This is a genomic window from Streptomyces sp. NPDC056734 (genome assembly GCF_042790455.1).
GTDB lineage: Bacteria > Actinomycetota > Actinomycetes > Streptomycetales > Streptomycetaceae > Streptomyces.
The window spans coordinates 6458-64128 of sequence record NZ_JBHTZD010000037.1; the positions used below are offsets into that span (position 1 = coordinate 6458).

General features: G+C 71.3%; 44 protein-coding genes (1 of these 44 cut by a window edge). 26 read left to right on the forward strand and 18 right to left on the reverse strand.

All coding sequences use genetic code 11. The annotated features are described in order from the left end of the window. Positions 1-93: 93 nt before the first annotated feature. Together fdhA and ACFRFC_RS35655 are read right to left on the reverse strand one after the other, a co-directional pair. Complete coding sequence (fdhA, locus tag ACFRFC_RS35650; RefSeq protein WP_382688510.1) at positions 94-1320, reverse strand: formaldehyde dehydrogenase, glutathione-independent; 1227 nt, start codon at positions 1318-1320, stop codon at positions 94-96. Positions 1321-1607: 287 nt separating this feature from the next. Continuing rightward, entirely contained in the window at positions 1608-2162 is a 555-nt protein-coding gene (locus tag ACFRFC_RS35655) for a methylated-DNA--[protein]-cysteine S-methyltransferase (protein WP_382688507.1), read from the reverse strand. Positions 2163-2528: 366 nt separating this feature from the next. Here ACFRFC_RS35655 and ACFRFC_RS35660 point away from each other — a divergent pair, with 366 nt between their 5' ends. From ACFRFC_RS35660 to ACFRFC_RS35685, 6 genes are all read left to right on the forward strand, one after another. Then, positions 2529-3413, forward strand: coding sequence for an MHYT domain-containing protein (locus ACFRFC_RS35660; RefSeq protein WP_382688504.1), 885 nt, complete (start codon positions 2529-2531; stop codon positions 3411-3413). Between the two features lie 96 nt (positions 3414-3509). Beyond that, positions 3510-5669 (forward strand): excinuclease ABC subunit UvrB, encoded by a 2160-nt coding sequence (uvrB, locus tag ACFRFC_RS35665; protein WP_382688501.1) that lies wholly within the window; start codon positions 3510-3512, stop codon positions 5667-5669. Positions 5670-5866: 197 nt separating this feature from the next. Then, positions 5867-6445 (forward strand): TerD family protein, encoded by a 579-nt coding sequence (locus ACFRFC_RS35670; protein WP_382688498.1) that lies wholly within the window; start codon positions 5867-5869, stop codon positions 6443-6445. 68 nt (positions 6446-6513) lie between these two features. Continuing rightward, the gene (locus tag ACFRFC_RS35675) at positions 6514-8505 is read left to right on the forward strand and encodes a TerD family protein (RefSeq protein WP_382688495.1); all 1992 of its coding nucleotides are present in this window, start codon (positions 6514-6516) and stop codon (positions 8503-8505) included. 311 nt (positions 8506-8816) lie between these two features. Next, positions 8817-9818, forward strand: coding sequence for a TerC family protein (locus ACFRFC_RS35680; protein WP_382688492.1), 1002 nt, complete (start codon positions 8817-8819; stop codon positions 9816-9818). A gap of 484 nt (positions 9819-10302) precedes the next feature. Beyond that, positions 10303-11403 carry a calcium:proton antiporter gene (locus ACFRFC_RS35685; RefSeq protein ID WP_382688489.1) on the forward strand — a complete coding sequence of 367 codons (1101 nt, stop codon included), beginning with the start codon at positions 10303-10305 and terminating at the stop codon, positions 11401-11403. A gap of 161 nt (positions 11404-11564) precedes the next feature. On the opposite strand, the gene ACFRFC_RS35690 is transcribed toward ACFRFC_RS35685, so the two are convergent. Beyond that, positions 11565-12836, reverse strand: coding sequence for an MFS transporter (locus ACFRFC_RS35690; RefSeq protein ID WP_382688794.1), 1272 nt, complete (start codon positions 12834-12836; stop codon positions 11565-11567). A gap of 142 nt (positions 12837-12978) precedes the next feature. Continuing rightward, on the reverse strand, positions 12979-14037 hold the full coding sequence (locus ACFRFC_RS35695; protein ID WP_382688486.1) for a S66 peptidase family protein: 1059 nt from the start codon (positions 14035-14037) through the stop codon (positions 12979-12981). 109 nt (positions 14038-14146) lie between these two features. Here ACFRFC_RS35695 and aroQ point away from each other — a divergent pair, with 109 nt between their 5' ends. Continuing rightward, positions 14147-14608: a type II 3-dehydroquinate dehydratase gene (gene aroQ, locus ACFRFC_RS35700; RefSeq protein WP_382688483.1), complete on the forward strand. Its 462-nt coding sequence runs from the start codon at positions 14147-14149 to the stop codon at positions 14606-14608. Between the two features lie 508 nt (positions 14609-15116). Here the strand turns inward: aroQ and ACFRFC_RS35705 are convergent. Beyond that, a complete protein-coding gene (locus ACFRFC_RS35705; protein WP_382688480.1) occupies positions 15117-15773 on the reverse strand; it encodes an MBL fold metallo-hydrolase in 657 nt (218 codons plus the stop codon). A 56-nt stretch (positions 15774-15829) separates the two neighbouring features. Then, positions 15830-16516, reverse strand: a complete 687-nt coding sequence (locus ACFRFC_RS35710; RefSeq protein ID WP_382688477.1) for a maleylpyruvate isomerase family mycothiol-dependent enzyme — start codon at positions 16514-16516, stop codon at positions 15830-15832. A gap of 224 nt (positions 16517-16740) precedes the next feature. Between ACFRFC_RS35710 and uvrA the strand changes: the two genes are divergently transcribed. Continuing rightward, positions 16741-19779 carry an excinuclease ABC subunit UvrA gene (gene uvrA, locus ACFRFC_RS35715; protein ID WP_382688474.1) on the forward strand — a complete coding sequence of 1013 codons (3039 nt, stop codon included), beginning with the start codon at positions 16741-16743 and terminating at the stop codon, positions 19777-19779. A 293-nt stretch (positions 19780-20072) separates the two neighbouring features. On the opposite strand, the gene ACFRFC_RS35720 is transcribed toward uvrA, so the two are convergent. Next, positions 20073-20645, reverse strand: a complete 573-nt coding sequence (locus ACFRFC_RS35720) for a YceI family protein (RefSeq protein WP_382688471.1) — start codon at positions 20643-20645, stop codon at positions 20073-20075. A 101-nt stretch (positions 20646-20746) separates the two neighbouring features. On the opposite strand from ACFRFC_RS35720, the gene ACFRFC_RS35725 reads away from it, so the two are divergent. Beyond that, on the forward strand, positions 20747-21601 hold the full coding sequence (locus tag ACFRFC_RS35725; RefSeq protein WP_382688468.1) for a helix-turn-helix domain-containing protein: 855 nt from the start codon (positions 20747-20749) through the stop codon (positions 21599-21601). A gap of 64 nt (positions 21602-21665) precedes the next feature. On the opposite strand, the gene ACFRFC_RS35730 is transcribed toward ACFRFC_RS35725, so the two are convergent. Together ACFRFC_RS35730 and ACFRFC_RS35735 are read right to left on the reverse strand one after the other, a co-directional pair. Continuing rightward, a complete protein-coding gene (locus ACFRFC_RS35730) occupies positions 21666-22577 on the reverse strand; it encodes a carbohydrate kinase (RefSeq protein ID WP_382688465.1) in 912 nt (303 codons plus the stop codon). Positions 22578-22668: 91 nt separating this feature from the next. Then, on the reverse strand, positions 22669-23892 hold the full coding sequence (locus ACFRFC_RS35735; RefSeq protein WP_382688462.1) for a LacI family DNA-binding transcriptional regulator: 1224 nt from the start codon (positions 23890-23892) through the stop codon (positions 22669-22671). Between the two features lie 395 nt (positions 23893-24287). On the opposite strand from ACFRFC_RS35735, the gene ACFRFC_RS35740 reads away from it, so the two are divergent. After that, on the forward strand, positions 24288-24716 hold the full coding sequence (locus ACFRFC_RS35740) for a Rieske 2Fe-2S domain-containing protein (RefSeq protein ID WP_382688460.1): 429 nt from the start codon (positions 24288-24290) through the stop codon (positions 24714-24716). 37 nt (positions 24717-24753) lie between these two features. Here ACFRFC_RS35740 and ACFRFC_RS35745 read toward each other — a convergent pair whose 3' ends face one another. Further along, positions 24754-25707 carry a hypothetical protein gene (locus ACFRFC_RS35745; protein ID WP_382688457.1) on the reverse strand — a complete coding sequence of 318 codons (954 nt, stop codon included), beginning with the start codon at positions 25705-25707 and terminating at the stop codon, positions 24754-24756. Positions 25708-26053: 346 nt separating this feature from the next. On the opposite strand from ACFRFC_RS35745, the gene uvrC reads away from it, so the two are divergent. The 11 genes from uvrC (at position 26054) to pgi (ending at position 41732) form a co-directional block, all read left to right on the forward strand. Continuing rightward, positions 26054-28210: an excinuclease ABC subunit UvrC gene (gene uvrC / locus ACFRFC_RS35750; RefSeq protein ID WP_383112686.1), complete on the forward strand. Its 2157-nt coding sequence runs from the start codon at positions 26054-26056 to the stop codon at positions 28208-28210. Then, positions 28207-29361, forward strand: coding sequence for an RNase adapter RapZ (gene rapZ, locus ACFRFC_RS35755; RefSeq protein ID WP_382688451.1), 1155 nt, complete (start codon positions 28207-28209; stop codon positions 29359-29361). Before uvrC ends, rapZ begins: the two co-directional genes overlap by 4 nt. After that, positions 29358-30437 carry a uridine diphosphate-N-acetylglucosamine-binding protein YvcK gene (gene yvcK / locus ACFRFC_RS35760; protein ID WP_382688448.1) on the forward strand — a complete coding sequence of 360 codons (1080 nt, stop codon included), beginning with the start codon at positions 29358-29360 and terminating at the stop codon, positions 30435-30437. The genes rapZ and yvcK overlap by 4 nt, the downstream gene beginning before the upstream one ends. After that, on the forward strand, positions 30428-31417 hold the full coding sequence (whiA, locus tag ACFRFC_RS35765; protein WP_382688446.1) for a DNA-binding protein WhiA: 990 nt from the start codon (positions 30428-30430) through the stop codon (positions 31415-31417). Before yvcK ends, whiA begins: the two co-directional genes overlap by 10 nt. Before the next feature lie 1293 nt (positions 31418-32710). Continuing rightward, complete coding sequence (locus ACFRFC_RS35770; RefSeq protein ID WP_382688443.1) at positions 32711-35701, forward strand: M14 family zinc carboxypeptidase; 2991 nt, start codon at positions 32711-32713, stop codon at positions 35699-35701. Positions 35702-35895: 194 nt separating this feature from the next. After that, entirely contained in the window at positions 35896-36903 is a 1008-nt protein-coding gene (gene gap / locus ACFRFC_RS35775) for a type I glyceraldehyde-3-phosphate dehydrogenase (RefSeq protein ID WP_382688440.1), read from the forward strand. 154 nt (positions 36904-37057) lie between these two features. Beyond that, on the forward strand, positions 37058-38269 hold the full coding sequence (locus tag ACFRFC_RS35780) for a phosphoglycerate kinase (protein WP_382688437.1): 1212 nt from the start codon (positions 37058-37060) through the stop codon (positions 38267-38269). Between the two features lie 6 nt (positions 38270-38275). Beyond that, complete coding sequence (gene tpiA / locus ACFRFC_RS35785) at positions 38276-39052, forward strand: triose-phosphate isomerase (protein ID WP_382688434.1); 777 nt, start codon at positions 38276-38278, stop codon at positions 39050-39052. A 180-nt stretch (positions 39053-39232) separates the two neighbouring features. After that, positions 39233-39460: a preprotein translocase subunit SecG gene (gene secG, locus ACFRFC_RS35790; protein ID WP_382688431.1), complete on the forward strand. Its 228-nt coding sequence runs from the start codon at positions 39233-39235 to the stop codon at positions 39458-39460. Between the two features lie 201 nt (positions 39461-39661). Continuing rightward, positions 39662-39997 (forward strand): RNA polymerase-binding protein RbpA, encoded by a 336-nt coding sequence (locus ACFRFC_RS35795; protein ID WP_003957010.1) that lies wholly within the window; start codon positions 39662-39664, stop codon positions 39995-39997. Between the two features lie 82 nt (positions 39998-40079). Beyond that, positions 40080-41732 (forward strand): glucose-6-phosphate isomerase, encoded by a 1653-nt coding sequence (pgi, locus tag ACFRFC_RS35800; protein ID WP_382688428.1) that lies wholly within the window; start codon positions 40080-40082, stop codon positions 41730-41732. Between the two features lie 717 nt (positions 41733-42449). On the opposite strand, the gene ACFRFC_RS35805 is transcribed toward pgi, so the two are convergent. From ACFRFC_RS35805 to ACFRFC_RS35815, 3 genes are all read right to left on the reverse strand, one after another. Further along, positions 42450-44732 carry an FtsX-like permease family protein gene (locus ACFRFC_RS35805; RefSeq protein ID WP_382688425.1) on the reverse strand — a complete coding sequence of 761 codons (2283 nt, stop codon included), beginning with the start codon at positions 44730-44732 and terminating at the stop codon, positions 42450-42452. A 4-nt stretch (positions 44733-44736) separates the two neighbouring features. Then, positions 44737-45468: an ABC transporter ATP-binding protein gene (locus ACFRFC_RS35810; protein WP_382688791.1), complete on the reverse strand. Its 732-nt coding sequence runs from the start codon at positions 45466-45468 to the stop codon at positions 44737-44739. A 77-nt stretch (positions 45469-45545) separates the two neighbouring features. Beyond that, on the reverse strand, positions 45546-46061 hold the full coding sequence (locus ACFRFC_RS35815) for a PadR family transcriptional regulator (protein ID WP_382688422.1): 516 nt from the start codon (positions 46059-46061) through the stop codon (positions 45546-45548). 183 nt (positions 46062-46244) lie between these two features. On the opposite strand from ACFRFC_RS35815, the gene ACFRFC_RS35820 reads away from it, so the two are divergent. The 5 genes from ACFRFC_RS35820 to ACFRFC_RS35840 all read left to right on the forward strand — a co-directional run bounded on the left by ACFRFC_RS35820 (position 46245) and on the right by ACFRFC_RS35840 (position 51695). After that, positions 46245-47516: an ABC transporter substrate-binding protein gene (locus ACFRFC_RS35820; protein WP_382688419.1), complete on the forward strand. Its 1272-nt coding sequence runs from the start codon at positions 46245-46247 to the stop codon at positions 47514-47516. A 228-nt stretch (positions 47517-47744) separates the two neighbouring features. Further along, positions 47745-48092: a DUF3459 domain-containing protein gene (locus ACFRFC_RS35825; protein WP_382688788.1), complete on the forward strand. Its 348-nt coding sequence runs from the start codon at positions 47745-47747 to the stop codon at positions 48090-48092. Between the two features lie 74 nt (positions 48093-48166). After that, positions 48167-49495: an ABC transporter substrate-binding protein gene (locus tag ACFRFC_RS35830; RefSeq protein ID WP_382688416.1), complete on the forward strand. Its 1329-nt coding sequence runs from the start codon at positions 48167-48169 to the stop codon at positions 49493-49495. Positions 49496-49497: 2 nt separating this feature from the next. Beyond that, positions 49498-50859, forward strand: a complete 1362-nt coding sequence (locus ACFRFC_RS35835; RefSeq protein WP_382688414.1) for an ABC transporter permease subunit — start codon at positions 49498-49500, stop codon at positions 50857-50859. Then, positions 50856-51695 carry a carbohydrate ABC transporter permease gene (locus ACFRFC_RS35840; RefSeq protein WP_382688411.1) on the forward strand — a complete coding sequence of 280 codons (840 nt, stop codon included), beginning with the start codon at positions 50856-50858 and terminating at the stop codon, positions 51693-51695. Before ACFRFC_RS35835 ends, ACFRFC_RS35840 begins: the two co-directional genes overlap by 4 nt. A 518-nt stretch (positions 51696-52213) precedes the next feature. Here the strand turns inward: ACFRFC_RS35840 and pgl are convergent. The 5 genes in view from pgl to tkt are tightly spaced (at most 34 nt apart) and all read right to left on the reverse strand, a layout consistent with a single transcriptional unit that may run on beyond the window. After that, on the reverse strand, positions 52214-52996 hold the full coding sequence (pgl, locus tag ACFRFC_RS35845) for a 6-phosphogluconolactonase (RefSeq protein WP_382688408.1): 783 nt from the start codon (positions 52994-52996) through the stop codon (positions 52214-52216). Then, entirely contained in the window at positions 52993-54048 is a 1056-nt protein-coding gene (gene opcA / locus ACFRFC_RS35850) for a glucose-6-phosphate dehydrogenase assembly protein OpcA (RefSeq protein WP_382688406.1), read from the reverse strand. The genes pgl and opcA overlap by 4 nt, the downstream gene beginning before the upstream one ends. After that, a complete protein-coding gene (gene zwf, locus ACFRFC_RS35855) occupies positions 54045-55583 on the reverse strand; it encodes a glucose-6-phosphate dehydrogenase (RefSeq protein WP_382688403.1) in 1539 nt (512 codons plus the stop codon). Before zwf ends, opcA begins: the two co-directional genes overlap by 4 nt. A 4-nt stretch (positions 55584-55587) precedes the next feature. After that, positions 55588-56706, reverse strand: a complete 1119-nt coding sequence (gene tal / locus ACFRFC_RS35860; protein WP_382688400.1) for a transaldolase — start codon at positions 56704-56706, stop codon at positions 55588-55590. 34 nt (positions 56707-56740) lie between these two features. After that, on the reverse strand, positions 56741-57671 hold the end of the coding sequence (gene tkt / locus ACFRFC_RS35865) for a transketolase (protein ID WP_382688398.1). It continues 1178 nt past the right edge of the window; only the last 931 of its 2109 coding nucleotides appear in the window; its start codon lies off the right edge, out of view; its stop codon occupies positions 56741-56743.

Genomic DNA, 57671 nt, shown 5'->3' on the forward strand with positions numbered 1-57671 from the left:
CACCGGGCCGGCCCCCCCTCCGGGGACCCGGGTACCGCCGTTTTCAGTGGCCTCCGGGCCCGCACCGCGCCCCGGTGCGGTCGGCCACACCGCTCACACCGGCTGTACGCCCGCCAGCGCCCCGTGCGGATCGAGCACGTACTTGCGGCTCGCGCCCTGGTCGAACTCGGCGTAGCCGCGCGGTGCGTCCTCCAGGCCGATCACCGTGGCGTTGACCGCCTTCGCGATGTGCACGCGCCCGTGCAGGATGGCCTGCGCCAGGCCCCGGTGGTAGCGCATCACCGGGCACTGACCGGTGCTGAAGCGGTGGCTCTTGGCCCAGCCGAGGCCCAGCCGCACCTTCAGCGTCCCGGACTTGGCGTCCGCGTCGACCCCGCCGGGGTCGTCGGTCACATACAGGCCCGGAATGCCCAGGGCGCCTCCCGCGCGGGTGAGGCCCATCAGCGAGTTGAGGACCGTCGCGGGCGCCTCCTGGGCGTCCGGCGCGTTGGCGCGGGCCTCGAAGCCCACCGCGTCGACGGAGGCGTCCACCTCCGGCTCCCCGGTGATCTGCGCGATCTGCTCACCGATGTCGCCCTGGGACACGTCGACGGTCTCGCAGCCGAAGCTGCGCGCCTGGGCGAGCCGCTCCGCGTTGAGGTCCCCGACGATGACGACCGCCGCGCCGAGCAACTGCGCCGAGGCCGCCGCCGCCAGCCCCACCGGCCCCGCCCCGGCGACGTAGACCGTCGAGCCGACGCCCGCGCCCGCGGTGACCGCGCCGTGGAAGCCGGTCGGGAAGATGTCCGAGAGCATCGTGAGATCGAGAAGCTTCTCGCGTGCCTCGTCCGGGTCCGGGAACCGCAGCACATTGAAGTCGGCGTACGGCACCATCACATACTCGGCCTGTCCGCCGACCCAGCCGCCCATGTCGACATAGCCGTAGGCGGCGCCGGGCCGGGCCGGGTTGACGTTCAGACAGATACCGGTGTTGCCCTCCTTGCAGTTGCGGCACCGCCCGCAGGCGATGTTGAACGGCACCGACACGACGTCCCCGACGTCGATGAACTCGACGTCCGGACCTCGCTCGACCACCTCCCCGGTGATCTCGTGCCCCAGGACCAGCCCCTCGGGCGCGGTCGTCCGCCCGCGCACCATGTGCTGATCGCTTCCGCAGATATTGCTGGCGAGCACTTTGAGGATCACCCCGTGCCGGCACTTCCGGCCGACATTCGCTGGGGCGACCCCCGGCCCGTCCTGTAGTTCCAGTCCGGGATAGTCGATGGTCCTTACCTCCACCGTGCCCGGCTTGAGATACGCCACTGCCCTGTTTCCGCTCATGCGTGATCGCCGTCCCTTCGGCCCCGTGCCTTCCCGGAAGCCAGTCGGATGTCAGCGGCTGTGCGCACCAACGAGTCTGCTACCGGGGGCGTGGCCCTGCCACCCAACGGGCTCCCGCGCGCGGTCGGGGCCGGTGCCGCACGGGGGTGGCTCACGGCCCACGAGAGTGCCCCTGCGCGGCCCGAGACCACAGTCCCTGTGCGGCCCGGGAGAGCGCCCCCGCGGTCGTGACAGCGACCGGAGCGGGCTCCGTACAGCGGCCGCAGAACAACGGCCTCAGAACAGCCTCAGAACAGCGGCTCGGGAAGCACCCCCTCCAGGGCGAGCAGCTTCCGCTTGGTCTCCAGGCCGCCCCCGAACCCGCCGATCCCGCCGTCGCTCTCGACGACCCGGTGGCAGGGCACCACCACGGGCAGCGGATTGGCGCCCATCGCCACACCGACCGCCTGGGCGGCGCCGGGCTGGCCGACCCGGCCGGCCAGATCGCCGTAGCCGACGACCGATCCGTACGCCACCCCGGCGGCCAGCTCGCGCAGCACCTGCCGGTTGAATCCGGAGATCAGCGACCAGTCCAGGGGCAGCTCGAAGTCCTTGCGCCCGCCCGCGAAATACGCCGTGAGCTGGCGTATCGGCTCGGCCAGCAGCGGGGAGCCGGGCGCCTCGACGGGCTCGGTGCCCAGCCGGGCCGCGAGCCGCTCCAGCGCCCGGTCGCGCACCGGGTCGGTGGCGTGGAAAACGACGTTGACCAGGCCCTCCGGGGTGGCGGCCAGCATCAGCGGGCCGATGTCGCTGCCGACCACCGCCCACACGACCCGCTGCTCGTACTGCCCATCGCTGTTCATGAGCCCACGGTACGACCCGCCACTGACAACGCCGGCCCACCGGTCGCCTCCCGCACCACTTCCGGCTTCGGCTTTCCGGCGACGGCCAGGGAACGAGCGACCGCAAGGGAACGGGCGACCGCAAGGGAACGAGCGCCGGCCAGGGAACGAGCGACCGCCAGGGAATCAGGTGATGGACGCATCTGCGCAAGGTCCTCACACGTGAGCCACACAAATGGGGCGAGGACGTGAGTCTTTGCAGGAGAGTCGTTCGAGTGTTCCGGGGGGAGTCATACTCTCTGCGTCAACCCTGACCGGCGGAGCGGTCCGGGGAGGGGGCGCACGTCACAGAATCGCGGGACGCACAGGGCGGAAGGGCAGCCGCGCATGCACGGCACGGTCGACGGATTCAGCTACGGCCTGGTCACACCACTGGTGGCCTATCTCATGGCCTGCCTGGGCGGTGCCCTCGGACTGCGCTGCACCTCCAGAGCCGTGCTCGTCTCCCGCTCCTGGCGCCCCGGCTGGCTCGCCCTCGGCTCCGCCGCGATCGGCTCCGGCATCTGGACCATGCACTTCATCGCGATGATGGGCTTCACGGTGCGGGAGGCGCCGATCCACTACGACAAGCCGATCACCTTCGCGAGTCTCGCCGTCGCCATCGTCATGGTCGGCGTCGGGATCTTCATCGTCGGCTACAAGGGCGCCAAGGGCGCCGCCCTGTTCACCGGCGGCACCGTCACCGGCCTGGGCATCGCCACCATGCACTACCTGGGCATGGCCGGCATGCACCTGGACGGCACGTTCCAGTACGACACCGCGACCGTCGCCGCCTCCGTCCTGATAGCGATGGCCGCCGCCACCGCCGCCCTGTGGGCCGCCGGGCAGGTCCGGGGCTTCCTGTGGAGCGTGGCCGCCGGCCTGATCATGGGCCTCGCCGTCACCGGCATGCACTACACGGGCATGGCCGCCCTCAGCGTCCGGCTGCACGGCACCTCCGCCCCGGCCGGCGGGGAGTCGGCCGCCGCGCTGCTGGCACCCATGCTGATCGGCCCGCTGGCCTTCCTGTGCCTGGCCGCCGCGGTCGTGGTCTTCGACCCGCTGCTGGCCCTGGGCAAGCCCGCCCCGCCCCGCCCCGAGCCCCGACCCGGCGTCCCCGCCCACACCCCCGTGCTGCCCCGCCAGTCCCGCCGGCCCCGCCGCCTCGCCCTGCGCCCCCGCCGTGACCGGGAAACCGCACCCGACGCCGCCCCGGCCGGCCGGCGCGTCTGACCCGCCGCACCCACACCCCCGGAAAAGCCCCAGGTCAAAGCCACTGACCCCGGCGAAGTCCCCCGGTTGTCAGTGGTGGGTCGTACGGTGGAACCCATGCGGCCCGTTTCCCAGATCGAACGCTCGGTGGCGCCCATCGAGGTCATCAGCCCCTACCAGCCCAACGGCGACCAGCCGACGGCCATCGCCGACCTCGCCCGGCGCATCGAAGCCGGCGAGAAGGACGTCGTCCTGCTCGGCGCCACCGGCACCGGCAAGTCCGCCACCACGGCCTGGATGATCGAGAAGCTCCAGCGCCCCACCCTGGTCATGGCGCCGAACAAAACACTGGCCGCCCAGCTGGCCAACGAGTTCCGCGAGCTGCTGCCGAACAACGCGGTCGAATACTTCGTCTCGTACTACGACTACTACCAGCCCGAGGCGTACGTCCCGCAGTCGGACACCTACATCGAGAAGGACTCCTCGATCAACGAGGAGGTCGAGCGGCTGCGCCACTCCGCGACCAACTCGCTGCTCACCCGCCGCGATGTCGTGGTGGTCGCCTCGGTCTCCTGCATCTACGGCCTGGGCACCCCGCAGGAGTACGTGGACCGCATGGTCCCGCTGAAGGTCGGCGCGGAGATGGACCGGGACCAGCTGCTGCGCCGCTTCGTCGACATCCAGTACACCCGCAACGACATGGCCTTCACACGCGGCACCTTCCGGGTCCGCGGCGACACCATCGAGATCTTCCCGGTCTACGAGGAGCTGGCCGTCCGCATCGAGATGTTCGGCGACGAGATCGAGGCCCTGTCCACACTCCACCCCGTCACCGGCGAGATCATCAGCGACGACGAGCAGCTGTACGTCTTCCCGGCCTCCCACTACGTCGCCGGCCCCGAGCGCATGGAGCGGGCCGTCAACGACATCGAGAAGGAGCTGGTGGAGCGCCTCGCCGAGCTGGAGAAGCAGGGCAAGCTCCTGGAGGCCCAGCGACTGCGCATGCGCACCACGTACGACATCGAGATGCTCCGCCAGATCGGCAGCTGCTCCGGTGTGGAGAACTACTCGATGCACTTCGACGGCCGCGAGCCCGGCTCCCCGCCGAACACGCTGCTGGACTACTTCCCGGAGGACTTCCTCCTGGTCATCGACGAGTCGCATGTCACCGTCCCGCAGATCGGCGCCATGTACGAGGGCGACGCCTCCCGCAAACGCACCCTGGTCGACCACGGCTTCCGGCTGCCCTCCGCGCTGGACAACCGCCCGCTGAAATGGGAGGAGTTCCAAAAGCGCGTCGACCAGACCGTCTACCTGTCGGCCACCCCCGGGAAGTACGAGCTGTCCCGCTCCGACGGCTTCGTCGAGCAGATCATCCGCCCCACCGGCCTCATCGACCCCGAGGTCGTCGTCAAGCCCACCGAGGGCCAGATCGACGACCTGGTGCACGAGATCCGCAAACGCGTGGACAAGGACGAACGCGTCCTGGTCACCACCCTCACCAAGAAGATGGCCGAGGACCTCACGGCCTACTTCCTGGAGCTGGGCATCCATGTGCGCTATCTGCACAGCGACGTCGACACCCTGCGCCGGGTCGAGCTGCTGCGCGAGCTGCGCGCCGGTGAGTTCGACGTCCTGGTCGGCATCAACCTGCTGCGCGAGGGCCTCGACCTGCCCGAGGTCTCCCTGGTGGCGATCCTCGACGCCGACAAGGAAGGCTTCCTGCGCTCCGGCACCTCCCTGATCCAGACCATCGGCCGCGCGGCACGCAATGTCTCCGGCCAGGTCCATATGTACGCCGACAAGATCACCCCGGCGATGGAGAAGGCCATCGAGGAGACCAACCGCCGCCGGGAGAAGCAGGTCGCCTTCAACAAGGCCAACGGCATCGACCCCCAGCCGCTGCGCAAGAAGATCAACGACATCGTCGCCCGGATCGCCCGCGAGGACGTCGACACCGAGCAACTGCTCGGCTCCGGCTACCGCAGAGCGGCCAAGGACGGCCGGGGCACCAAGGCCCCCGTGCCCTCCCTCGGCCGGGCGGGCACCGGCGCCAAGGCCGCCGCCGCGCCGGGCCGGACCGCGAAGGGCCGGGCCAAGGAGACGGTGCCGACCGACCGGCCCGCCGCCGACCTCGCCGACCAGATCGAGGAACTGACCGCACGCATGCGCGCGGCAGCCGCCGACCTCCAGTTCGAGATCGCCGCCCGGCTGCGCGACGAGGTGTCGGAGATGAAGAAGGAGTTGCGCCAGATGAAGGAGGCGGGCCTGAGCTGAGACCCGCCTCGCGTGCCGGTCCACACCCCGGGACCGGCCCGCGCGCGGACGCCGCGAGCGGCCACCGGACGCCCTGTGTTGCAAGACCGACACAAAGTCCCCACCGGGGTACGTCACTGTCAGTGCCCCTGCGTAGGGTTCGTGCCACCGCGGCTTCGCGGGAACAGGGGACAGCTTCCAAAGAGGGGAATCAGCGCGTGACCGTCAACATGACCAAGGGTCAGGCCATCAGCCTTCAGAAGAACGACGGCGGCAGCCTGACCGCGGTGCGCATGGGTCTCGGCTGGCAGGCGGCCCCCCGGCGCGGCCTGTTCGGCTCGCGTACCCGGGAGATCGACCTGGACGCCTCCGCGGTGCTGTTCGCGGACAAGCAGCCGGTCGACGTCGTCTTCTTCCGCCACCTGGTGAGCGACGACGGTTCGGTGCGGCACACCGGCGACAACCTCGTCGGCGGCGTCGGCCAGGGCGGCGACGACGAGGCGATCCTCGTCGACCTGTCGCGCGTGCCGGTCCACATCGACCAGATCGTCTTCACCGTGAACTCCTTCACCGGGCAGACGTTCCAGGAGGTGCAGAACGCGTTCTGCCGCATCGTGGACGAGACCAACGGCCAGGAACTGGCCCGCTACACGCTGGCAGGCGGCGGCGCCTACACCGCCCAGATCATGGCCAAGGTCCACCGCACGGGCGCGAACTGGATGATGACCGCCGTCGGCACGCCCGCCAACGGCCGCACCTTCCAGGACCTGATGCCGGCGATCCTGCCGCACCTGTAGGACCACGGGCACAGCGCCGCCGGCGGGCGGCACACCACACCGAGCAGCGACACAGGGGGACTGACGCGATGACGGCCGAGCTGGTGCGGGGGCAGAACCACCCGCTCTCCAAGGCCCGTCTGGAGATCCGGGTCTCGGCCGGAAAACCCATCGTGGCCGTGGCCGCGATCGGTGACGCCGACGGCAGGGTCAGCGGAGTGGAGTGGGTGGCCCACCCGGGCGCACCCACTCTGCCCGGCCTGGAGGTCTCCCGGCAGGCGGCGGCGGACCACCGGCTCGCGGTGGACCTGGACGCCCTGCCGGACACCGCGCACCGGCTCGGCGTGCTGCTCGCCCTGCCGGTCGGCGTCGGTGGCCCGCTCTCCTTCGGCGCGGTCGCCGCCCCCTTCGTCGCGGTCACCGGCCTCGACGGCACGGAGGTCGCCAGCTACACCATCACCGGCCTGGACGCCGAGTCCGCCGTCGTCGCCCTGGAGCTGTACCGGCGCCAGGGCGCCTGGAAGGTGCGCGCGGTCGGCCAGGGCTACGCGGGCGGCCTCGCCGAACTCCTCACCGACCAGGGCCTGCCGCAGGCCCGCCGGCTCGCGGCCACGATCAACGACGCGGTGGCCTCGGGCGTCGCCCGCTCCGTGGCCGCCCCGCCGCCCCGCACCCAGGACGCCGACCGCACCCGCCAGACGGCGGCCCCCGCGCCCCGCCCGGACCAGCCCGGCTCGCCCTACGGCACCTCCCCGGGCCCTTCACCGACCCGGCCCGGCTACCCCGCGCCCACTCCCACTCCCACGCCCGCGGGCGACCCGTCGGCCATCACCCAGCCGTCGGCGCCCACCGGCGGCCCGATCGACTACAGCCACCCGCGCCGGCGCGACGCCGCTCCACCACCGCCCCCGCCCACCGCGCCCCCCGCCCCGCCCGGCGGCGGCCCCGCCCGGCCCGTCGCGGGCGACGCCACCGGCTGGTCCATGGAGGAACGGCTCTACAACCAGGTGTGGGGCATGTTCGAGGACCTGGCCCGCACCACCGCCTCGTACCGCAGCGCCGTCGATTTCGCCGAGTCCCGGATGGAGAAGGAACTCGACCAGGTCCTGTCGGACCCGCGCAGCCGCATAGGAGGCCAGGGCGACGCCGCGCGCGAGGCCGCCCGCGCCAAGCACGACCAGCTCGTCGACCAGGCCCGGCAGTCGCTGGACCGGGACGTCGCCCAGCTCGCCGCCGAGTCCGAGGTCGTCGAGCCCGCCCTGCCCGCCGCCTACGCCCGCTGGGACAATCCCGTCTGGCACGCCTACCGCGTCCCGATGGAGATGCCCATGGCGATGCGGCTGGGGGACCTCCATCTGCCCGAGAGCGCCCAGCTGCGCATCCCGCTGCTGGCCCGGCTGCCGCTGGAGCGCGGGATCTGGGTGGACGCCGGCCGGGCCGGATCGCTCGACGGCTCGTTCGCCGACGCCCATGATCTGCGCCGGCTGGCGATGGAGACGGCCGTGTCGCACACGGCCCGGCTGCTCGCGGCACATCCGCCGGGCGAGTTCACCGTGCAGGTGATCGACCCGGCCGGCTCCGGCGCCCAGGCGCTCGCCCCGCTGGTGCGCACCGGCGTGCTCGCCGCCCCGCCGGCGCACGGCGCGGCCGGTGTCACCGAGACCCTCGCCCGGCTCACCCAGCGGGTGGACCTGGTGCAGATGGCGATCCGCGGTGGCGCGTCCGACGCGCTCCCGCCCGGCTTCGACACCGCCCAGCAGCTGCTGGTGGTCAATGACTTCCCGCACGGCTTCGACGACCGGGCGGTGACGCAGCTGCGCTATCTCGCGGACGAGGGCCCGGCCGTGGGCGTCCATCTGATGATGGTCGCCGACCGCGAGGACGCCGCGGGCTACGGACCGCTCCTGGACCCGCTGTGGCGTTCGCTTCTGCGACTGACCCCGGTGTCCGACGACCATCTGGCCGACCCCTGGGTGGGGCACGCGTGGACGTACGAGCCGCCGCTGGTGCCGACCGGCAGCCAGGTACTCCAGCAGGTTCTCGCCCAGGTCGCCGAGGCCCGCCGGGCCTGGCGCCGCTGACCGTCCACCGGCCGTCCGAGGCCCGTCCTCCCCTTTGTTCAAGGCGTGGTAAAAGTACCCTGAACAGGCCACTTTATCCTCTCTTTACCTAACCCTTTAACTTCCTTTGGGTATTGGGGTATGGTTATCGGCACGGAGGGGAGTACTCCCTGCCAACTGCGGCGTACCCGTCAATACGGATCAGGCCAGATCCCGGGGCGTCGGCCCGCGGCTTCCGTGCGCAACACGCGCAGGGAAGGACCGGGTGGAAGAGACCTCCGGCAGCGACGACGCTGACTGACTGTTTGCCGTTACGTACTGCCGGAGGCGCAGTGGAAGTTTCCGTGACCCTTTGGGTCCTGACCGTCGTGGGCCTCGCGGCCCTCATCGCCGTGGACTTCTTCATCGGGCGCAAGCCCCATGACGTGTCCATCAAAGAAGCCGGAATCTGGACGATCGTCTGGATCGTGCTCGCCGCACTGTTCGGCGTCGGCCTGATCATCTTCGGCGGCGCCGAGCCCGGCGGTGAGTTCTTCGCCGGCTACATCACCGAGAAATCACTGAGCGTCGACAACCTGTTCGTCTTCGTGCTGATCATGGCGAAGTTCGCGGTGCCGTCCCAGTACCAGCAGCGGGTTCTGCTGATCGGTGTGCTCATCGCCCTGGTGCTGCGCACGGTGTTCATCCTCGCCGGTGCCGCGATCATCGCCAGCTTCTCGTGGGTGTTCTACATCTTCGGCGCCTTCCTCATCTGGACCGCCTGGAAGCTCATCCAGGAGGCCCGCGCGGATGAGGAGGACGAGGACTTCGAGGAGAACAAGCTCCTGAAGGCCGCCGAGCGCAGGTTCGGTGTCGCCGACCGATACCACGGCACCAAGCTGTGGATCGAGGAGAACGGCAAGCGCGTCATGACGCCGATGCTGGTCGTCATGCTGGCCATCGGCAGCACCGACGTGCTGTTCGCCCTCGACTCCATCCCGGCGATCTTCGGCCTGACCCAGGACCCGTACATCGTCTTCACGGCCAACGCCTTCGCCCTCATGGGTCTGCGGCAGCTGTACTTCCTCATCGGCGGACTGCTGAAGAAGCTGGTCCACCTCAGCTACGGCCTGTCGATCATCCTGGGCTTCATCGGCGTCAAGCTGGTGCTGCACGCACTGCACGAGTCGGGGGTCCATGTCCCCGAGATCAGCATCCCGGTCTCCCTCGGCGTGATCTGCTCCGTGCTGATCGTCACCACGATCACCAGCCTCATCGCCTCCAAGAAGAAGGCGGCGGCCGAGGCGGAGCAGGGCGGCGGCCCGGACACCCCGAAGAGCAGCATCGACGCCTGAGCACGGCGTGGCCAGAGGACGCCTCGGCCGTCGCAAGGACGGCCGAGGACGTCGTACACCAAGAGAACGCACCACCACCGGGACGGCGATCGGCGACCGGCCGACCGCCGCCCCGGCACGTGAACCGATGGATCCGCATCGGTTCGTCGAGCGGGTCCGCCAGATCCGCCGAACCGCCAGATCCGCTAGATCCGCATCAGTTCGAGCGCAGGAGGAGATGAAGGGGCCGGCCCCGCAAGGCCGGTTGGGGTCCGGGGTGGCAGCCACCCGCCGGGCCCGGTGACGGCCGAACCCTCGCACCACCGGCCCGATCGCTTCCTCTCGCCGTTCGAGACGCAGGGGAGGCTATGTGCAGCAGCGACCGCAGGACAGACCGGACACCAGGGCGGCCGACCAGAAAGCCCGTCGCACGACCGGCGAAACGCCGCACGCGGGCGACGCGCACCGGAGTGCGAAGCCCGAGGCCCTCTGGGACGATCGCAGCATGATCGCTCGGCTCGGGTCGCTGATGAGGCAGTGGACATTCGCGGTGCCTCTGCTCGCGATCATCCTGCTGATCTTCACCTGGGGACGCGATCTGCCCGGCGGGGTCGTCGCGGTGGTCACCCTCGTACTCGCCGGATCGGTCCTGGCCGCCGTCCACCACGCCGAGGTGGTCGCCCACCGGGTCGGCGAACCCTTCGGCTCCCTCGTCCTGGCCGTGGCCGTCACCATCATCGAGGTCGCCCTGATCGTCACACTGATGATCGACGGCGGCGACAAGAGCTCCACCCTGGCCCGTGACACCGTCTTCGCCGCCGTGATGATCACCTGCAACGGCATAGTGGGTGTGTGTCTGCTGGTGGGCTCGCTGCGGCACGGCACGGCCGTCTTCAACCCCGAGGGCACCGGCGCCGCCCTCGCGACCGTCGCCACCCTGGCCACCCTCAGCCTGGTGCTGCCGACGTTCACCACCAGCAAGCCGGGACCGGAGTTCTCCGGGGTCCAACTGGCCTTCGCGGCGGTTTCGTCCCTGGTCCTGTACGGACTGTTCGTGGCGACCCAGACCGTACGACATCGGGACTACTTCCTGCCGATCACCCATGCCGGCGAAGTGATCACCGCCGACGACCACGCCGACGCGCCCTCCTCCCGCACCGCGTACGTCAGCCTCGGTCTGCTGGGCCTGGCACTGGTCGGGGTGGTCGGCCTCGCCAAGGGCGTGTCGCCCACCATCGAATCGGGCGTGGAGGGCGCCGGGCTGCCGCAGGCCGTCGTCGGTGTGATCATCGCGCTGCTGGTACTGCTCCCCGAGACCATCGCCGCGCTGCGCGCCGCCCGCCGCGACCGGGTGCAGACCAGTCTCAACCTCGCCCTCGGCTCCGCCATGGCCAGCATCGGCCTGACCATCCCCGCCGTCGCCCTCGCCTCGATCTGGCTCTCCGGCCCGCTCGTCCTCGGCCTCAGCTCGACCCATATGGTGCTGCTCGCCCTGACAGTCGTGGTCAGCTCGCTGACCGTGGTGCCAGGCCGAGCCACACCCCTCCAGGGCGGCGTACACCTGGTGCTGTTCGCGGCGTATCTGGTGCTGGCGATGAATCCGTAGCGACGTAGATGAATCCGTGGCGACGTAGGTGATCCTGCGCGGTCGTACGCGGTCGTACGTGATCCTGCGTGGTCGTACGTGATCCAGTGCGGCCGTACGGCGAAGGGGGTGCCGGTGTTTCCGGCACCCCCTTCATATGCCCTCGGCCCCGCGCCCTCCCCTCACCCCGAGACCGGCTGCGCGGCCGGTACCGGCGCCGGCCGGGTGTCCGGCAGCAGGGCGAAGCACGCGAGGCTGAGGAGGGCGATGCCGGTCAGATACGCGCCCACGCCCCACGGCACCCGGCCGCCCTGCTCGGCGAGCGCGGTCGCCACGATCGGGGTGAGCGCGCCGCCGACCACACCACCGAGGTTGTAGCCCACGGCGGCGCCCGTGCAGCGCACCCGCGGCTCGTACAACTCCGGCAGATACGCGGCGATCACCGCGAACATCGTGATGAACGCGAGCATCGCGCCCAGGAACCCGAGGAACATCAGCAGCGGGGCACCGGTCGCCAGCAGCGCGACCATGGGGAACATCCACAGCGCCGCCGCCGCGCATCCGATCAGACACAGTGGCCGACGCCCATAGCGGTCGCCGAGCACGGCCGCCACCGGCGTCAGCGAGCCCTTGACCACGACCGCGGCCATGATGCAGGTCAGCATGACGGTACGGCTCACCCCCAGCCGTTCTGTCGCGTACGCGAGGGACCAAGTGGTCACCGCGTAGAAGATCGCGTACCCGATGGCGAGCGCCCCGGCGGTGAGCAGGACGAGCCGCCAGTGGTCGCGTACCACCTCGGCGAGCGGCATGCGCGCGTGCTCGTCGAGTTCGAGGAACTGCGGGCTCTCGGTGAGCGACGAGCGCAGCCACAGCCCCGCGAGCGCCAGCACCCCGGCCGCCCAGAACGGGATCCGCCATCCCCAGGCCGCGAACTGCGCGTCCGACAGCGTCGCCGACAGCAGGAGCATCACCCCGTTGGCCAGCAGAAAGCCCAGCGGCGGTCCCATCTGCGGAAAGCTCGACCACAGCCCGCGGCGGCCCGCGGGCGCGTGCTCGGCGGTCAGCAGCACGGCGCCGCCCCACTCGCCGCCCAGCCCGAGCCCCTGCACGAACCGCAGCCCCACCAGCAGCAGGGGCGCGGCCACCCCGATGCTGCCGTACGTGGGGAGGCAGCCGACGGCGACGGTCGAGGCGCCGGTCAGCAGCAGCGAGATCACCAGGACCGGCCGCCGTCCGCGCCGGTCGCCGATGTGCCCGAACAGCACCGATCCCAGTGGCCGGGCGACAAAACCCACGGCGAACGTCGCGAAGGCGGCCAGCGTTCCCGCGAGCGGCGAGAACGTGGGGAAGAACAGCGGCCCGAGGACCAGCGCCGCCGCGGTCCCGTAGACGAAGAAGTCGTAGAACTCGATGGCCGTCCCGGCGAGCGAGGCCATCGCGATCCGCAGCATGCCGGGCTTCTTTACGGTGTGTACATCGTGCATGCCGCGTCAACTACCCGCGGTGATCACGGGTTACGGGGGCGCGCGGAGGTGCGTACAGCGCGGAGGACGTCCCGTGACGCGCTCGGCACCTCCCCCGACGACGACGCGCTCAGTACGTGACGACGACGCGCCGGGCGGGGCCGTCGACGCGGACCGTGCCGCCGTACGGGATGACGAACTGGGGGTCGGTGTGGCCGAGATCGACGTCGAGGACGATCGTGGCGGTGGGGGCGTACCGGCGCATCGCGCGCAGGACCGCCTCGCGCTGCCGGGCGGCGTACCGCGCGCCCTCCTCGGGGCCGAGGGGCTGCTCGAAGGACCAGGTCCTGGGGCGGCCCATGAGGAGGGCGGAGAAACGGTGCAGCAGGCCGCGCTCGCCCATGTTGCGCAGGATGCGGAAGACCTCCTCGGCGCTCGGCATCTCCTCCGAGGTCTCCAGGAACAGCACTCCGCCGTCGTACCGGGAGAGATCGCGGGGGATCTCGCGGTCCGCCATCAGCAGCCAGCCGACGATCTCCAGGCAGCCGCCCCAGCTGCGGCCCTCCACCACCCGGTCGGCGTTCACCCACGTCCAGCCGGTGCCGGGCCGGGTCTCCGGCTCGGACGCGAAGGTCGCCGCGTCCGCCCAGTCACGGTCGACGTCCCCCCATCGCCCGGCCGGGCGCACCTCGTACTCGCCCGCGGTGAACAGGGCGGCCCGCAGGGACTCGGCGGACTGCGGGTGCAGCGCGCCGGGGCGGCCCAGCACGGTCATCAGCGTGCCGCCGTGATAGCCGACGATCCCGGTCGTGTGCAGGAAGGCGAGCAGATTGGTGTTGTCGCTCATACCGAAGAACGGCTTGGGGTTCGCCCTGATCAACTCCCGGTCGAGCAGCGGCAGTACGGTGATCTGGTCGTCCCCGCCGATCGACGTGATGACCGCCTTGATGTCCGGGTCCGCGAAGGCGGCGTGAATGTCCGCGGCGCGCTCCCCGGGGGTCGAGCCCATGCGCCGGGTCGCCGGGTACTCGACCGGTTCGAGGCCGAAATCCTCACGCAGGCGCTTCAGGCCCAGCTCGAAGGGGAGCGGAAAGAGGGCGGGCAGACCGGCGGACGGGGAGATGACGGCGACGCGGTCACCCGGAACCGGCTTGGCGGGAGCGATCAGGGAAGCGGCGGGTGTGATCATCCCGTGAGGGTACGAGGGCCGTCCGGCCGGCGCACCGTGATAAACCGGTCCGGACGGCGGTCCCAGTGACCGCATCCCCGCGACATCCCGCGAACGGACCGGAGGAACCGTGCCCCGCAGCCTGGCCAACGCCCCGATCATGATCCTCAACGGTCCCAATCTGAACCTGCTCGGTCAGCGCCAGCCGGAGATCTACGGCGCGGACACGCTGGCCGATGTCGAGGCCCGGTGCGTCAAGGCCGCGGCGGCCCTCGGCGGCACGGTGGACTTCCGCCAGTCCAATCACGAGGGCCGACTCGTCGACTGGATCCAGGAGGCGCGGTTGAACCACTGCGGGATCGTGATCAACCCCGCCGCCTACTCGCACACCTCCGTCGCGATCCTGGACGCGCTCAACGCCTGCGACGGCCTGCCGGTGGTCGAGGTGCACATCTCCAACATCCATCAGCGGGAGGCGTTCCGGCACCACTCCTACGTCTCGCAGCGGGCGGACGGGGTCATCGCGGGGTGCGGGGTGCAGGGGTATGTGTTCGGTGTGGAGCGGGTCGCGGCGCTGGCAGGGGCCGCATAGGAGTGGCGCTCCGCCCTGTGCCTCGGCGTGTCGCCGGGTGTTTCGGTGGTTCCCCGGCGTGTCGCGGCATGCCGGGGCCGCCGGTCGAGGGCGGGGATTCGATGGACCGGCGGCCCGTACCGCGCCGGAGCCGTCATCCCGCGCGGGGCTGCTTCCAGTTGACCCCGTGACGATGTGCACCGGGAGCGTACGTTCGACTTCGGTGCGTGCACGGAATTCACACGGGGCGCGTGAAGGCGCGTGCGCGCCCGGGCCGGCCCTGCGCACGGGTGACGAGGGCGCCCGGTGCGCCTGGGGAGCCGTGCGCGGCCTGGCGAGGCGTATGCCGTGGGTGGCGGGGTGTGCGCGTACGTGGCGGGCGTAGGGACGCGCGCGGCGGGATGTACGTACGCGCGCGTGGTCGGTGTTCGGCTGCGCGTGGCGAGGTGCCGTGTGCCCGGTGGGTACGGCCGCGCGGCGGTCGTACGAGGGCGCCTGGGGCGGGGATTCCCCCGCCCCTGGGGGAGAATCACCACCCGCGCGCGTGCCACTCCGGCAGGTGGGGGCGTTCGGCGCCGAGCGTGGTGTCGTTGCCGTGGCCGGGATAGACCCAGGTCTCGTCCGGGAGCACGTCGAAGATCTTCGTCTCCACGTCGTGGAGCAGACTGGCGAACGCCTCGGGATTCTTGCGGGTGTTGCCCACGCCGCCCGGGAACAGGCAGTCGCCGGTGAACACATGGGGATGCCCGTGCGGGTCGTCGTAGACGAGGGCGATCGAGCCGGGGGTGTGGCCGACCAGATGGCGCGCGGTCAGGGTCACACGGCCGACGGTGATCGGGTCGCCGTCGTCGACCAGGACGTCCGTGGGCACCGGGATGCCCTCGGCGTCGTCGCGGCCCGCGTAGGTCCGGGCGCCCGTGGCGGCCACGATCTCGGCGAGCCCCTGCCAGTGGTCGCCGTGCTGGTGGGTGGTGACGACGGACGCGATGCCGTCGTCACCGATCGTGCCGAGCAGGGTGCCGGCGTCGTTCGCCGCGTCGATCAGCAGCTGCTCGTCCGTGGCCCGGCAGCGCAGCAGATAGGCGTTGTTGTCCATCGGGCCGACCGCGATCTTCGTGATCATCAGGTCCTTCAGCTCGTGCACGTCCGCCGGGCCACCGACCGTCACCTGTCCGCTGTACGTCATGGCGGCCAGTCTAGGGCGGTGGGCGCCCGCATTGGAGGGGGCGTCGGGCACGGGCCCTAGAGCGGCGGCAGGGCCGGCAGGGGGCCGCCCGTCACCGTCAGGGCGGCGCCCTCGCGGCGGCCCGCGAGCCAGCCGACCAGGTCGGCCGGGGTGCCGGTGACGGTGATCTCGGGCTCGGCGGCGACCCGGCCCGTGCTCCACGCGCGCGTGCCGTCGGTCAGCCGGGCCGGGGGCACCTCGGGATGGCCCGAGAAACGGTCGGCCAGGAAGTCGATCTCGCGCTCGGTGAACTCCTCCGGCATGTCCTCCAGCTCGTAGCCGATGCCGAGGTCCACGTGGTGCAGCTCCATCTCGGCCCAGCGCCGGAACGGCACCCGGGACGCGGAGTCGGTGACCCCGTTGCGCAGCTCGACCGTGCGGGACCAGTCCGCGGGGGCCGCCGCGACATCCTGGAAACGGGCCGCGGTGTCGCGCACATCGGCGAGCTGGACGTCGAGCGGGCGGGGCGCGTCCCGCGCGATGTCGGTGTCCCGGGCCTCGCCCGAGACGTACATGGGGCGCCCCTCCCAGACATTCACAAGGGCGTCCGCGTTGCGGGCGAGGTGGGCGAGGACGTGGCCGCGGGTCCAGCCGGGCAGCCGTGACGCTTCGCCGACGGCGGCGTTGTCCAGCTTGGCGATGGCGGTGAGCAGCCCCTCCGTCGCGTCCCGTACAGAGGCCAGGTCACGCACGTGATCAGTCATGGGGCCGACCCTAACCCCGCCACTCCTTCGGGTGAAGGTGGCTGCCCGAGGCCATAAATCGAATGCACGTGCTATATGGTCGTCGGTGGCGTCGGGCATGCTGGAGGGTCGGGGATTGTTATGCGACTCGGGAATCCGACCGGCGTTGTCAGTGGCTCCCCCTAGGCTGAGAAAGCACGGGGGCCTCGCCCCTGTCACTTCTCTCAAGAAAGGTGCGGACCGGCGTGGCCGACCGTCTCATCGTCCGTGGCGCGCGCGAGCACAACCTGAAGAACGTCTCGCTCGACCTGCCTCGTGACTCGCTCATCGTCTTCACGGGCCTGTCCGGGTCGGGCAAGTCCTCCCTGGCCTTCGACACCATCTTCGCCGAGGGCCAGCGCCGCTACGTGGAGTCGCTCTCCTCGTACGCCCGCCAGTTCCTCGGCCAGATGGACAAGCCGGACGTCGACTTCATCGAGGGTCTGTCCCCGGCGGTCTCCATCGACCAGAAGTCGACCTCGCGCAACCCGCGCTCGACGGTCGGCACCATCACCGAGGTCTACGACTATCTGCGGCTGCTCTTCGCGCGCATCGGCAAGCCGCACTGCCCCGAGTGCGGCCGCCCGATCTCCCGCCAGTCGCCGCAGGCCATCGTGGACAGGGTGCTGGAGCTGCCCGAGGGCAGCCGGTTCCAGGTGCTGTCGCCGCTGGTGCGCGAGCGCAAGGGCGAGTTCGTCGACCTCTTCGCCGACCTCCAGACCAAGGGGTACTCCCGCGCGCGGGTGGACGGCGAGACCATCCAGCTCTCCGAGCCGCCCACGCTGAAGAAGCAGGAGAAGCACACCATCGAGGTGGTCGTCGACCGCCTCACGGTGAAGGACTCCGCCAAGCGCCGGCTCACCGACTCCGTGGAGACCGCCCTCGGGCTGTCCGGCGGCATGATCGTGCTCGACTTCGTGGATCTCCCCGAGGACGACCCCGAGCGCGAGCGGATGTTCTCCGAGCACCTGTACTGCCCGTACGACGACCTGTCCTTCGAGGAGCTGGAGCCCCGCTCCTTCTCCTTCAACTCCCCCTTCGGCGCCTGCCCGGACTGCACCGGCATCGGCACGCGCATGGAGGTCGACCCCGAGCTGATCGTCCCCGACGAGGACAAGAGCCTGGACGAGGGCGCGATCCACCCGTGGTCGCACGGACACACCAAGGACTACTTCGGCCGGCTGATCGGCGCCCTCGCGGACGCGCTGGGATTCCGTACGGACATCCCCTTCGCGGGGCTGCCCCAGCGCGCCAGGAAGGCCCTGCTGTACGGCCACAAGACCCAGATCGAGGTCCGCTACCGCAACCGGTACGGCCGCGAGCGCGTGTACACCACGCCCTTCGAGGGCGCCGTGCCCTTCGTCAAGCGGCGGCACGGCGAGGCCGAGTCCGACGCCAGCCGGGAGCGCTTCGAGGGCTATATGCGCGAGGTGCCCTGCCCCACCTGCCAGGGCACCCGCCTGAAGCCGATCGTCCTCGCCGTCACGGTCATGGGGAAGTCCATCGCCGAGGTCTCCGCGATGTCGATCAGCGACTGCGCGGAGTTCCTGGGCGAGCTGAAGCTCAACGCCCGGGACAAGAAGATCGCCGAGCGGGTGCTGAAGGAGGTCAACGAACGGCTGCGGTTCCTGGTCGACGTCGGCCTCGACTATCTGTCCCTCAACCGCGCGGCGGGCACCCTCTCCGGCGGCGAGGCCCAGCGCATCCGCCTGGCCACCCAGATCGGCTCCGGCCTGGTCGGCGTGCTCTACGTCCTGGACGAGCCGTCCATCGGCCTGCACCAGCGCGACAACCACCGGCTGATCGAGACACTGGTCCGGCTGCGTGACATGGGCAACACGCTGATCGTCGTCGAGCACGACGAGGACACCATCAAGGTCGCCGACTGGATCGTCGACATCGGCCCCGGCGCCGGCGAGCACGGCGGCAAGGTCGTGCACAGCGGCTCGCTGAAGGGGCTGCTCGCCAACGAGGAGTCGCAGACCGGGCAGTACCTGGCCGGCAAGAAGGCCATCCCGCTGCCCGACATCCGCCGCCCGCACGACCCGTCCCGGCAGCTCACGGTGTGCGGCGCCCGGGAGAACAACCTCCAGGACATCGACGTGTCCTTCCCCCTGGGCGTCTTCACCGCGGTCACGGGCGTGTCCGGCTCCGGCAAGTCGACGCTGGTCAACGACATCCTCTACACGCACCTGGCCCGCGAGCTGAACGGCGCGCGCAGCGTCCCCGGGCGGCACACGCGCGTGGAGGGCGACGACCTGGTGGACAAGGTCGTGCATGTCGACCAGTCGCCCATCGGCCGCACCCCGCGCTCGAACCCGGCGACGTACACCGGCGTCTTCGACCATGTCCGCAAGCTGTTCGCGGAGACCACCGAGGCGAAGGTGCGCGGCTACCTGCCGGGCCGTTTCTCCTTCAACGTCAAGGGCGGTCGCTGCGAGAACTGCGCGGGCGACGGCACCATCAAGATCGAGATGAACTTCCTGCCGGACGTCTACGTCCCGTGCGAGGTCTGCCACGGCGCCCGGTACAACCGGGAGACGCTGGACGTCCACTACAAGGGCAAGTCCATCGCCGAGGTCCTGAACATGCCGATCGAGGAGGCCCTGGACTTCTTCGAGGCCGTCCCCGCGATCTCCCGCCACCTCAGGACGCTGCACGAGGTCGGGCTCGGCTATGTCCGCCTCGGCCAGTCGGCGACCACCCTGTCCGGCGGTGAGGCGCAGCGGGTGAAGCTCGCCAGCGAGTTGCAGAAGCGCTCCACCGGCCGCACGGTCTATGTCCTGGACGAACCGACCACCGGTCTGCACTTCGAGGACATCAGCAAGCTGCTGAAGGTGCTCTCCGGGCTGGTCGACAAGGGCAACACGGTCATCGTCATCGAGCACAACCTCGATGTGATCAAGACCGCCGACTGGGTCGTCGACATGGGTCCCGAGGGCGGCGCCGGCGGCGGTGTCGTGGTCGCCGAAGGCACGCCCGAGCTGGTGGCCGGGGTCTCGACCAGCCACACCGGCAAGTTCCTGCGGGAGGTTCTCGGCGCGGACCGGATCAGCGACGCCTCCCCGGTGAAGCCCCCGCGCCGGGCGGCGGCCAAGAAGACCGTCGCGGCCAAGGCCCCGGCGAAGAAGACCGCCACGGCCAAGGCGGCCGGGACCGTCAACAGCACTGCGTCGCAGAAGGCGGCGGGCGCCACCAAGAAGACGGCGCCCGCGAAGAAGACGACACGAGCGCGGAAGGCGTGAGCGGGTCGAGGGTGCGGTGACAGGGGCCGACCGGCCGGACGGGGGGATCTCCTCCGTGCCGTGTCGGCTCCTCGGTGCGGTGCGGCTCTGCGTAGTCCGGCTCGGCTCAGTGCAGCGCGGTTTGGCGCAGTGCAGTGCGGTGTCGTGTTGGCGGGTTGTGCGGCGTCGGCGAGGGCTCGCGGACATGCTGCCAAGCAGGTGTCGAACAGGGTTGTCACTCGATCCGGTGACAGAGGCGCGGGCGGCGTCCGGCGGGGAACTCCCTGCGGGGCGCCGCCCGTTGTCACAGCAGTTCAGCCGCCGTGGCCCTGCGGCTCGACGAAGTGCATGTCCAACCGCACCTTGACAACTGCACCGATGACTCCCGGCAGGAAGGCCAGCCCGAAGTCCTTGCGCCGGATCTCTCCCGTCGCCGTGAAAGCGGCCCGTCTCCTGCGATCCACGGAGGAGTGCGACACCCCGCCGAAGGAAACGGCGAACGACACCGGGCGGGTCACATCCCCGATGGTCACGTCCCCGGCCATCGTCCAGTCCTCACCAGCGCCGGACACGGCCGTCGAGCGGAAGGCCATGGTGGGGCGCTTCTCCACATCGAGCAGATCGGCGGAGCGGGTGTGGGTGTCCCGCTTGGCGTTCCCCGTGTGGAACGAGGCCAGGGCGATCTCGGCACCCACCCGGGTCGCCTCGGCCGTCTCACCGATGCGCAGCTCGGCCCGCACCTCGGTGAACCGCCCGTGCACCTTGATGATCCCGATCTTGCGGACGGAGAAGGTGACGGCCGAGGCGCCCGGATCGAGCGTCCAGTCCCCGGGCGACAGAGGCAGGGCGGTGGCGGTCAGTGAACCGGAGCGGTCGTCGTCAGTCATGCCCCCCACCCTGGGTCCGGTCGGCGGTCGGAGGGAGACCGCGCCGAGGGTGGTAGTGGCAGGGCCACCCTGCACGACGGACCGCGCGGTACGTTCGAAGGGTGAGCGATACCCCACTGGGAACCTTCCTGCGCACCCGACGTGAGGCCGTCACGCCGGCCCAGGTGGGGCTGCCCACGGGCGCGCGCCGCCGCACCCCGGGACTGCGCCGGGCCGAGCTGGCGACCCTCGCCGACATCAGCGTCGAGTACCTCACCCGGCTCGAACAGGGACGGGACAGCAATCCCTCGTCCCAGGTGCTCGGCGCCCTGGCCGACGCCCTGCTGATGAGCCGTCCCGACCGGGAGCTGCTCTACCGGATGGCCAAGGAGTCCGGCGCCGACAAGATCCATTGCGCGGCCCGGCGGCCACCCGCGCTCACCGTGCGCCCCACGGTACGGGTGCTCCTCGACCGCCTGGAGCCCACGTCGGCCGTCCTGCTCAACTGGCTCGGCGACATCGTGGCCCACACCGAGGGCTTCGCGCGGCTCGCCGGTCCGCTCGGAGTGCTGGAGGGCCGCCCGCCGAATGTGATGCGGTGGGTGTTCACCGACGACCGGGCCCGTGCCGGGTTCCCCGGCTGGGAGCGGTTCGCCGACGAGCAGATCGCCCATCTGCGCTGTGAGGTGCCTCTCCACGACCCCCACTTGAAGTCGCTGGCGGACGAGCTGACGGTCACCGCGGGAGCGGCGTTCACCGAGCGGCTCGCCGCCGTGCCGAAGCTGCCCGTCCGCTCCGGCATCGACCTCGTCGACCACCCCGACATGGGCCGGCTGCGCCTGTCGTTCGAGACCCTCGCCCTGCCGGACGACGGCCAGCGCCTCCTGGTCCACCTCCCGGCCGACGAGGCGACGGCAACGGCCCTCGACCGTCTGAACGGGCGGACGCCGGGGGTGCTGCGGGCAGTCAATGGGTGACCGGGCCGGCGGTGCAGCGCAGGCGACGGGGGGCGAGGCCGAGCCCGATGCTGCCGAGGTGTCCCTAGACCTGCCCCACCTCCGACGCGTACGGGGGTTCCGCGCCCGCTCGGGAGCAGGTGATCGCCGCTGCGCGGGCGGCGAAGCGGAGGAGGCGGGTCCAGCCGTCGCGGCCGAGGGCGGCGAGGGCGGGGGCGGACAGGGCGTCCCGCTGGGCGAGGCCGTGCAGCAGGGCGGCGTTGACGGTGTCGCCGGCGCCGATGGTGTCGACGACCTCGACCTTCTCGCCGGGGACGGAGTACTCCTCGCTGTCCCGGGTGAAGACGGTCAGCCCATCGCCGCCCCGGGTGACCACCACGGCCGCCGGTCCCTCGGCCAGCCATTCCTGCGGGGTGCCGCCCAGCCAGCGGGCGTCGTCCTCGGAGAGCTTGAGCAGGGTGACGGAGGGCAGCCAGCTCCGGAAGCGGGCGCGGTAGGCGTCCGGGTCATCGATGATGATCGTGCGGATGTTCGGGTCCAGGGTTGTGAAGACGTCCTGGGCGGCGGCGGTCCGCAACAGTTCCTCGTAGGCGGTCGCGCCCGGTTCGAGGACCAGGGAGCAGGTGCCGAAGGAGAGGGCGCGGGTGCCGGTGGGCAGCTCGGCGGGGGCGGTGAAGAGCCGGTCGGCGGTGCCCTCGACGTAGAAGACGTAGGCGGCCGAGCCTGCGTCGTCGAGGGTGGCGACCGCGAGGGTGGTGGGTTCGGTGCCGCGTTGTACGGCAGAGACGTCCACGCCGGAGCGGCGCAGGCCATCGAGCAGGGCTTCACCGAAGGCGTCCCGTGAGGTGCGGGAGCAGAAGGCGGTGGGGGAGCCGAGGCGGCCGAGGGCCACGGCGGTGTTGTACGGGCCGCCGCCGAGCGCTGGTCGCAGGGGCGCGAGGGCGCCCGTGCCCTGCGGTACCAGGTCGATCAGGGCTTCACCGGCGACGACGATCACGGGGCGGTTCCTCTCTCGGGGCGGGGGAGCGGGGAGTGGGGCAGGTGAACGGGGTGGGGTCGGGCGGGGGTGTGGCCTGGCGGGCGCGCGGTCAGCGGGGTCGTTCCTCCGGGCATCCGCACGAGCTGCGGTGGACGAAGGCGCAGGGGAGGCGGACCGTGCGGGCCGGGCGGTCCGGGTCGGCGAGGCGGTCGAGCAGGACCCGTACCGCCTGGGCGCCGATCTCCCGGCTGGGCTGGGCGATGGCGGTGAGCCGGGGGGAGAACAGATCCGCCCAGGGGAAGTCGTCGAAGCAGCACAGGGCGAGGTCGTCGGGCACGGACAGGCCGCGTGCGCGCAGGGTGCGCAGGGCGCCGATGGTCATGGCGTTGTTGGCGGTGACCAGGGCGGTGGGCGGCGCGGGCAGGGCCAGCAGGGTGGCCGTGGCCAGTTCGGCGGCCTCCGAGGTGGAGTCGCCGTGCGCGAGGAGACGCTCGTCGTGGGGGAGGCCGGCGGTGGTGAGGCCCTGGCGGTAGCCGGAGATGCGTTCGGCGGTGGTGCTCAGGCCGGGCAGACCTGCGACCAGGCCGATGCGGTGGTGGCCGAGGGCGGCGAGGTGGGTGACGAGCTGGGCCGTGGGGGCGGTGTTCTCGGCGCAGACCTGGTCGAAGCGGGGGCCGTCGTCCGGGCGGCTCGCGTCCGAGGGGCCGTCGTCTGTGGGGACGACGGCCGTGGGCCGGTCCTCCGGGAGCGCGGTGTCCGTGGGGGCGTCGAGGGTGGGGCCGTGGGACGAGGGCCCGTTCCCTGTGGGGTCGTTGCCCATGAGGTTGTCGCCCGGGGGCTCGCCGCCCCGGGGTCCGTCCCCCGTAGCCGCCTCGCCCGTCGTGGGGGCGATGAGTCGGTCCAGGAAGACCGTCGGGACGGCGTGGCGGCGGAGGTAGGTGAGGAGGGCGCGGGGGTCGGACGAGGGGGTGACGATCATGCCGTCGACACGGCGTTCGTGCAGGAGCTGGACGACCTTGCGCTCATGGTCGGGGTCGTCGTGGGGGTCGGCGATGAGCAGGCTGTAGCCGTGTTCCAGGGCGGCGGCCTCGACGCCCTGGAGGATCTCGGTGAAGTACGGGTTGGTGATGGCCGACACCGCGAGCCCGATGGAGCGGGTACGGGAGGTGACCAGGGAGCGGGCGAGGGTGTTGGGGGTGTAGCCGAGTGTGTCGATGGCGTCCAGGACGGCCTGGCGGGTCCGGGGGAGCACGGGGCGGGTGCTGTTCAGGACGTGCGAGACGGTCGCCACGGAGACACCCGCCCTGCGGGCCACGTCTGCCATCGTCGCCATGGTGCCGCCTCCTTCGCGACGCGTCTCGCGCCACTCGCCTCTTGCCTCGCGCCACTCGCCTCGCGCTGTGATCCGGGGACCGAGGGCCGGGGCCGGGGATCCGGGGACCGGGGGCTCAAGGCTCAGGCGCTGGGCCCTGAGCCTCGGGCTCAACGCCCCCGCCCACGTCCCCCGCCCGCCCCTCGGTCGGAACGTATCCCATTCCCGCGCTCGCGTAAACGCTTGCGTAAGCGTTTACGTCCCGTGCGGCTCCCGTACCGCTCCTGGCTCGTCCCCCGGCCCATCCCCCGGCTCACCTCCTCGGCCGTCCGCTGAGGCCGACCTCCCGGACCCGCCGTGACGACCGTCGGTTAGGGTCACCAGGCACCGCTCGAACGCATGCACGTGGAGTTCTCATGTCCGGCACCAGTCCCTCAGCGAGCCGTCGTACCGTTCTGCGGGGGGCGGCGGTCGTGCCGGTCGCCGCGGGGCTGGGGCTGGCGGCGTGTTCGCCGGGGGACTCCGCGCAGCCCGCCACGCCGACCGCGCCGGTGGATGTCGGTGCGGAGGGCGAGGTCGGCAAGGGCGGGGCGGTGCTGTACCCGGACCACAACGTGGTGGTGAGCCGTTCCGCGGACGGGGCGGTGACGGCGTACGGGTCCGTGTGCACGCATGCGGGGTGTGCGATCAGCGACCTGGAGGGGACGAAGCTGGTCTGCACCTGCCATGGGAGCGAGTTCGACGCGCTGACCGGTGAGGTGCTTCAGGGCCCGGCGACGGTGGCGCTGCCGGAGCTGCCGGTGAAGACCGAGAACGGCAGGCTGGTCGTCGGGCCGCAGGCGTAGGGGCCGGTCGGTCGTTCGGGTCGTCGGGTGGGTGTGGTCACTCCCAGTCCCAGCCGATGCCGATGATTCCTGTCCGTATGCGGGGTTCCACCAGGTGGACCGAGTGGTGGGCGGTCAGGGGGAGGTCCTGGCGGCCGATGCGGGGGGCCGCCGCCGAGTGCTGGGTGAAGCGGTGGCAGCGGGCGGGGAGGGCGTGTTCGTGGAAGCGGACCTGGAGGGCGTACTGCCCGCCGGCCGGGCCGAAGCCGCGGACGTACTCGCGGGAGGGGCCCGCGGTGCCGTCCTCGACGGTGTAGCGGAAGAGATAGGTGTCCCCGGCGCGCAGCCGGGTGTCGAAGTGCAGCTCAGCGACCAGGACGCCGGTGTCGTGGTGGCGGCGGACCCGGCCGGTGCGGCAGTTCTCCAGGGCGTGCACGGCCATGTCGCCGGGGGCGCAGCCGGGGTCGCCGTGGTGGACGGCGACGAAGCGGTCGACGCCGTCGCGGTGGGCGCGCACGATGTGGTGGGACTCGCGGCCGAGGAGTTCGCGGTGCGGGCCGATGTCCACGCGCTCGTGGTGGCCGAGCATGTGCAGTCCGCCGTCGTGGGGGATGTCCAGCTCGGCGAGGAGCCTGTCCAGGACGCCGGATGCCTCGACGAGGGAGCGGTAGGAGCGGGTGGCGGCTCGTGGGCCGGTGCGTGGGTCGTCGGCGTCGGCGAGGAGCCGGATGAGGGACTCCTCGGGCAGCTGGAGGATCTCCTCCAGCGCCCGGACGGCCCGCAGGGACTCGGGGCGCTGGGGGCGGCGGGCGCCTTGCTGCCAGTAACTGAGGCTCGTGACGCCGACTTTCACGCCGTGGCGGGTCAGATGGTGCTGGACGCGTTGCAGGGGCAGGCCGCGGGCGGCGATCGCCGCTCGCAGTGCGACATGGAAGGGGCCGCCGCGCAGGGCCGTGTCCAGTTCCGCGGTGGTGAGGTCGTGGTGCTCCACGGGCTGAGTGGCGTGCGGCATGCAGGGGGCCTTTCTGTCACGGTTCACCGCGGCTGGTCAGGCCGGCGGCGTTGGTCATGGGGCCACCCCCGTCGGCGCCGGGCCTGTTTCGCTCCGTGCGCCGCCGTTCCCCGCCCCGAGTTCCCCCGCATTGAAGCGTGTTGACCAAGTCCCGACAACACCTGTCGCCCAACAGAGCCGTACTTCCGGACGGCGTGTCATACATATGTTCGGCATGATGTGGTGCCGGATGGGGAGGCGGGTGCGCGGGAGGGGGAGGGCGGGAGCCGAGTGGTCACACACGGTGACGCGCAAGGTTATCCACAGGCTCCTCGGAGTGTCACTGCCCGCCAGTAGGGTTGGAGACATGGCCGATCCCTCCAGCTACCGCCCCAGGCCGGGTGAGATCCCGGACACCCCGGGCGTGTACAGATTCCGCGACGAGCACCGCCGGGTGATCTACGTCGGGAAGGCGAAGAGTCTGCGTCAGCGCCTGGCGAGCTACTTCCAGGACCTGGCCGGTCTCCACCCGCGCACCCGCACGATGGTCACCACGGCCGCGTCCGTGGAGTGGACGGTGGTGTCCACGGAGGTCGAGGCCCTCCAGCTGGAGTACTCCTGGATCAAGGAGTACGACCCCCGGTTCAACGTCAAGTACCGCGACGACAAGAGCTACCCGTATCTCGCGGTGACGATGAACGAGGAGTATCCCCGCGTCCAGGTGATGCGCGGTCAGAAGCGCAAGGGCGTGCGGTACTTCGGGCCGTACGGGCACGCGTGGGCGATCCGCGACACCGTGGACCTCCTGCTGCGCGTCTTCCCGGTGCGCACCTGCTCGGCCGGGGTCTTCAAGAACGCCTCCCGCACCGGCCGCCCCTGTCTCCTCGGGTACATCGGCAAGTGCTCCGCGCCCTGCGTCGGCCGGATCACCCCCGAGGACCATCACGAACTCGCGGAGGAGTTCTGCGACTTCATGGCCGGCCGTACGGGTGCCTATCTGCGCCGGCTGGAGAAGCAGATGGCGGAGGCGGCCGAGGAGATGGAGTACGAGCGGGCCGCCCGCCTGCGCGACGACATCGAGGCCCTGAAGAAGGCCATGGAGAAGAACGCGGTCGTGCTCGCCGACGCGACCGACGCCGATCTGATCGCGGTCGCCGAGGACGAGCTGGAAGCGGCCGTGCAGATCTTCCACGTCCGGGGCGGGCGGGTGCGCGGTCAGCGCGGCTGGGTGACGGACAAGGTGGAGGACGTCACCACCGGCGCCCTGGTGGAGCACGCCCTCCAGCAGCTCTACGGAGAGGAGAGCGGGGACGCCGTGCCCAGGGAGGTCCTGGTCCCGGCCCTGCCCGACCCGGTGGACCCGGTCCAGCAGTGGCTCGCCGACCGGCGCGGCTCCGGTGTCTCCCTGCGCATCCCGCAGCGCGGCGACAAGAAGGCGCTGATGGAGACCGTCCAGCGCAACGCCCAGCAGTCGCTCGTGCTGCACAAGACCAAGCGCGCCTCCGACCTCACCACCCGCTCCCGCGCGCTGGAGGAGATCGCCGAGGCCCTCGACCTGGACAGCGCGCCGCTGCGCATCGAGTGCTACGACATCTCGCATCTCCAGGGCGACGACGTGGTGGCGTCCATGGTGGTCTTCGAGGACGGACTCCAGCGCAAGGGCGAGTACCGCCGCTTCCAGATCAAGGGCTTCGAGGGGCAGGACGATGTCCGGTCGATGCATGAAGTGATCACCCGCCGCTTCCGGCGTTACCTCGCCGAGCAGGAGCGCACCGGCGCGTGGGTGGCGGACGCCCATGTCGACGGCATCGGCTCCGACGGGCACGGCGAGGACCCCGGCGCGGGTGAGGATCTGGGTGGAGGCGTCGGCGCGATCCTGGACGGCAGGGGCAACGCCGTCCCCGACACCGGCCCCAAGGACGACGACGGCCGCCCCCGGAAGTTCGCCTACCCGCCCCAGCTCGTGGTCGTCGACGGCGGCCGGCCGCAGGTGCTCGCGGCCCGGCGCGCGCTGGACGAACTGGGTATCGACGACATCGCCGTGTGCGGTCTCGCCAAGCGACTGGAGGAGGTCTGGCTGCCGGACGACGAGGACCCGGTGGTCCTGCCCCGTACCAGCGAGGGCCTGTATCTGCTCCAGCGCGTCCGCGACGAGGCGCACCGTTTCGCGATCACCTACCAGCGCGCCAAGCGGGCCAAGCGGTTCCGGGCCGGTCCGCTGGACGAGGTGCCCGGCCTGGGTGAGACCCGCAAGCAGGCGCTGATCAAGCACTTCGGTTCGGTGAAGAAGCTGAGATCCGCGACAATCGACCAGATCTGCGAGGTACCGGGCATAGGTCGCAAGACGGCGGAGACCGTCGCCGCCACCCTGGCCCGCGCGGCCCCGGCCGCACCCGCCGTGAACACGGCGACCGGGGAGATCATGGAAGACATGGAGGACGAGGCACCCGAGACGACGGCGGGGGCCTCAGGGGAGCCCGTGACAGCGAGCGCCCCGGACGAGAGACGGGGGCAGGAGAGATGAGCGAGCAGGACAAGCAGGGCACAGCAGGTCAACAGGCCGTGCCCGGGAACCAGGGCGACGACGCGTCCCGGGGCGCCACAAGCGATGACGGCACCAACAGTGACGACACGACCCGGGGCGACACGGCCCAAGGTGAGACGACCCGGGACGGCACGCGGCGTGCCGGGACACAGCAGGCCGGCCCGCGAGCGGCCGACGCACAGCAGGCCGGCCCGCAGGGGGCCGGCGCCGGTGAGGGTGATGGAGAACAGGTGAGTACGGACGCGGCGGCCCCGGGGATCCCCGACACCGCCATCCCCGAGCTGGTGATCATCTCCGGCATGTCCGGAGCCGGCCGGTCGACGGCCGCGAAGTGTCTTGAGGACCTCGGCTGGTTCGTGGTCGACAACCTCCCGCCCGCGCTGATCCCCACCATGGTGGAGCTGGGCGCCCGCTCCCAGGGCAATGTGGCCCGGATCGCGGTCGTGGTCGATGTGCGCGGACGGCGGTTCTTCGACAATCTCCGCGACTCGCTCGCCGACCTGGAGTCGAAGAACGTCACCCGGCGGATCGTCTTCCTGGAGTCCTCGGACGACGCCCTGGTGCGCCGCTTCGAGTCCGTGCGCCGCCCGCACCCGCTCCAGGGCGACGGCCGGATCGTCGACGGCATCGCCGCCGAACGCGAACTGCTGCGCGAGCTGCGCGGCGACGCCGATCTGGTGATCGACACCTCCAGCCTCAACGTGCACGAGCTGCGCGCCAAGATGGACGCCCAGTTCGCGGGTGAGGAGGAGCCGGAGCTGCGGGCGACGGTGATGTCGTTCGGCTTCAAGTACGGACTGCCGGTCGACGCCGATCTGGTGGCGGACATGCGGTTCCTGCCCAATCCGCACTGGGTGCCCGAGCTACGGCCGTTCAACGGGCTGAACGAGGAGGTCGCCGCGTATGTCTTCAACCAGCCCGGCGCCAAGGAGTTCCTCGACCGCTACGCCGAGCTGCTCCGGCTGATCGCGGCCGGGTACCGGCGCGAGGGCAAACGGTATGTGACCATCGCCATCGGCTGTACGGGTGGCAAGCACCGCTCGGTGGCCATGTCGGAGAAGCTCGCCGCGCGCCTCGTCGCCGAGGGCGTGGAGACGGTGGTCGTGCACCGGGACATGGGACGCGAATGACCGACCGTACTCCGCGGCTGGCCAGGCTGCGCCGGATGACCCTCGACGGCCGCGCCACCCCCGAGGGCCGGACGGCCCCCGCGGGGCGCGTCGGCCGGGGTCGCCGGCGCGGCACCCAGCCGAAGGTCGTCGCCCTCGGCGGCGGCATGGGCCTGTCCGCCTCGCTCGCCGCGCTGCGCCGGATCACCGGCGACCTCACCGCCGTCGTCACCGTCGCCGACGACGGCGGCTCCAGCGGGCGGCTGCGCGACGAGATGGGGGTGCTGCCGCCCGGCGACCTGCGCAAGGCGCTGGCCGCGCTGTGCGGGGACGACGACTGGGGCCAGACCTGGGCCCGGGTCATCCAGCACCGTTTTCAGTCCGAGGGCGAGATGCACGGCCACGCGGTCGGCAATCTGCTGATCGTCGCCCTGTGGGAGCAGCTCGGCGACCATGTGGAGGCGCTCGACCTGGTGGGCCGGCTGCTCGGCGCGCACGGACGGGTGCTGCCCATGTCGGCGGTGCCGCTGGAGCTGCAAGCGCTGGTCAGGGGCCATGACCCGGCCCGCGCGGACGAGGTGGACACCGTACGCGGCCAGGCCACGGTGGCGCTCACCCCGGGCGAGGTGCAGTCCGTGCACCTGGTGCCGAACGATCCACCGGCCGTCCCCGAGGCCGTGGCCGCCGTCCTGGACGCGGACTGGGTGGTGCTCGGTCCGGGCTCCTGGTTCTCCTCGGTCATCCCGCATCTGCTGGTCCCCGAGCTGCTGGACGCGCTGACCGAGACCAAGGCCCGCCGGGTGCTCTCGCTGAACCTCGCGCCGCAGCCCGGAGAAACCGACGGCTTCTCCCCGCAGCGTCATTTGGAGGTTTTGGGACGACACGCCCCTAAACTCGCCCTGGACGTGGTGCTGGCCGACGAAGCCGCCGTGCCCGACCGCGACTCGCTGACCGATGCCGCCAAGCGCTTCGGAGCCGCGGTGGAGCTGGCGACGGTGGCCCGGACGGACGGGACTCCGCGGCACGACCCGGAGCTGCTGGCCGCCGCGTACGACCGTATTTTTCGGATGCATGGAAGGATCGGCCCATGGCGATGACGGCAGCGGTGAAGGATGAGATTTCCCGGCTACCCGTCACCCGGACCTGCTGTCGGAAGGCGGAGGTCTCTGCCATTTTGCGGTTCGCCGGCGGCCTCCACCTGGTCAGCGGGCGCATTGTGATCGAGGCGGAGCTGGACACGGCGATGGCTGCGCGCCGCCTCAAGCGGGACATTCTTGAGATCTTCGGGCACAGCTCCGAGCTGATCGTGATGGCTCCGGGCGGTCTGCGCCGGGGTTCGCGGTACGTCGTGCGGGTGGTCGCCGGCGGGGATCAGCTGGCCCGGCAGACGGGCCTGGTCGACGGCCGGGGCCGCCCGATCCGCGGGCTTCCCCCGCAGGTGGTCTCGGGGGCCACCTGTGACGCGGAGGCGGCCTGGCGCGGGGCGTTCCTCGCGCACGGCTCGCTCACCGAGCCCGGCCGGTCCTCCTCCCTGGAGGTGACCTGCCCCGGCCCCGAGGCCGCGCTCGCCCTGGTCGGCGCCGCGCGCCGGCTGTCGATCGCCGCGAAGGCCCGCGAGGTGCGGGGCGTGGACCGGGTGGTGGTCCGTGACGGCGACGCGATCGGCGCCCTGCTCACCCGGCTCGGCGCGCACGAGTCGGTGCTGGCCTGGGAGGAGCGCCGGATGCGCCGCGAGGTCCGGGCCACGGCCAACCGGCTGGCCAACTTCGACGACGCCAACCTGCGCCGCTCCGCCCGCGCGGCCGTCGCCGCCGGTGCGCGGGTCGCCCGTGCGCTGGAGATCCTCGGCGACGAGGTCCCCGAGCACCTGGCCGCCGCCGGACGCCTGCGCATGGACCACAAGCAGGCCTCGCTGGAGGAGCTGGGCGCGCTCGCCGACCCGCCGCTGACCAAGGACGCCGTGGCCGGCCGGATTCGCCGGCTGCTCGCCATGGCCGACAAGCGCGCCTCCGACCTGGGCATCCCGGGCACCGAGGCCAACCTCTCGGAGGACCTGGTCGACAACGTCGCCGGGTGACGGCCCCGCCGGGGCGCGCAGGGGTCCGCCGCGCGCCCCTGCCGACGGCGTGGGTGCGATGCGGGTGCGGCGCGGGTGCGCTGCGATGGCCGCGCGGGGCGCCAGGAGGCTCGGTCCCCGGAGGACGTGGCCCCCGAGGGCATGGCTCCGAGGACGTGCCCCCGAGGGCGTGGCCCCGAGGGCGTGGCTCCCAGGGCGTGGCCCCGAGGGCGTGGCTCCGAGGACGTGCCCCCGAGGGCGTGGCTCTGGAGCACGTGGCCCCCGAGGACGTGGCCTCGGAGCATGTGGCCCCAGAGAGTGAAGCTTCGGTCGGCTGGCACCGGGGCGGCCGATCGCCTCCACCTGATGAGCCCAACCGGCCTGATGAGCCCAACCGGCCTCCCCGGTCACCGCCCCGCACCGTCGGAGGCGACGGCCTCGGCCGAACGACTCCCGTACCGGCACGAGGGCTCGGCCGTCCGGCGGGCGTACACGGCAAGTCGCGCTTGCCGTGCGTGGGGCAGTGAGGGTCGGGTGTGTGGCCCGGCCCCATCCGTAGGGCCTTGGAATTCGGACGTTTGACGGAATCGGGCCCGTTCGAGTGGTTGTGAGGGTCGAGTTCGGGCCGGGTAGGGGGTCGACTCAGTTCGCGCGGCGAAGCCGGTCCGGTCCCTATCGGGCCGCACACCATATGGGCCCCTTTTCCCGGCACGGCAATGGCGACGCGCACGGCCACAGGCACGGCAATGGCGACGTGCACGGCTACAGGCACGGCAGGGGCCACCCGCACGATCACAGGCACGGCGACGGCCACGCGCCCGCCCGGCCCGCACGGTAACGCCCGCCCGCACGACTACCCGCACAGCAACGGCCACCCGCACGGCCACAGACGCGGCCACGGCCATCCGCACGATCACAGGCACAGCAATGGCCACGCGCCCGCCCGCCCGGCAGCGCCCGCCCCCACGACCACCCGCATAGCACCGCCCACCCGCACGACCACAGACACCGCACCGCCCGCCCGGCAACGGGCCACGGCCACGCTCACCCGCACCCGCACCCGACGCCCACCCACACACCCACAGACACCGCACCACCCACCCGCAGCCCACCCACAAACCCACAGACACCACACCACCCACCACCCGCACCCCACCCCCCGTCCCGACCAAGGGCCCCCCGGAAGCACCCCGAGGAGAAGCCCCCCCACCCCCCCGCGTGTCGAAGACCCATTCCGCACCCTTGACTGGATCATGAGGTGACATGAGCCTGGCAAGCATTCGCCGTCGTGGCGAACACCTGCAAGGGGGGTTCATGAGACACAGAGCGAGATCGATCCTCGCTGTCGGCGCGCTCCTGACCAGCGGAGCGCTCATCGCACCCATCGCCCACGCACTACCCGGCAGCCCGGCGGCCGCCACATCGACCTCGTCCGACGCGGACCCCGACGCGGACCCCGACGCGGACGAGGTCAAGGTTTTCAAGGCCGAGGTCACCAAGGAGCAGATCCCGCTGCTGCTGGCCGCCGGCCAGGACGGTCACGAGCTGAACGAGCAGGCGCCCGAGAACGGCACCGCCACCGTCGAGGTCTTCCTCACCGACAAGGAGGCCGACAAGCTGGAGCAACAGGGCGTCGATCTCACCGAGCACCAGATCTCCGCGAAGGCGGAGGCACGCGTCGAGGCCGCTTCCGACGGCGTGTTCCGGCCGTACAGCGGCAGCGGCGGGCTCCAGGAGGAGATTCTCGCCATCGCCCAGGAGAATCCCGGGCTCACCAAGGTCGTCTCCATCGGGAAGTCGGCGGGCGGCCAGGACATCCTCGCGCTGAAGCTCACCAAGAACGCCAAGAAGAGCAAGGACGGCTCCAAGCCCTCCGTGCTGTACATGTCCAACCAGCACGCCCGTGAGTGGATCACCCCGGAGATGACCCGGCGCCTGCTCCACCACTACCTGGACAACTACAGCAAGGACCAGCGGATCAAGAACATCGTCGACTCCACCGAGCTGTGGTTCGTGCTCTCGGCCAACCCCGACGGCTACGACTACACCTTCGAGAGCGACGACACCCGCCTGTGGCGCAAGAACCTGCGGGACAACAACGCCGACGGTGTCATCTCCACCGGCGACGGCGTCGACCTCAACCGCAACTTCTCGTACAAGTGGGGCTACGACAACGAGGGCTCCTCCCCGAACCCCACCAGCGAGACCTACCGCGGCACGGGCCCGAACTCCGAGCCCGAGACCCAGGCCATCGACGCCTTCCAGCGCCGGATCGGATTCGACCTCGGCATCAACTACCACTCCGCCGCCGAACTGCTCCTGTACGGCGTGGGCTGGCAGGTCGCCACCTCCAGCCCGGACGACGTGCTCTACGAGGCGCTCGCCGGCACCCCGGAGAACTCCGCGATCCCCGGCTACCACCCGCAGGTCTCCTCCGAGCTGTACACCACCAACGGTGAGGCCGACGGCCACGCGGCCAACGTCAACGGCACGGCGATGTTCACCCCGGAGATGTCCACCTGCCAGACCGTCTCGGCCAAGTACCCGGACGACGCCTGGAACGCGGCCGACTGCCGCTCCGGCTTCAACTTCCCGGACGACGAGAAGCTGATCCAGGAGGAGTTCGTCACCAACCTCCCCTTCGCGCTCTCCGTCGCCGAGTCCGCCGCGACCCCCGACCGCCCCAAGTCCTCGGTCGGCATCGAGGCCGCCGACTTCACCCCGGCGGCCCTCACCACCTCGTACTCGCGCGGCGCCGACCAGGAGATCTCCGTCGTCGCCCGCAAGTCGCTGCGTGACAAGGAACTGAACTACCGGGTCAACGGCGGCCGGGTCCACGACCAGACACTGCGCGCCTGGCAGGGCGGCGAGGTCTACGGCGGCGACGACAACCTCCACTTCGACGAGTACCGGGCCCAGGTCCAGGACGGCGAGCCCGGCGACACGGTCGAGGTCTGGTTCACCGGCGAGACCAAGGCCGGCAAGAAGGTCACCAGCCAGCGCTTCACCTACACCATCGCCGAACGGCCCCGCGCCGACACCCTCGTCGTCGCCGAAGAGGGCGCGACGGCCACCCAGGCGCAGACGTACGTCGACGCGCTCAAGGCCAATGGCCGCAAGGCGATCGTCTGGGATGTCGCCGAGCAGGGCGCCCCCGACGCGCTCGGCGTGCTCAGCCACTTCGACACCGTCGTCCATTACACGGGCGGCGCGGTCCCCGGCAACCCCACCCAGCTCCAGCTGCGCGCCTACCTCAACGAGGGCGGCCGGCTGATCGAGGCGGGCGAACGGGCCGGCGGCAGTGTCGACCTCGGCGGCGGCAACCCGTCCAACGACTTCAGCCAGTACTACCTCGGCGCGTACTCCCGTACGTCCCTGCCGGGAGCCACCGCCTTCGAGGGCGCCGGTGAGCTGGCGGGCGTCTCCGCGCCGCTCGGCGACGCACCCGGCAACCCGCTGAACACCGCCGGCTCCTACAGCGTCACCTCCGACACCCTGTCCCCGGGCGCCTTCCCGCAGTTCGGCAGCGCGGGCGCCGGACAGTATCCGGGCACGGTCAATCCGTACGGTCCCTACGCGGGCGCGTCCATGGCCGCCGTCACGCACTCCGACTACGCCTGGAACCGGCTCACCCGGACCGTCGACCTCACCTCGGTGACCGCCGCCGAGCGGCCCACCCTGCGCACCCAGCTGCTCTGGGACACCGAGGAGGGCTACGACCACGCCCTGCTGGAGGCCCGTACCGCGGGCGGCGACGACTGGACCACGCTGCCCGACACGGGCGGCGCCACCAGCACCACCGTGCCCGTCGAGTGCGAGGCCGGCTACTTCATCCAGGCCCACCCCGCCCTCACCCGCTATCTCAGCCGGGACGCGAACGGCTGCACGCCGACCGGCACCAGCGGCTCCTGGAACAGCCTGACCGGTCAGTCGGCCGGCTGGCAGCAGGTCGAGTTCGATCTGTCCGCCTACGCCGGGAAGACGGTCGAACTCTCCTTCAGCTATGTCACCGACCCCGGCAGCGGCGGTCGCGGCGTCCTCGCCGACGAGACGAGCGTCGTGATCGGCGGCACCGCGCAGACGGAGGGCTTCGAGACCTCCCTCGGCGCCTGGACCGTACCGGGACCGCCCGCGGGCAGCCCCGCGGTCGTCCGGGACTGGGCCCGCACCGGTGAGCTGTTCCGTACGTACGGCGCCGTCACCACCGACGACACCGTGCTGCTCGGCTTCGGCCTGGAGCACCTCACCTCGGCGGCCGACCGCGCGGCACTGATCCGCAGCGCGCTCGCCTCCCTCGACAGCTAGCCGAACACCCGGGCCGCGGGCCCGGCGGCAGGGCGGTCCGTACCTCTACCGACGGGTACGGGCCGCCCGGCCGTGTATGCGCCGTCTCGATGTCACCACGGGGGCGTCGGGAAGGTAGGGTCGTGGGTGGTCGGGGACATCCCTATACAGCTCGCCGGTATCTAGAACCGGCGTACCAACGAGGAGATCGGTTCGTGACGATCCGCGTAGGCATCAACGGGTTTGGCCGCATCGGTCGCAACTATTTCCGCGCACTGCTTGATCAGGGCGCGGACATCGAGATCGTGGCCGTCAACGACCTGGGTGACACCGCCACCACCGCGCACCTGCTGAAGTACGACACCATCCTGGGCCGCCTCAAGCACGAGGTCTCCCACACCGCCGACACCATCACCGTCGATGGCCGGACGATCAAGGTGCTCTCCGAGCGCAACCCCTCCGACATCCCGTGGGGCGAGCTGGGCGTCGACATCGTCATCGAGTCGACCGGCATCTTCACCAAGAAGGAAGACGCCGAGAAGCACATCGCCGGCGGGGCCAAGAAGGTCATCATCTCCGCCCCGGCGAAGAACGAAGATGTCACCATCGTGATGGGCGTCAACCAGGACCAGTACGACCCGGCGAACCACCACGTCATCTCCAACGCCTCCTGCACCACCAACTGTGTGGCGCCCATGGCGAAGGTCCTGGACGAGAACTTCGGCATCGTCCGCGGTCTGATGACGACCGTCCACGCCTACACCAACGACCAGCGCATCCTGGACTTCCCGCACAAGGACCTGCGCCGCGCCCGCGCCGCCGCGGAGAACATCATCCCGACCACCACGGGTGCCGCCAAGGCCACCGCGCTGGTCCTCCCGCAGCTCAAGGGCAAGCTCGACGGCATGGCCATGCGCGTCCCGGTCCCCACCGGCTCGGTCACCGACCTGGTCGTGGAGCTGGGCCGCGAGGTCACCAAGGACGAGGTCAACGCCGCGTTCAAGAAGGCCGCCGACGGCGAGCTGAAGGGCATCCTCACCTACACCGAGGACGAGATCGTGTCCTCGGACATCGTCAGCGACCCGGCCTCCTGCACCTTCGACTCCTCCCTGACCATGGTCCAGGAGGGCACCTCGGTGAAGGTCCTCGGCTGGTACGACAACGAATGGGGCTACTCCAACCGCCTCGTGGACCTCACGGTCTTCGTCGGCGACCAGCTCTGATCCCCAGGGCGGGCATCTCCGTGTGAGAGCAGGGCTCGGGCAGCGCGCTCACCGCGCCGCCCGAGCCCTGACGCACGTGCGGACGCCCCGGCCCGCGTACGGACCGATCAGCTCTCCTACGATCAAGAGACCCTGACCAGGAGTGAGTACCTCCATGAAGACGATCGACGAACTTCTCGCCGACGGTGTGGACGGCAAGCGGGTCTTCGTCCGCGCCGACCTCAATGTGCCGATGGCGGACGGCCTCATCACCGACGACGGCCGTATCCGGGCCGTACTCCCGACCGTCAAGGCGCTGGCCGACGCGGGCGCCAAGGTGGTCGTCGCCTCCCATCTGGGCCGTCCCAAGGGTCCCGAGGACCTGAAGTTCTCGCTGCTCCAGGCCGCCGAGCGGCTCGCCGAACTGCTCGGCGCCCCGATCGCGTTCGCCCAGGACACCGTGGGCCCCGCCGCCCACGACGCGGTGAACGGCCTCCAGCCGGGCCAGGTCGCGGTGATCGAGAACCTGCGCTTCAACCCGGGTGAGACGGCCAAGGACGAGACCGAGCGCGGCGAGTTCGCCGACCGCCTCGCCGCCCTCGCGGACGTGTACGTCGGTGACGGCTTCGGCGCGGTCCACCGCGAGCACGCCTCCGTCTACGACCTCCCGGCCCGGCTGCCGCACTACGCGGGCCACCTCATCGCCACCGAGGTCGGCGTCCTGAAGAAGCTCACCGAGGACGTCAAGCGCCCCTACGTCGTCGTGCTCGGCGGCGCCAAGGTCTCCGACAAGCTCGCCGTGATCGATGAACTGCTCGGCAAGGCCGACCGCATCCTGATCGGCGGCGGCATGGCCTACACCTTCCTCAAGGCCCAGGGCCACGAGATCGGCAAGTCCCTGGTCCAGGAGGACCAGCTCCCGGCGGTCCTGGAGTACCTCGACCGCGCCGCGAAGACCGGCGTCGAGCTGGTCCTGCCGGTCGACACCCTGGTCACCCGCGACTTCCCCGACCTCTCCGCACAGGCGCCGACCCACCCCGCCACCGTCGCTTCGGACGCCGTCCCCGCCGACGCCATGGGCCTGGACATCGGCCCGGAGACCCGCAAGCTGTACGCCTCGAAGCTCGCCGACGCCGCCACCGTCTTCTGGAACGGCCCCATGGGCGTCTTCGAGCACCCCGACTACGCCGAGGGCACCAAGGCGGTCGCCCAGGCCCTTCTCGACTCCCCGGGCTTCACCGTGGTCGGCGGCGGCGACTCCGCCGCGGCCGTACGCACCCTGGGCTTCGACGAGAGCGCATTCGGTCACATCTCGACCGGTGGCGGCGCCTCCCTCGAATACCTTGAGGGCAAGACGCTCCCCGGCCTCGCCGCACTGGAGGACTGACCCCGCATGACCACCCGTACGCCGCTGATGGCGGGCAACTGGAAGATGAACCTCAACCACCTGGAGGCCATCGCCCACGTCCAGAAGCTCGCCTTCGCCCTCGCCGACAAGGACTACGAGGCCGTCGAGGTCGCCGTCCTGCCGCCCTTCACCGACCTGCGCTCCGTGCAGACCCTGGTCGACGGCGACAAGCTGAAGATCAGGTACGGCGCCCAGGACATCTCGGCGCACGACTCCGGCGCCTACACCGGCGAGATCTCCGGCCCGATGCTCGCCAAGCTGAAGTGCACCTACGTCGCGATCGGCCACTCCGAGCGCCGGCAGTACCACGCCGAGACCGACGAGGTCGTCAACGCCAAGGTCAAGGCCGCCCACAAGCACGGCCTCACCCCGATCCTGTGCGTCGGCGAGGAACTCGACGTCCGCGAGGCGGGCAACCACGTCGCCCACACCCTCGCCCAGGTCGAGGGCGGCCTGAAGGACGTCACCGCCGAGCAGGCCGAGACCATCGTGATCGCCTACGAGCCGGTCTGGGCCATCGGCACCGGCAAGGTCTGCGGCGCCGCCGACGCCCAGGAGGTCTGCGGGGCGATCCGCGGCAAGCTCGCCGAGCTGTACTCCCAGGACGTCGCCGACGCGGTCCGGATCCAGTACGGCGGCTCGGTCAAGGCCGGAAATGTCGCCGAGATCATGGCGCAGGCCGACATCGACGGAGCCCTGGTCGGCGGCGCCGCGCTCGACGCGGAGGAGTTCGTCAAGATCGTCCGGTTCCGTGATCAGTGACCGTTCCCGCCGCTCATGTCCGTGATCGCCGGTGCGCGATCAGTGAGTAGGCGGTAGCGGCGATACGTCGTACCCTTGCGGGGGCCGTAGGCTTGCCGGAGAGCACGCAAGGCTCACCGGACGGGCTCCGGCCCCCGTCGTCGTCGATCCAGATCCGAGGAAGTTGGTCCAGCCGTGGTTATGGGGTTCTCGATCGCCCTGATCGTCTTCAGCCTGCTGATGATGCTGCTGGTGCTGATGCACAAGGGGAAGGGCGGCGGACTCTCCGACATGTTCGGTGGCGGTATGCAGTCCTCCGTCGGCGGCTCCTCCGTCGCCGAGCGCAACCTCGACCGCATCACCCTGGTCGTCGGTCTGCTCTGGCTCGCCACCATCATCGTCCTCGCCCTGCTCATGAAGCTGGACTGACCCCGCCGCCAACCCGATCCCCACGTAACGCCCCATGTTCGGTACGCGCTCCTGAGCGCGGCCTATCATGGGGCTTGCGTCTAGGTGTGGGGTCTGTAACTCCTCTCACTGGACGCGCGTTGGGCCTTACGTAGACTGAGGCGCTCGCGGCGGAGCGAAGCCGACTCGCTTCGCGGCACCATCACGCAGGGAGTTACGACCGTGGCAAGTGGCAACGCGATCCGAGGAAGCCGGGTCGGGGCGGGGCCGATGGGCGAGGCCGAGCGGGGCGAGTCCGCGCCCCGGCTGCGCATCTCCTTCTGGTGCTCCAACGGGCACGAGACCCAGCCCAGCTTCGCCAGCGACGCGCAGGTGCCCGATACCTGGGACTGCCCGCGCTGCGGCTTCCCGGCCGGGCAGGACCGGGACAACCCGCCGGACCCGCCGCGCACCGAGCCGTACAAGACCCACCTGGCGTACGTACGGGAGCGGCGCAGCGACGCGGACGGCGAGGCGATCCTCGCCGAGGCGCTCGCCAAACTGCGGGGCGAGATCTAGGGATTCGAGACCGGCCGGGTACCCACGGGTGTCCGGCCGGAGCTGCGTGGAGCGGGTCCCTGGCCTGGGCTAGGTTGGGACCATGAACGCAGACGCCCGTATCCGGCTTCACCAGACGCCCGAGTGGACCGCTCTGAGCAAGCATCGCGATCAGCTCGCGGACACCCATCTGCGGGATCTCTTCGCGGCCGACCCCGCGCGCGGCACCGGCTACACGCTCCAGGTCGGCGATCTGCACGTCGACTACTCCAAGCACCTCGTCACGGACGAGACCCTGCGGTTGCTGCGCGAGCTGGCCGCCGCCACCGAGGTCTTCGCTCTGCGGGACGCCATGTTCCGCGGCGAGAAGATCAACACCACCGAGGACCGGGCGGTGCTGCACACCGCGCTGCGCGCCCCGCGGGACGCGGTGATCGAGGTCGACGGCGAGAACGTCGTCCCCCAGGTGCACGCCGTCCTCGACAAGATGGCGGACTTCGCCGACCGGGTGCGCTCGGGCGCCTGGACCGGCCACACCGGCAAGCGGATCAGGAACGTCGTCAATATCGGCATCGGCGGCTCCGACCTGGGCCCGGCCATGGCCTACGAGGTGCTGCGCGCCTTCACCGACCGCGCGCTCACCGTCCGCTTCGTCTCCAACGTCGACGGCGCCGATCTGCACGAGGCGACCCGTGACCTGGATCCGGCCGAGACGCTGTTCATCATCGCGTCCAAGACCTTCACCACCATCGAGACGGTCACCAACGCCACCTCCGCCCGCACCTGGCTGCTGGCCGCCCTCGGTGACGACAGCGCCGTCGCGAAGCACTTCGTGGCGCTGTCCACGAACGCGGGCAAGGTCGCCGAGTTCGGCATCGACACCGCGAACATGTTCGAGTTCTGGGACTGGGTCGGTGGGCGCTACTCGTACGACTCGGCCATCGGGCTGTCCCTGATGATCGCCATCGGCCCGGACCGCTTCCGTGAGATGCTCGCCGGCTTCCATGCCATGGACGAGCACTTCCGCACCGCGCCCGCCGAGGCCAACCTGCCGCTGCTGCTGGGCCTGTTGGGTATCTGGTACGGCAATTTCCATGACGCGCAGTCACATGCCGTACTGCCCTACTCGCACTACCTGTCGAAGTTCACCGCCTATCTCCAGCAGCTCGACATGGAGTCCAACGGCAAGTCCGTGGACCGTGACGGGCACGAAGTGGCGTGGCAGACGGGCCCGGTGGTGTGGGGCACGCCCGGCACCAACGGGCAGCACGCGTATTACCAGCTCATCCACCAGGGCACCAAGCTGATTCCGGCCGACTTCATCGGCTTCGCCGAGCCGGTGGCCGAGCTGAGCGGTGAACTCACGGCGCAGCACGATCTGCTGATGGCCAATTTCTTCGCCCAGACCCAGGCGCTGGCCTTCGGCAAGACGCCCGCGGAGGTTCGGGCCGAGGGGGTCCCGGAGGAACTGGTCGCCCACAAGACGTTCCAGGGCAACCACCCGACGACCACGATCCTCGCCCGCGAGCTGACCCCGTACGTCCTCGGTCAGCTGATCGCGCTGTACGAGCACAAGGTGTTCGTGCAGGGCGCCGTGTGGAACATCGACTCCTTCGACCAGTGGGGCGTCGAGCTGGGCAAGGTCCTCGCCAAGCGGGTGGAACCGGCGCTCACCGAGGGCACCGAGGTCCCCGGCCTGGACGAGTCGACGAGGGCCCTGGTGGCGACGTACCGGCGACTGCGCGGCCGCGGCTGACCCCTCCGGGGGGGCGGAAGGTCCCCTGTCGTCCGGCCCTCCGGGCGGGCCTGGCGAGTGCTCCCGGCGGACCGGGCGGAGCCCCTCGCACGGGGTGCGCTCGTTCCCGGTGGAGGCGATCCGGTGGAGGCACCGGCCCGCCTCCACGGGCCAGCCCGCCACGGGTCGGCTCCGCCGTTGGCCCCCGCAAAGCCGCTGCCGGGGAGCTGCCGCCGTCCCGAGCGCCGTCCCGCTGGCAGCCTTCCATGGCTCGTCACGGACTGGCGAACTCCCTCAACGCGGTCGTCTGAAGCCACCCGACACAGCCGTTGGGCTGATGGATGCCTCCAACTCCTCGACTGTCACGGTCTCGGCTAGCGGGCACGACCGTCCGCGCGGCCTGCCGCCAGCCCGCCGGACTGACCCGCGCCCCCGCAAAGCTCCTGCCGGGACCTGCCGCCGTCCCGAGCGCCATCCCGCTGGCAGCCTCCCCATAGCCCGCCACCGACTGCCGAACTCCCTCAACGCGGTCGTCTGGAACCACCCGCGACACAGCCGTTGGCCTGATCGATGCCTCCAACTCCTCGACCGTCACGGTCCCGGTTACCGGGCATGACCGTCCGCGCGGCCTGCCGCCAGCCCGCCGGACCGACCCGCGGCCCCGTCGGGAGCTGCCGCCGCCCTGAGCACACGCCCCTGGTGGCCCGCCTCCGTCTGGTGGGTCGGCGGTGGGGGGTTTCAGGCGGCCGCGCTGAGGGAGTCTGCGAGGCGGTGGCGGGCTGCTCGGGCTGCGGGGAGGGCCGCCAGGGCCAGGGCGCCTGCGACTGCGGCTGTGGCCAGGAGCAGGAGGAGAGGGGTCGGGGGGGCCTCGGCTATGCCCGCGCCGATGCCGCTGGAGCGGCCCTGGGCGTTGATCAGCCAGGCGGAGAGGGGCAGGCCCAGGGCCGTGGCGAGGAGGACGGCGGCCAGGGCCGTGCAGCCGGTCGCGGTGACCGTGATCGCGGTGATCTGGCGGGGGGACAGGCCGATGGCCTTGAGGGCCAGCAGATCGCGTTCGCTCTCGCGGACCGTGCCGCCTATCGCCGTGAGCAGTTCGATCAGCCCTATGAGCGCCAGCACGGCGATCAGGCCGAGGACCACCCCGCGCAGCGTGGCGAGACCGTCGACCGGGCTGGTGACCGGGTGCACCTCCAGATGGCCGTCCCCGGCGTCGGCCAGCCGCGCGGCGACCACGTCCGGGTCGGCGCCGGGCGCCAGCCGCACCTGGTGCAGGGTCGGGCGCAGCGCCGGGTCGTTCTCGCGCAGGGTGTCCAGCGAGGTCGTGATCACCCGGCCGGCGTTCTCCGGCTCGATGCTGCGGCCCACCAGGTGCAGCACCTGGGGCTGGTCGCCGACCGTCATCCGTACCCAGTCGCCCACCCGGACATCGAGGAGGTCCAGCAGACCCTGACCGGCCACCGCCTCGTCCGGGCCGGTCGCGCGGCGGCCCTCGGCCAGCGCGTACGGGTAGGGGTCCTCGCGGGTGCCCAGGCCCCGCAGCGCGATCGTCGCGGTCTGGCCGGGGACCAGCGCGGCCACCTCCACGCCCGGGTAGGCGTCGGTGACCTGCGGGTCGCGGCCCAGCAGGGCGCGGGTGCCGGTCTCGCTGAGGGTGGCGTCGGCGCGGACGGTGAGCGCGGCCGGCAGCCCGACGCTCTCGGGCTCGCCGTGGAAGCGGTCGATGGTGGTCCAGGCGCTCATCGCCACCACGATCAGCAGCAGCGGCAGGGTCAGCCGGCCGACCGTGGCCAGCGAGCGGCGACGGCGGGTGAACGCCGTGTGCCAGCCGAGCACCAGCGCGGGCGGCAGCCGCAGCCCCAGCGCCCGGCGGGCCGCCCGCGACAGCCGCCCGCCCGCCGGGGCGGCCGGGCGGGGCACCGGCACCGGAGGGATCCGCCCGGCACGCCAGGCGGCGAGACCGGTGGTCGCGCCGATGAACAGCACCGCCAGCGCGGGCGCCGCGAACAGCGTGACGGTATGGCCCGGCAGCCCCTGCCACACCCCGACCGCGACCCCGAGCCGCCCCGGGACCCGGCTGCCGAGCGCCTCGGTGAGCGCGGCGGCCACCAGCGCGCCGAGCAGCGCGTAGGCGAGATGCTGGAGCAGGAAGACCCGTACCACCTGCGCGGGCGTGAAGCCGATCGCCTTCAGGACGGCGATGTCCCGCAGATGGCCCCGGATGCGGGTGCTGATCGCGCCGTGCACGGCGAGTCCGGCGGCGAACAGCGCGCCGAGCCCGAACAGCCCGAGCACCTGCCCGAGCAGCCGGTTGTCGCCCTGCGCCTCGGACTGGGCCTGCTCCCAGGTGGTCACCTCGCCGATCGCGCCGGTGCCCAGCACGGTGACCGCGCGCTGGACGGCGTACCCCGTGTCCTCGGGGTCGGTCAGGCGCAGGCCGATCGCCTGGCCGTCGGGGGCGGGGACGGCGGCCGGGGGTGCCCAGATCAGGCCGGGGCGCTCGCCGGGGCGGTAGCGGGGCTCGGCGCTGTCGGCGACGCCGAGGACGCGCAGGGTGCGGGTGGTGCCGGGGACGGTGAGGGTGTCGCCGGGCTCGGCGACCAGGGCGCGGGCCAGCCCGCTCTCCAGGACCACGCCCTCGGGATCGGCGGGATCCAGCCAGCGGCCGGCGGTGAGCAGCGGGCGGCCGACCTCGGGCGGCTCGGCGACCGCCCGCAGCTCGACGGAGGCGCGGGCGCCGCGCGAGGCGACGGTGGTGTACGCGGTCGGGTAGGGCCCGGCGACGGACTCGACGCCGTCCTGCCCGGTGAGCTTGCCGGTGTCGGCGGTGCCGCCGGTGTGCAGCCAGACATGGGCGCCGTTGGCCTGGGCGAAGGTGCGCTGCCAGGGGTTGGTGGCGTAGCCGAAGAGCGCGGCGGCCAGCAGCAGCGAGGTGACGATGCCGGCGGTGGCCAGCACCAGGAACAGGGCCTCGCCCCGGTGCGTCCGCAGATCGGAGTGCGTCCAGCGCAACATGGCTCGCACGGGCTCAGTCCTTCAGCTCCAGCACCCCGGATATGCCGCTCCCGCGCCGCTTCGGGGTGCCGTCCAGGGGCGCGTCGTCGGCTATCCGTCCGTCGAAGAAGCTGATCACACGGTCGGCGGCGCTGGCGAGGCGGGCGTCATGGGTGACCAGCACGATGGTCTGGCCGCGCTGGTGGAAGCGGCCCAGCAGCCGGATGACCTCGCGGGTGCCCTTGCTGTCCAGGCTGCCCGCGGGCTCGTCGGCCAGCAGCAGCGGGGGCCGGTTGACCAGCGCGCGGGCGAGTGCGACCCGCTGCTGCTCGCCGCCGGACAGTTCGCCGGGCATGCCGCGCTCCTTGCCCACCAGGCCCAGCTCGGCCAGCAGTTGCTCCCGCTCGGCGCGGGCCTGGCGCGGGGTCATCCCGGCGAGCAGCGCGGGCAGCTCCACATTGTCGGCGACGGACAGATTGGAGACCAGGTTGAAGAACTGGAAGACGATCCCGATCCGCTTACGGCGCCGGATCGCCCAGCGGGCCTCGCTGTAGGCGTCGGTGCACTCGCCGTCCAGCCAGATCCGCCCGGCGTCCGGCCGCTGGAGCCCGCCCAGCAGATGCAGCAGCGTGGACTTCCCGGCCCCGGACGGCCCGGTGACCGCGACGAACTCGCCCCGCTCGACCCGCAGATCCACCCCGCGCACGGCATGCGCCGGAGCGCCCTCGCCGTGATGCGTCTTGACCAGGCCCTCGGCGCGCAGCACGGGTCCCGCGGACGGGGGAGCGGTGCCGGTGGCGTGGTCGGCGGCGTGGTCGGTGGCGTCGGCGTGGGCGGCGTCGCTCACTCCAGCTCCTCCAGTTCTTCCTGGCACCTCTCCAGCCAGTCGAGGTCGGCCTGGAGATGCAGCATGGCCCCCTCGATCAGCAACTGGGCCGTGCGATTGTCCCGGTCCGCGGTCGCGGCCAGCTTGGACAGGCTGCGCATGGTGTTGAGGTACTGGCGCCGCTGCTTGTTGATCAGGGCGATCTGGTCGGCGAGGCCGGTCCGGGGCGCGAGGGCCAGCTTCATGAAGAACTCGTCGCGCACGCGGGGCTCGTCCGACACCTCGTCGTACCAGACGCGCAGCGCTTCCCGCCCGGCCTCGGTGAGGTGGTAGACCTTCTTGTTGGGCCGGCCCTCCTGCTCGACGTCCTCGCCCTCGATCAGTCCCGTCTTTTCGAGGCGGCTAAGGGTCACATAGATCTGGCCGACGTTCGGCTGAGGGTACGCGGCACCCAGTAGTTGCTCAAGGTCCTGCTTCAGCTCGTATCCATGGGCCGGGCCGCGCGCGAGCAGGGCCAGGAGAGGCAGCCGCACCAGTGCTCTCCTCCTCGCCCTCTCGGTGATGTGCCGCGGGCCCTGGGGCCACTCGGGCCGCAGGCCCTTGGGCCACTCGTCGGACACCCGTCCGACGCCAGGCCCTAGTATCGCCCATACCTAACGGGTATACATGGCAGCGTTGGGCGACGCTGCCCGGGAGGGGCGCACGGGGAGGAACCTATGCGGTGGACGCGGGCCGCGGGTAGGGGGCTGCTCGCCCTCGCCGTGGTCCTGACCGGCCATGTCGCCTCCGGGGCGCACGCCGGCGAGGGGCAAGGGGGCGGGCGCGGGCCGCTCACCCTGGCCACCGGCGGCGATCTCACCGGCTATCTGGGCTCGGTCCTCGACGGCTGGAACCGCACCCACCCCGACGAGCACATCACCCTGGTCGAACTGCCCGACTCCTCCGACGAGACCTACGCGCAGATGCAGACCGATCTGCGCTCGGGCGACCGCAGCCGGTTCGACATCCTCAACATCGACGTCAACTGGACCTCCCAGTTCGCCGCCGCGGGCTGGATCCGCCCGCTGCCGCGCGAGTCGTTCCCGCTGGACACCTTCCTGCCGCCGGTCGTCGACACCGCGACCTACGACGGCCGCCTGTACGCGGTCCCCTACGTCACCAACGCCGGGCTGCTGCTCTACCGCGCGGACATCCTGGAGCGCGAGGGCCTGGAGCCGCCGCGCACCTGGGCCGAACTGGAGTCCTACGCGGAGAGGGTCGCGCCGAAGTACGGGCTCGACGGCTACGCGGGCCAGTTCCTGCCCTACGAGGGGCTCACCGTGAACGCGGCGGAGGCCGTGTACTCGGCGGGCGGCACCATCCTCGGCGACGAGGGCGAGCGGGTCACCGTCAACTCGGAGGCGGCCCGCGAGGGCATCGGGTTCCTGGCGCGCGGGCTGCGCGAGGGCTGGATCCCGCAGGAGGCGCTGACCTGGAAGGAGGAGGAGTCCAAACAGGCGTTCCAGGACGGCGAGCTGCTCTTCCTGCGCAACTGGCCGTACGCGTACGTCGGTGCCGCCGAGCCGGGCTCACCGGTCGCCGGGAAGATCGGCGCGGTGCCGCTGCCGGGACCGGACGGGCCGGGCACCAGCGTCCTGGGCGGCTCCAACCTCGCCGTCAGCAGTTCCGCCCGCCATCCCGAGACGGCCGCCCGGCTGATCGCCTATCTCACCGGCGAGAGCGTCCAGCGCCAGGTCCTGACCCGGGGCGCGCTGCCGCCGGTGCGGGCCGACCTGTACGAGGACCCGGAGCTGATCCGCGCGTTCCCCTATCTGCCGACCCTGCGGGAGAGCGTGCTGGCGGCCGCCCCGCGCCCCAAGAGCCCGCGCTACGACCAGGTGAGCCTGGTGGTGCAGGCGGTCGTGCGGGACGCGCTGACCGGGCGGCAGACGCCCGCGGCGGCGGTACGGCGGCTGGCGAGCGAGCTGGCGGCGGTCTCCAGCGGCTGAGCACGCGGCGGCGGTGCGTGGGCCGGCCCCCTTTCGTCTCTTCTTCGCCCACCTCTTAGTTACATGTTAGGTAACTTCCCGGTCTCATCTGCTCCCGGGTGCCCCGATTTTTCGGGACATCATCCCCCAACTCCCCGATAGCTTCCGCACGTTCATTGACACTCTTACGACATGCCTACTTAACATGTATGCATAACGTCGGCTCGCACAGACAGGCCAACCGGGGTGATTCGACCGACCCTCACGGGGCGCCACTGGTGGCGCGACGCAGCGATCTATCAGGTGTACGTCCGCAGTTTCCTGGACGGCACGGGTGACGGCATCGGCGATCTGGCCGGAGTCCGCGCGGGACTTCCCTACCTGCGCAAGCGCGGCGTGGACGGGATCTGGCTCCGGCTGGACCGGCAGCCCGGCGTCCTCGTCTTCGAGCGGGGCGGCGGACTGGAATGCGCCGTGAACTTCACCACCGCACCCGTGCCCGCGCCGGTCTCCGGCACTCCACTGCTCTCCAGCGGCCCGTGCCCGGCAGGCGTCCTGCCCGGCTCCACCGCCGCCTGGTGGCTGAGCGACCAGTGAGCCACCACTGGCCGCCCGGCGTCCGACGCCGATCACTCGGCGTCAACCGCTCATCCGCCGAAGGGATATCAACGATGATACGACGACGTACCACCCTCCTCACCGGATGCACCACCCTCGTCCTCGCCGTCACGCTCACCGCCTGCGGTGGCGACGGCGATGTCTCCGCCGGGGGCGGCGACAAGCCGCTCAGCGGGCAGACCGTGTCCGTCGCCGGGGTCTGGTCCGGCACCGAGCAGCAGAACTTCCAGAAGGTGCTGGACGCCTTCACCGAGCAGACCGGCGCCAAGACCGAGTTCGCCTCCACCGGCGACAATGTCTCCACCGTCGTCGGCAGCAAGATCGAGGGCGGCAACGCCCCGGACGTCGTGATGGTCCCGCAGGTCGGCGTGCTCCAGCAGTTCGCCCAGGAAGGCTGGCTCCAGGAGCTGTCCCAGACCACCCAGGACTCGGTCGACGCCAACTTCGCCCCGGTGTGGAAGAACTACGGCAGCGTCGACGGCTCCCTCTACGGCGTCTACTTCAAGGCCGCCCACAAGTCCACCGTCTGGTACAGCCCCGACGCCCTCGCCCAGGCCGGCGTCGAGTCGCCGACGACGTACGACGAGATGCTCACGGCCGGGCAGACCGTCTCCGACTCCGGGCTCGCGGCGTTCGCCGTCGCAGGGCAGGACGGGTGGACCCTCACCGACTGGTTCGAGAACATCTACCTCTCCCAGGCCGGGCCCGAGAAGTACGACGCCCTCGCCGCGCACGAGCTGAAGTGGACCGACGCCTCGGTCGTCGAGGCGCTCACCACCCTCGGCGAGCTGTTCCAGGACGAGCAGCTGATCGCGGGCGGCCAGAACGGCGCCCTGAACACCGACTTCCCCGGCTCGGTCGAGAAGGTCTTCGGACCGCAGCCGGAGGCCGGCATGGTCTACGAGGGCGACTTCGTGGCCGCCGTCGCCAAGGACGAGTACGGCAGGACCATCGGCGAGGACGCGAACTTCTTCCCCTTCCCGGCCGTCGACGGCGGCGAGCCGCCGGTGGTCAGCGGCGGCGACGCGGCCGTGGTCATCAAGGAGGGCAAGAACCAGGAGGCCGGCATGGCCTTCGTGGAGTGGCTGGCGACCCCCGAGGCGGCGGCCGTCTGGGCCGGACTCGGCGGCTATCTCTCCCCGAACAAGTCGATGGACCTGGCCGGCTACCCCGACGACGTGACCCGGGCGACCGCCCAGTCCCTGATCGACGCGGGCGACGCGGTCCGGTTCGACATGTCCGACCAGGCCCCGGCGGCGTTCGGCGGCACCAAGGGCGCGGGCGAGTGGAAGATCCTCCAGGACTTCCTGCGCGACCCGTCCGACCCGACCGCGACCGCCGGTCAACTGGAGGCCGCGGCGGCCAAGGCGTACCAGGACTGATCGTGACCGCCACCCTCGTGAAAGAGGCGGGCACCCCGCCGCCGGACTCCGCCGCGGACCACGCGCGGCGGGCCCGGCGGCGGGGCCGGACCGCCTCCGTGCTCTTCGTGCTGCCGGCGCTGCTGCTGCTCGGCGCGCTCGTGGTCTACCCGGTGCTGTTCTCGGTCGGCCGCAGCTTCTTCGACGCCTCCGGCAGCGACTTCGTCGGCGGCGGCAACTACGCGGAGATCTTCCGCGACCCCGTCACCGTCAAAGCCATCCGCAACACCGCGATCTGGGTCGTCGTGGCCCCGGTGCTGCTCACCGGCCTCGGACTGATCCTCGCCGTGCTGGTCGAGAAGATCCGCTGGGCGACCGCCTTCAAGCTGCTGCTGTTCATGCCGATGGCGGTGTCCTTCCTCGCCGCCGGCATCATCTTCCGGCTCGCCTACGACGAGGACCCCGACAAGGGCGTCCTGAACGCCGCGGCCGTCGCCGTCCACGACACCTTCTCCGGCACCTCCTCCTACCCGGGCGCCCGCGCCCGTGAGGGCCAGGGCCTGACCCCGGGCCAGGACGGCTCGTACGCCACCGGGACGGCCCTGTCGCCGGGCAGTTCCACGGCGCTCGGCCTGGTCGGGGTGGACCCGCGCGACCTTCCCGAGGACGCCGTCCCCGCCGCCGGCGCCGCCTCGGTCCCGGCCGCCGCCGACGAACTGCGCGGGGTGGTCTACCTGGACTTCACCGCGGGCGGCGGCGGAGCGCAGGGACAGGTCGACGACGGGGAGAGCGGACTGCCCGGCATGACCGTGGAGGCCGTACGGGACGGCAGTGCCGTCGCGACCACCACCACGGGCGCCGACGGGTCCTTCCGCTTCAGCGGCCTCGACGGCGGCTCGTACGCCCTGCGGCTGCCCGGGTCCAACTTCGCCCCGCCCTACGACGGGATCTCCTGGCTCGGCCCGACCCTGGTCACCCCGGCCATCATCGGCGCCTACCTGTGGATCTGGACCGGCTTCTCCATGGTGCTGATCGGCGCCGGGCTGGCCACGCTGCCACGGGACGCGCTGGAGGCGGCCCGGATCGACGGGGCGAACGAATGGCAGATCTTCCGGAGGATCACCGTGCCGCTGCTGGCACCCGTCCTCATGGTCGTCTTCATCACCCTGGTGATCAATGTGATGAAGGTCTTCGACCTCGTCTACATCATCGCGCCCGGTCCCGTGCAGGAGGACGCGACCGTGCTCGCCACCCAGATGTGGCTGGTGTCCTTCGGCGGCGGCAACGACCAGGGCCTCGGCAGCGCGCTCGGAGTGCTGCTCCTGCTGCTGGTGATCCCCGCGATGGTCTTCAACGTCCGCCGTTTCCGAAGGAGTCAGGGATGAACGTGATCCGGCGCGGACTGAGCAGCGCCGTCGTCCAGGCCTTCCTCGTGGTCGTCGGGCTGGTCTGGATGACCCCGCTCGCCGGGCTGTTCCTGTCGTCGCTGCGGTCCGCCGAGGACACCGCGCGGGGCGGCTGGTGGACCGTGTTCACCAGCCCCGGGCAGCTGTCCTTCGACAACTACTCGACGCTGCTGGAGAACTCCGGCATCACCCGCGCCTTCTGGAACACCGTCCTGATCTCGGTCCCCACCACCGCCCTGGTCGTGGTGGTCGCCGCGCTCGCCGGATACGCCTTCGCCTGGCTGGACTTCCCCCTCCGCGAGCCGCTCTTCCTGCTGGTGGTGGCGCTGCTGGTGGTGCCGGTGCAGATCGGACTGCTGCCGGTCGCCAAGCTCTTCGGCCAGCTGGGCCTGTTCGGCACCATCCCGGGCGTGGTCCTCTTCCATGTCGCCTACGGGCTCCCCTTCGCGGTGTTCCTGCTGCGCAACTACTTCGCGGAGATCCCCAAGGAGATGCTGGAGGCGGCCCGGATGGACGGCGGCACCGAGTGGCGGATCTTCACCCGCCTGGTGCTGCCGGTGGGCAGACCGGCCCTCGCCAGCCTCGCCATCTTCCAGTTCCTGTGGGTGTGGAACGACATGCTGGTGGCGCTGCTCTTCGCGGACACGTCCTCACAGCCGCTGACGGTGGAACTCCAGTCCCAGATCCGCCAGTTCGGCAGCAACATCGACGTCCTCGCCCCCGGCGCGTTCCTCTCCCTGGTGGTCCCGGTCGTCGTGTTCTTCGCCTTCCAACGCCATTTCGTACAGGGGGTGATGGCGGGCTCGGTCAAGTAGGGGGCGGCGGGCCGAGGTGTACGGGGTGGGTCTCGGGTCCGGTCGTACGGGGGGGGCTTGGGGCCGGTCGTACGGGCTGGGCTCCGGGTCCGGTCTTACGAGCCTGGCGCCGGGCCCGGTGGTACGCCCAGGAGCCGGGCCCGGGGTGGTGGACCGGGCCGTGAACTCCCCATCGGCGTTCACCTCCCATGCTGGCGCCGACGGGGGAACCAGGATGCCGGGTCCGGCCGAAAGGACGGACGGACCGGTCGTCCCGCACCGAACCGGGCCCGCCCCAAGCGGAGGGCGGGCCCGGTGTCGGTCACGGGGGTCGTGCGTTGCCCTGGACTGGGTTACCCATGGACCGGGTCGGCCGGTCGCCGGGTCGGCGGGGGAATGACCGGGACCTCGGGTCCGGGGCCCCGAGGCTTCGGGGTCCGGGGCGCAGGCTCACGGCGCAGCCGTCAGGGCCGGACCCAGGGCTGCAACCTCTGGCCTGGGCCCCAGGCCCCAAACCTGGGGCACCTTGCGCCCCGGCCTCAGGGCGAAGCCGGCGGATACAGCGACCTCGGCAACTGTGACGCCGCAGCCGAGTCCAGGAGCCACAGGGTGCGGGCGCGGCCCCTGGCGCCCGCTGCCGGGGACTGGATCTCGCCCGCGCCCGACAGGGCCATCGCGACCGCGTTCGCCTTGTCCTCGCCCGCCGCCAGCAGCCACACCTCACGGGCCGCCCGGATCGCCGGGAGGGTCAGCGAGACCCGGACCGGCGGCGGCTTGGGAGCACCGTGCACACCGACCACCGTACGGTCCGTCTCCCGCACCGCGGGAAGCTCCGGGAAGAGGGACGCCACATGGGTGTCCGGGCCCACGCCCAGCAGCAGCACGTCGAAGACGGGCACCGCGCCATGGTTCTCCGGGCCCGACGCGTCCGCCAGTTCCCCGGCGTACGCGGCGGCGGCGGCGTCCACATCCGCGCCGTACGGACCGTCCGACGCGGGCATCGGGTGCACGCGCTTCGGGTCCAGCGGCACGGAGTCGAGCAGCGCCTGACGGGCCTGGGTGACATTGCGCTCCGGGTCACCCTCGGGGAGATACCGCTCATCGCCCCACCACAGGTCCAGGCGCCCCCAGTCGACGGCGTCCCGGGCGGGCGCGGCGGCGAGCGCGGCCAGCAGACCGTTGCCGCCTCGTCCGCCGGTCAGCACGATCGAGGCACTGCCCCGGGACGCCTGCGCGTCCACCACCTTCGTGATCAGCCGGGCGGCGGCGGCCTCGGCCATCAGCTCCTTGTCGCGGTGCACGACCAGCTGCGGGGTGTTCACTTGGCCGCCGCCTTCTTGGCGGACCTGGCGGGGGCCTTCTTCGCGGGCTTGGCCGAAGCGTCCGCCGTCGAAGCGTCGGCCGTCGAAGCCTCCGCCGCCTCCGCCCCGGTGGCCTCCGGCGCCACCGACGCGTTCAGCCGCTCCACCCCGAACCGCAGCGCCGACGCGTAGGTGTCGTCCGGGTCCAGCCGGCGCAGCTCCTCCGCGATCAGCTCGGCCGTCTCCCGCCGCTTGAGCGCCACCGCCCGGTCCGGCTGGCCCTCGATGGACAGCGTCGCCAGCGACCCGTCCGCCCGGTCCAGCACGATCGCCCCGCAGTCCGTGGCCAGCCGTACGGCGGTCAGCCCCGGCCCGCCCGACAGCGAGCGCTTGACCGGCACGTCCAGCCGGTCCGCGAGCCACATGGCGAGCAGCTCACAGCTCGGGTTGAACTCCTCGCCCTCGACCTCCACCCCCTTGACCTCGCACACCACCTGGTCCAGGGCCGCCGCCAGCATCGAGCGCCAGGGCGTGATCCGGGTCCAGGACAGGTCGGTGTCGCCGGGGGTGTAGGTCGCGGCGCGCTCGGTCAGCTCCCGCACCGGCTGCTCGGCGGCGTAGGTGTCGGTGACCCGGCGCTGGGCGAGGGCGCCCAGCGGATCGCTCGCCGGGTCGAGCGGGGCGCCGACCGGCCACCAGACGACCACCGGGGCGTCGGGGAGCAGCAGCGGCAGCACCACCGACTGGGCGTGGTCCACCACCTCGCCGTACAGCCGCAGCACGACCGTCTCGCCGGTGCCGGCGTCCGCGCCCACCCGCACCTCCGCGTCCAGCCGGGACTGGGTGCGGTCGCGCGGGGTGCGGGCATGCCGCTTGATCACGACGAGCTTGCGCGAGGGATGCTCGCGCGAGGCGTCGTTCGCGGCGCGCTGGGCGTCGTAGGCGTTCTCCTCGTCGGTGACGATGACCAGGGTGAGGACCATGCCGACGGCGGGTGTGCCGACCGCGCGGCGGCCCTGCACCAGCGCCTTGTTGATCTTGCTGGCCGTGGTGTCGGTGAGGTCTGTCTTCATGGCCGGCGCCAGCTCCGTCCGTCTCGTTCGAGCATCTCGTCCGCTTCGATGGGACCCCAGGTCCCGGACGGATACTGCGCGGGCCTGCCGTTCGCGTCCCAGTACCGCTCGATCGGGTCGAGGATCCGCCAGGACAGCTCGACCTCCTCGGTGCGCGGGAACAGGTTGGAGTCGCCGAGCAGCACATCCAGGATCAGCCGCTCGTACGCCTCGGGGCTGGACTCCGTGAAGGACTCGCCGTACGCGAAGTCCATGGACACGTCCCGGATCTCCATCGAGGTGCCGGGCACCTTGGAGCCGAAGCGGACGGTGACGCCCTCGTCGGGCTGGACCCGGATGACGATGGCGTTCTGCCCGAGTTCCTCGGTGGCCGTGCTGTCGAAGGGGGAGTGCGGGGCCCGCTGGAAGACCACCGCGATCTCGGTGACCCGGCGGCCGAGCCGCTTGCCGGTGCGCAGATAGAAGGGGACGCCCGCCCAGCGGCGATTGTCGATCTCCAGCTTCACGGCGGCGTACGTGTCCGTCTTCGACCGGGGATCGATGCCCTCCTCCTCCAGATACCCGACCGCCTTCTCGCCGCCCTGCCAGCCCGCCGCGTACTGGGCGCGCACGGTGTCCCGGCCCAGGTCCCTGGGCAGCCTGACCGCGCCGAGCACCTTGGTCTTCTCGGCGGCCAGCGCGTCCGCGTCGAAGGAGGCGGGCTCCTCCATGGCGGTCAGCGCCGCCAGCTGGAGGAGGTGGTTCTGGATGACGTCCCGGGCGGCGCCGATGCCGTCGTAGTACCCGGCCCGGCCGCCGATGCCGATGTCCTCGGCCATGGTGATCTGCACATGGTCCACGAAGGACCGGTTCCAGATCGGCTCGAACATGGTGTTGGCGAAGCGCAGCGCCAGGATGTTCTGGACGGTCTCCTTGCCCAGGTAGTGATCGATCCGGAAGACCTGGTCCGGGGCGAAGACCTCGTGGACGACCTTGTTCAGCTCCTCGGCCGACGCCAGATCGTGCCCGAACGGCTTCTCGATCACCGCGCGGCGCCAGGAGCCGTTCGTCTGGTCGGCCAGCTGGTGCTTCTTCAGCTGCTGGATGACCACCGGGAAGGACCGGGGCGGCACGGACAGATAGAAGGCGAAGTTGCCGCCGGTGCCCTGCGCCTTGTCCAGCTCCTCGATGGTGTCGCGGAGCCGCTCGAACGCGTCGTCGTCGTCGAAGGTGCCCTGCACGAAACGCATCCCCTGGATGAGCTGCTGCCAGACCTCCTCGCGGAACGGGGTACGGGCGTGCTCCTTGACCGCGTCGTGGACCTCCTGCGCGAAGTCCTCGTTCTGCCACTCGCGGCGGGCGAACCCGACCAGCGAGAAGCCGGGCGGCAGCAGACCCCGGTTCGCGAGGTCATACACCGCGGGCATCAGCTTCTTCCGGGACAAATCGCCCGTGACGCCAAAGATGACCAGGCCCGACGGCCCCGCGATACGCGGGAGCCGTCGGTCTGCGGGGTCACGGAGCGGGTTCGCCCCGCTACCGGTCTGGGGGGACAAGATGTCAGCCCTCCGATGGGGCGAGGCGCTCGAGTACCGCCTCGGTGGACGCCAGCAGGTCGTTCCAGGACGCCTCGAACTTGTCGACGCCCTCGTCCTCCAGCACCTGGACCACCTCGTCGTACGAGATCCCGAGCTTCTCCACGGCGTCCAGCTCACCGCGTGCCTGCTCATAGGTCCCGGCGATGGTGTTCCCGGTGATCTCGCCGTGGTCGTCGGTGGCCACCAAGGTAGCCTCCGGCATGGTGTTCACCGTGTTCGGCGCCACCAGCTCGTCCACGTACAGGGTGTCCTTGTACGCGGGGTCCTTCACGCCGGTCGACGCCCACAGCGGACGCTGCTTGTTGGCGCCCGCCTGCTCCAGCGCCGTCCAGCGCGCGGTGGAGAAGACCTCCTCGTACGCCTGGTAGGCGAGGCGCGCGTTGGCGACGGCGGCCTTGCCGCGGGCCGCCTTCGCCTCGGCGGTGCCCAGCGCGTCCAGGCGCTGGTCGATCTCGGTGTCCACGCGGGACACGAAGAAGGACGCCACCGAGTGGATCAGGGACAGGTCCAGGCCCTTGGCCCGCGCCTTCTCCAGACCCGCCTGGTAGGCGTCCATGACCTCGCGGTACCGCTCCAGCGAGAAGATCAGCGTTACATTCACGCTGATGCCGTTGCCGATCACCTCGGTGATGGCCGGCAGGCCCGCCCGGGTCGCCGGGATCTTGATCAGCGTGTTGGGGCGGTCCACCAGCCAGGCCAGCTGCTTGGCCTCGGCGACGGTGGCCGTCGTGTTGTGGGCCAGCCGCGGGTCCACCTCGATGGAGACCCGGCCGTCCTGCCCGTTCGTCGTGTCGAACACCGGGCGCAGGATGTCGGCCGCGTCCCGGACGTCCGCCGTGGTGATCATCCGTACGGCCTCGTCCACGGTGACCTTGCGCGCGGCCAGGTCGGCGAGCTGCTGCTCGTAACCATCGCCGCTGCTGATCGCCTTCTGGAAGATCGTCGGATTGGTGGTGACACCGACGACATGGCTCTGGTCGATCAGCTCGGCCAGATTGCCGGACGTGATCCGCTTGCGCGACAGATCGTCCAGCCAGATCGCGACGCCTTCCTCGGAGAGGCGCTTCAGTGCGTCCGTCATGGAAATTGCATCTCCTACGTGTCGTATATCAGCGTCAGCGCCGGGCGGCGGCGTTCGATTCCCGTACGGTGGCCAGCGATTCCCTCGCCTTGTCGGCGACATTCTCGGCGGTGAAGCCGAACTCCCTGAAGAGCACCTTCCCGTCCGCGGACGCCCCGAAGTGCTCCAGCGAGACGATCTGCCCGGCGTCACCGACGTACTTGTGCCAGGTCAGTCCGATCCCCGCCTCGACGGACACCCGGGCCCGCACCGACGGCGGCAGCACGCTCTCCCGGTACGCCCGGTCCTGCTCCTCGAACCACTCCACCGACGGCATCGACACGACCCGCGTCGGCACCCCGTCGGCCTCCAGGGCCTCGCGCGCCTCGACGGCGACATGCACCTCGGAGCCGGTCGCGATCAGGATCACCTCGGGCGTGCCCGAGCCGGCCTCGGCCAGTACGTAGCCGCCACGCGCCGCGTCCTCGTTGTGCGGGTACGTCGGCACGCCCTGGCGGGTCAGCGCCAGTCCGTGCGGGGCGCCCTTGCCGAACTCCTTGGTGTAGCGGCGCAGGATCTCCCGCCAGGCGATCGCCGTCTCGTTGGCGTCGGCCGGGCGGACGATGTTCAGCCCCGGGATCGCCCGCAGCGCGGCCAGGTGCTCCACCGGCTGGTGCGTCGGGCCGTCCTCGCCGAGCCCGATCGAGTCGTGCGTCCACACGAACGTCACCGGCAGATGCATGAGTGCCGACAGCCGCACCGCGTTGCGCATGTAGTCGGAGAACACCAGGAAGGTGCCGCCGTAGATACGGGTGTTGCCGTGCAGCGCGATGCCGTTGATCTCCGCGCCCATCGAGTGCTCGCGGATGCCGTAGTGGATCGTGCGGCCGTAAGGGTTCGCCTCGGGCAGCGGGTTGCCCGCCGGGAGGAACGACGACGTCTTGTCGATCGTGGTGTTGTTGGAGCCCGCCAGGTCGGCCGAGCCG

Coding starts and splice junctions, on each gene's coding strand:
- ACFRFC_RS35740 (WP_382688460.1), top strand. CDS start 24,288: ATGTCCGGCACCAGTCCCTCAGCGAGCCGTCGTACCGTTCTGCGGGGG.
- tpiA (WP_382688434.1), top strand. CDS start 38,276: ATGACCACCCGTACGCCGCTGATGGCGGGCAACTGGAAGATGAACCTC.
- yvcK (WP_382688448.1), top strand. CDS start 29,358: ATGACCGACCGTACTCCGCGGCTGGCCAGGCTGCGCCGGATGACCCTC.
- rapZ (WP_382688451.1), top strand. CDS start 28,207: ATGAGCGAGCAGGACAAGCAGGGCACAGCAGGTCAACAGGCCGTGCCC.
- tal (WP_382688400.1), bottom strand. CDS start 56,706: ATGACGGACGCACTGAAGCGCCTCTCCGAGGAAGGCGTCGCGATCTGG.
- uvrB (WP_382688501.1), top strand. CDS start 3,510: ATGCGGCCCGTTTCCCAGATCGAACGCTCGGTGGCGCCCATCGAGGTC.
- whiA (WP_382688446.1), top strand. CDS start 30,428: ATGGCGATGACGGCAGCGGTGAAGGATGAGATTTCCCGGCTACCCGTC.
- ACFRFC_RS35830 (WP_382688416.1), top strand. CDS start 48,167: ATGATACGACGACGTACCACCCTCCTCACCGGATGCACCACCCTCGTC.
- opcA (WP_382688406.1), bottom strand. CDS start 54,048: ATGAAGACAGACCTCACCGACACCACGGCCAGCAAGATCAACAAGGCG.
- secG (WP_382688431.1), top strand. CDS start 39,233: ATGGGGTTCTCGATCGCCCTGATCGTCTTCAGCCTGCTGATGATGCTG.
- pgi (WP_382688428.1), top strand. CDS start 40,080: ATGAACGCAGACGCCCGTATCCGGCTTCACCAGACGCCCGAGTGGACC.
- ACFRFC_RS35840 (WP_382688411.1), top strand. CDS start 50,856: ATGAACGTGATCCGGCGCGGACTGAGCAGCGCCGTCGTCCAGGCCTTC.
- ACFRFC_RS35655 (WP_382688507.1), bottom strand. CDS start 2,162: ATGAACAGCGATGGGCAGTACGAGCAGCGGGTCGTGTGGGCGGTGGTC.
- ACFRFC_RS35770 (WP_382688443.1), top strand. CDS start 32,711: ATGAGACACAGAGCGAGATCGATCCTCGCTGTCGGCGCGCTCCTGACC.
- ACFRFC_RS35735 (WP_382688462.1), bottom strand. CDS start 23,892: ATGGCGACGATGGCAGACGTGGCCCGCAGGGCGGGTGTCTCCGTGGCG.
- ACFRFC_RS35705 (WP_382688480.1), bottom strand. CDS start 15,773: ATGACGTACAGCGGACAGGTGACGGTCGGTGGCCCGGCGGACGTGCAC.
- ACFRFC_RS35820 (WP_382688419.1), top strand. CDS start 46,245: ATGCGGTGGACGCGGGCCGCGGGTAGGGGGCTGCTCGCCCTCGCCGTG.
- ACFRFC_RS35780 (WP_382688437.1), top strand. CDS start 37,058: ATGAAGACGATCGACGAACTTCTCGCCGACGGTGTGGACGGCAAGCGG.
- ACFRFC_RS35745 (WP_382688457.1), bottom strand. CDS start 25,707: ATGCCGCACGCCACTCAGCCCGTGGAGCACCACGACCTCACCACCGCG.
- ACFRFC_RS35690 (WP_382688794.1), bottom strand. CDS start 12,836: ATGCTGCGGATCGCGATGGCCTCGCTCGCCGGGACGGCCATCGAGTTC.
- ACFRFC_RS35720 (WP_382688471.1), bottom strand. CDS start 20,645: ATGACTGACGACGACCGCTCCGGTTCACTGACCGCCACCGCCCTGCCT.
- ACFRFC_RS35660 (WP_382688504.1), top strand. CDS start 2,529: ATGCACGGCACGGTCGACGGATTCAGCTACGGCCTGGTCACACCACTG.
- ACFRFC_RS35685 (WP_382688489.1), top strand. CDS start 10,303: ATGATCGCTCGGCTCGGGTCGCTGATGAGGCAGTGGACATTCGCGGTG.
- ACFRFC_RS35710 (WP_382688477.1), bottom strand. CDS start 16,516: ATGACTGATCACGTGCGTGACCTGGCCTCTGTACGGGACGCGACGGAG.
- fdhA (WP_382688510.1), bottom strand. CDS start 1,320: ATGAGCGGAAACAGGGCAGTGGCGTATCTCAAGCCGGGCACGGTGGAG.
- ACFRFC_RS35695 (WP_382688486.1), bottom strand. CDS start 14,037: ATGATCACACCCGCCGCTTCCCTGATCGCTCCCGCCAAGCCGGTTCCG.
- uvrC (WP_383112686.1), top strand. CDS start 26,054: ATGGCCGATCCCTCCAGCTACCGCCCCAGGCCGGGTGAGATCCCGGAC.
- ACFRFC_RS35675 (WP_382688495.1), top strand. CDS start 6,514: ATGACGGCCGAGCTGGTGCGGGGGCAGAACCACCCGCTCTCCAAGGCC.